This is a genomic window from Saccharothrix carnea (genome assembly GCF_003014735.1).
GTDB lineage: Bacteria > Actinomycetota > Actinomycetes > Mycobacteriales > Pseudonocardiaceae > Actinosynnema > Actinosynnema carneum.
Window position 1 is genome coordinate 1 of sequence record NZ_PYAX01000028.1, and the last position, 52807, is coordinate 52807.

Here is a 52807-nt window from a genome sequence, read left to right on the forward strand (position 1 = left end):
CGGCGCCAAGGTCCTCTGCGGCAACATCCCCACCGCCAACGCCACCGTCTTCGTCATCGACAAGGTCATGATGCCCACCTCCTGACCTCACCGCCGATCGCCCCGCGGGATCGCGACCGACCTCCAGCCGGTCGCGATCCCGCGGGGCGATCGCTGACGCCGTTCACGAGCCCGGTGATCGCCGCGCGTCTCGACCAGGTCAGGGCGCGACCTGGAGGACCAGCTTGCCGCGGGTGCGTCCTCCCTGGCCGCGGCGGTGGGCTTCGGCGGCCTTCTCCAGGTCGAACACGTCCTCGACCTCGACGGTCACCGCGCCGCTGTCGATGAGCTCGGCGATGCGGGCGAGCGCGGGGCCGTCGGGTTCCACGAGGTAGGAGGCGGCCCGCACGCCGCGCTCCTGTGCGCGCGCCACCAGGTCGGGCGAGGCGCCGGAAGGCACCTCGATGAGCAGGCCACCGGGCCTGAGGACGTCGAGCGAGCGGGTGCTGGTGTGGTCGTGGCCGTCGCCGACGAGGTCGATGACCACGTCCACGTCGCGGACCACGTCCTCGAACCGGACCTCGGTGTAGTCGACGAGTTCGTCGGCGCCGAGCGCGGCGAGCCAGTCGTGCTTCACGGTGCGGGCCGTGCCGATGACGTGGGCGCCGAGGTGCTTGGCGAACTGCACGGCGAGGTGGCCGACACCGCCCGCCGCGGCGTGCACGAGCACCCGCTGACCGGCGGTCACGTGCGCGGCGTCGGTCAACGCCTGCCACGCGGTCAGCCCGGCCAGCGGCACGGCGGCGGCCTCGTGGTGGCTCAACCCCCGGGGCTTGCGGGTGAACTGGCGCGCGGGGGCGGTGACGTACTCGGCGTAGGCGCCCGCCTGGCGGGGGAACCACGGCATCCCGTACACCTCGTCGCCCACTTCGAGGGTGTGCACCCCGAAGCCGATCTCCTCCACGACGCCGGAGACGTCCCACCCGAGCACGAACGGCGGCTCGCCGAGCGAACCGGCCACCCCGTTGCCGGCGCGGGTCTTCCAGTCGACCGGGTTGATCCCCGCGGCGCGGACCCGCACCAGGACCTCGGTCGGCAGCGGCACGGGCCGCGCGACGGTGACCGGGCGCAACACCTCCGGGCCGCCGAACCGGTCCTGGCTGATCGCCCTCATGGTCGGTGTGGACATCGTGCTCCTCCTCGATCGTGTCCGGCCCCGGTTCCGGCGGCCCGCGTCGACGCCGCCGAAGCTACCCACCGGGCACTGGTAACCCGCAAGGGCAGCTACTATCCATTGGGAAGCGACACAGGTCAGAGGGGGATCGGCTCAGGATGGCGACGAGCTGCACCACGGACCGGCACGACCACCACGACGTCTACGCGGCGATGTGCCCGTGCCGCGACGTGCTCGACCTGCTGGCCAACAAGTGGTCCGCGCTCGCGATCGGCGCTCTCGAAGACAGCCCGCAGCGCTTCGGCGCGCTCCAGCGGCGCCTGGAAGGCGTGAGCCCGAAGGTGCTCACCGCCACGCTGCGCCGCCTTGAGGACGCCGGCTTCGTCACCCGGACCGTCTACCCGGCCGTTCCCCTGCACGTCGAGTACGCACTCACCGACCTCGGCTACAGCGTGGCCAAGCCACTGGCGCAGCTGCGCGACTGGGTCGAGGACAACCTGGACCGCATCCACCCGAAGGCGACGACGGGGGCCTGACGCCCGCGGCGCGGCGGGAGTTCGCACGGCCACGCGTTCGTCATGCGGTCGGAACGCGATCTGCTCACCGTTCTTCCACCACCCGGTCGAGTGGACGTGGTCCTGTCGGGTCAGGGACGGTCGCGGAGGCGCGCGGAACCTCCTGACCTGCCGGTGCGGCACGGCGAGGGCAGGACCACTCGGTCCGTGATCACCTGGATCGTCCCGGATGCCGTCGCTTCGGTGCGATCCACGCCGCGGTTCGGTGCGAGGTCTGCCGGACCGGCGGCGGCACCGGGACAATCGAGGTAGCCGCCGCTCGTGCGGTGGGAGCGGCGTGCCCACGGCGTTCCCACCAGGTAGAGGGGAACAGCCATGCGACGAGGGCGAAACTCCCGGCGTGCCGTGATCGGTGCGGTGGCCGTGGCGTTGTCCTGTGCCGGGATGTCGACGGGGAGCGCGCACGCGGCGCCCGCGACACCGGTGGGGCTGGAGTTGGACTACACGTGCGCGGTGACGTCCGGGCCGGAACTGGTCGTCGAGGCCGACGTGACGTTCGTGCTGCCGAAGGAAGGCGTCGCCGGCGGCGACATCCCGTACTCCGAGCCCGCGTTCATCGACGTCGACCTGGCGCTCGGCGGTGACCGGGCGGGGTTGGCGGCGCGCGGCGGGGTGCGGCTGGACGGTGACAGCACGGCCAGGCTCGCGGCGAGCTTCGCCGGACCCGTCACGTTGGAGAGCGAGGCCGTGCTGGCGTTCGCGCCGACGTGGGTCACCGCGTCGGGCGACGGGCTGCCGCTGGTGGCGGCGGGCGGGTTCCCCGAGTTGCGCTTCGACCGGGCCGGTGCCTACGCCATCCACCTCGGCGACCTGGAGCTGTCGCTGCGGCCCGAGCGGGCTGACGGCACGCCGTTGGGCACGATCACCGCCACGTGCGCGCCCGACCCGGCGCAGAGCGGCGCCCTGGGCACGCTGACCTCCGAGTCCAGCATCATCGAACACCCGGTGCGGCCGTCGCGATTGCAGGTGACCGCCGTGACGCCGACCAGCGCCTCGCTGACCTGGCACGCGGTCCCGTGGTGGTTCGACACCTGGGGCTACGAGGTCTACCTCGACGGTGCGAAGGTCGCGTTCACCACCGCCAAGCAGGCGACGATCACCGGCTTGGCGCCCGACAGCCAGCACCGGGTCAAGATCGTGACGCGGGACATGCGCGGCTTCTCGTCGCCACCGAGCCAGGGCCTGGTGTTCGCCACGCCGCCCACCGACAGCTGACACCGCGCACCGGCGACCCGCGCCGATCACGGACGACCTGCCACCGCCACGGGTTCAGCCTGTGCCGCGCGAGAGCTCCTGGTCGGCCAGCAGCGCCGGGATCTCGTGCACGCCGCCCAGCACGTGGGTCGGGTGCTCGGCGGACAGTTCCGCGCGCGTCTGGGCGCCGGTGAGGACGCCCGCGACGATCCCGGCGTGGGCGGCGAGGCCCGCGCGCACGTCCAGCGCCGTGTCGCCGGCGACCAGGACGTGCGCGGGGTCGGTGACACCGTGGTCGGCGACGACGGCGCTGAGCACGCGGTACACCGCGCCGCCTTCGTCCACTGTGGTGCCTGCGATGTCGAGCGCGGCGAGCGCGATCATGCGTGGTCTCCTTCGGACAGTCGGTGGCGGACGGCGGCGGAGAGCCGGTCGACCGCGACGATGAGCACGACGACCACGAGGATGTGGGTGAGCATCTCGTCGAACTTGAACAGCTTGATGGACTGGTTGATCAGGAACCCGATGCCGCCCGCCCCGACCAGGCCGAGCACCAGCGACGAGCGCACGTTGACCTCGCCGTTCTCGACCGGCGTCAACCCGGCGGCGGCGCGCAGCAGGGTGGACTGGCCCGAGCCGTTGGCGCCCAGCACGGCCGGCAGCTCGCCGCGCGCCACGGTGACGTCCACGCCGTGCAGCACGCGCCGGTCGCCGTAGCGGACGGTGATCCCGGACAGGGCCAGCATCAGATGTCCGCCTCGGTCAGGCCCATGGTCTCGGCCAGGTCGAACAGCGGCTGGTAGGTGGACCGGTCGACGGCGACCAGCGGGCCGGGCGGGTCGACGTCGAGCAGCTTGCCGATCTCGGCCACGGCGTCCGGCGGCAGCTCGAGCAGGGCGTCCTTCACCGCGGTCTTGAACTCCGGCGCCAGGTCGCCGCGCACCGTGATCGGGTCGTTCGGGATCGGCTCGGAGGTCCCCGTGAAGCGGTGCCCGCCGTGGCCACGTGGCTGGCCGGCCAGGGCGTCGGGTTCCACTGGCGCACCGCGGTGACCGGCGTCGAACCGGGCCTGGTCCGCACCACGCGCGGCGTGTTCGACGCCGACGCCACCGTCGTCGCCGTGGGCCACGACGTCGACCGCCTGCTGCCCGACCTCGCCGACGAAGCCGGCCTGCGACGCTGCCGCCTGCGGATGTTCGAGGTGGCACCACCCGGCGGGCACACCATCGACCCGGCCGTGCTGTCCGGCACGTCAATGCTGCGCTACCCCGGCCTCGCCCCCACCGTCCTCGACCACCTCAGCGTCGGCCGGCCCGAGCACACGCCCTGACCCGGCGGTCCGCCGCCGAGATCGGCACCCTCGTACGCGCCGAGATCGGTGTCACGAACCTCGGCCGGAACCGCCGGACAAGTGCGCTGTGCCCACGATCGTGGTGGGGGTCGGGTTTTGCCTTGAGCGTGTTGACGGCCGAAGATGGCCCGGTGGCGCGATCTTCTCCCGGTGGGGCAGCACGGCGGCGTTCGGCGGGTGCACCGAGCATTCGCGATGTCGCGGCCGCGGCCGGGGTGTCGTACCAGACCGTGTCACGGGTGCTCAACGACTCGCCGCGGGTTCGTCCGGACACCCGGCGGCAGGTGTTGGAGGCCATCGACCGGCTCGGGTACCGGCCGAACCGGGCGGCTCGTGCGCTCGGTCTCGGGCGTGCGCACGGGGTGACGGTCGTGACCGCGGACACGACGTTGTACGGGTACGCGTCCACCCTGCGCGGCATCGAGGAGGCGGCCCGGCCCCTGGGGCTGTCGGTCGGCATCCGGGTGGTCGAGTCGGAACGGCCCGACGACGTGCGGCACGCGGTCGAGTACGTCAGCGATCCCAGCGCGGGCGGGGTGGTCGTGATCGCGTTCGACGCGGCCGGTGCGGCGGTGTTGCGCGCCCTCCCGCTCGACGTGCCCGCGGTCGCCGCCACGGAGGCGGGCGGCCTGCCGGACGTCCCCCGCGAGATGATCTTCCTCGACGAACGTCAGGCCGCCTCCGACGCCACCCGTCACCTGCTGTCGCTCGGCCACCGCACGGTCCACCACGTGGCGATCCCCTCGGAGACGGGTGCCAGCGCACGTCAGGCGGGCTGGCGCGACGCCCTCGAACGAGCGGGCGCGCCGGTTCCCGCCGTCGTGCCGGGAGGCTGGGAACCGCGCTCCGCCTACCGGGCCGGACGTGCCTTGGCGGCGGATCCGCTGGTCACGGCCGTGCTGTGCGGCAACGACACGACGGCCATCGCGGTGCGCCGGGCGCTGTACGACGCGGGCCGCGACGTCCCGGGTGAGGTGAGCGTCGTGGGCTTCGACGACGTGCCGGGCGCGGAGTTCTGGACGCCCGCGCTCACCACCGTGCGGATGGACTTCGCCGCTCTGGGACGCGCGTGCCTGGCGGCCCTGCTGTCCGACGACGCCGATCCGGCGCCACGGGTCAAGCTCGACCCGCCGTGCCTGGTGGTACGCGAGTCGACGGCACCGCCGCCCACTCGCACCGGCATGTGACGGTAACAACAAGGTAACGGCCCCTTCTCTTCGACGCGTGTTAACGCTCACACTTCCTTCGGACCGGCGATGTGACCGGTCACATCACTGATCCGGGCTCGAACCTCGACGTGGAGGTCATGGCGGACATGAATCCGAAGACAGCGAGTCGCAGCAGGGTCCTGGGCGTGGTCCTGGCGGTGACCGCGGCGATGGTCACGGCGGTGCCGACGCAGGCCACCGCCGCACCGTCCCAACTGCTGGTCGACCTGGCCGCGAACACCGGAGCGCTGCGGTACGGCGCGACCGGGTTCCTGTACGGGCTCGGCGACGAGGGCATCCCCAACCAGACGATGCTCGCCGCGCTGCGCCCGCAGGTCACCGCGCAGAAGGCGCCGGACGGCCTGCAGCACCCCAACGGGGACGCGCTGAAGATCGCGCCGATGTTCAAGCGCGCCGGTGGCCGCGAGATCCAGATCTACATGCAGGACATCTACCGGGACTGGCCCTACGAGAACCTCGGGCTCGCCGACTACCTGTCCAAAGTGGACGTCATGGTGCGCAAGGTGGTCGCGGACCCGCACCGCTCGTCCTACGTGTACGTGCCGTTCAACGAACCGGACGGGATCTGGTACTCCACCGAGCTGCGCGGCCGGTTCCTGGCCGACTGGAAGACCGTGTACCAGCGCATCCGGTCCCTCGACCCCGGCGCCCGGATCGCGGGGCCGAACTTCGCCTCGTACCGGTCGGCCGACCTGCGCGCGTTCCTGACCTTCGCCCGGGACAACGGCGTGCTGCCGGACGTGACGGCGTGGCACGAGCTGGGCGACGACTTCTTCACGTCCTGGCAGCAGCACTTCGACGACTACCGCGCCATCGAGCGGAGCCTGGGCATCAGCCCCCGGCAGATCTCGATCAACGAGTACGGGCGGTTCTCGGGCGACCTCGGGGTGCCCGGCAACCTGGTCCAGTTCGTCTCGAAGTTCGAGGCGAGCAAGGTGGACGGCTGCCTGGCGTACTGGAGCACCGCGGGCGGGCTCAACGACCTGGTCACCCGCAACAACCAGGCGACCGGCGCGTGGTGGCTCTACAAGTGGTACGGCGAGCTGACCGGTCACACCGTCGCGGTCACGCCACCGTCGCCGAACGGTTCGCTGCAGGGCGTCGCGGCGCTGGACGCGGCCAAGCAGCAGGCCCGCGTGGTGTTCGGCGGCAACAACCCGGTGTCGGGCACCTACGACACGAACGTCGTCGTGCGGGGCCTGGGATCGGCGCCGTACCTGGGTTCCACCGTGCACGCGACGGTGTGGGGCGTGGACAGCTCGGGCCTCAACCCGTCCGCCGGGCCGTACGTGGTGGCCGAGGGCGACTTCGCGAGCAGCGGCGGGCAGGTCTCCATCCCGTTGACCGGTCTGAAGGGCACCTCCGCCTACCACGTGATCATCACGCCGAACAAGGACCTCGCCGCCGCCGGTCCTTCGTCGCGGTACCAGGCGGAGTACGCGCGCGTCGACGGTTCCGCCCGGATCACCCACGGTGGCAACACCGGCTACTCGGGCACGTACTTCGTCGAGGGCTACGGCGCCAGCACGACCGCGAGCACCAAGTTCGTCGTGACCGTGCCCGCGGACGGCTACTACAACCTCGGCCTGCGCTACTCGGCCGGCCCGTACAGCGGTGCCCCGGCGAACCGGTCGGTGCGACTGCGGCTCAACGGCGCCGACCTCACCGACCGGGCGCTGCCGGGCACCCCCGACTGGAACACCTGGAACACCGCCACCACCAAGGTGTTCCTGCCGGCCGGGATCAGCCAGGTCGAGGTGAACGCCTACGCGGGCGACGACCGCGACGCGGTCAACCTCGACTACCTCGACGTCACGCCGACCACCGGCACGGTGACGACCTACGAGGCCGAGGCGGCGGGCAACGCGCTGGGCGGCACGGCGGTGCGGGTGGACGACGCGGCGGCCTCCGGTGGCCGGTACGTCGGCTGGATCGGCGCCGGTGCGGCGAACACCTTGGGCTTCACCGGCGTCACGGTGCCCTCCGCCGGGCGCTACCGGATGGTGGTCGCCTACGCCAACGCCGAAGTCCAAGGCGACCACAGCTACAACAACAACATCGTGGACCGGGGCGCGGACATCAGGGTCAACGGCGGCCCGTCGAAGCGGGTGTACTTCCGCAACACGTTCGGCTGGTCGAACTACCACACGACGGTCGTCGACGTGGACCTCGCGGCCGGGGCGAACACGATCACGTTCGGCAACGCGTCGAGCGGCTACGTCCCGAACATCGACCTGATCCGGATCGCCGCGCCCCTCGGCTAGCGGTTCCCTCCCCACGCGCACGACAGGAGCAGCGTTGACTTCGTCGGAAACCGGTACGGGCCTGGTCTGGGGCCACTCGGCACTGGAACTGGTGCTGGACGTGCCCCTGGACGGTCCGGTGGCCGTGCGCACCTTGTCCGGCCGGGGCACCCGCCACCCGCACCGTGCCGCGCAGCCGTTGGTGGAGTTGCTGATCGCCGGTGCGGGACGGGCACGCGTGTCGCACCGGTTCTCGGACACCTCGCTCGGCCGGCGGCTCGTCCACATCGGCGACGCGCGCAGCCGGTTCGGGCCGTGGCACGAGCTGCGGGTCGACCAGCGCGACGACCACACCGGGCTGACCGCGGAGACCACCTTCCGGTCGGCGGACGGTGTGGGCGCGTGCCAGATCACCACCCGGGTGACCAACGGGGGCACCGAACCGGTGCTGCTGCTGGGCGTGACGTCCTTCGCCGCCGGTTTCGGTGGCCACCAGGTTGACGACCTCGACCTGGTGGCCGCCGACAGCGAGTGGCTCGGCGAGGGCCGGTGGACCCGGCGCCCGCTGCGCGACCGCGTGCCCGACCTCAACCTCCGGTCGCACGGCCAGCACGGTCGCGGCAGGATCGCGGTCGTCAGCGCGGGCGCCTGGTCCACCGGCACCCACCTGCCCACCGGCGGGCTGGTCGACCGCGTCGGCGGGCAGACCTGGCTGTGGCAGGTGGAGCACAACGGGCCGTGGCGGTGGGAGGTGGGCGAACGGCTCGACGGGGCGTACGTGGCCCTGCTCGGCCCGACCGACGTCGACCACCAGTGGCGGCGGCTGCTGGAACCGGGGGAGAGCTTCACCACCGTGCCGGCCTCGGTTGCGGTGTCCCACGACGGCTTGGACGGCGCCGCCGCGGAGCTGACCCGGCACCGGCGGGCACTGGTGCGACCGCACCGCGACCACACCGCGCTCCCGGTGGTGTTCAACGACTACATGAACACCCTGATGGGCGACCCGACCACGGCCAGGCTGCTGCCGCTGGTCGACGCCGCCGCGGCTGTCGGCGCCGAGGTGTTCTGCATCGACGCCGGCTGGTACGACGACGGCGCGAGCTGGTGGGACAGCGTGGGGGAGTGGCAGCCGTCGCAGACCCGGTTCCCGCGCGGCATCGAGGAAGTGCTCACCCGCATCCGCGAGCACGGCATGGTGCCCGGGCTGTGGCTGGAGCCCGAGGTCGTCGGGGTCCGCAGCCCGGTGGCCGACAAGCTGCCGGAGGAGGCTTTCCTGCGGCACGGCGGGGTGCGGGTGGTCGAGCACGACCGCTACCACCTGGACCTGCGCCACCCGGCGGCGGTCGCGCACCTGGACGAGGTGGTCGACCGGCTGGTCGAGCAGCTCGGCGTCGGCTACTTCAAGCTGGACTACAACATCGACCCCGGCGTGGGCACCGACGTCGGCGCCGACAGCGCGGGCGACGGCCTGCTCGGCCACAACCGCGCGCACCAGGCGTGGCTGGACCGCGTCCTGGACCGCCACCCGGACCTGGTGCTGGAGAACTGCGCGTCCGGGGCGATGCGGATGGACTACGCACTGCTGTCCCGGATGCAGCTGCAGTCGACCAGCGATCAGCAGGACCCGCTGCGCTACCCGCCGATCGCGGTGGCGGCCCCGCTGTCGGTGCTGCCGGAGCAGTCGGCGAGCTGGGCCTACCCGCAGCCCGACATGTCCGCCGAGCAGGTGGCGTTCACGCTGGTCACCGGGATGCTCGGGCGGCTCTACCTGTCCGGGCACCTGGACCACACGGACGCCGGACAGCTCGACGCGGTGCGTGACGCCGTGCGCGTCCACCAGGACATCCGCGCCGACCTGGCCAAGTCGGTGCCGGTGTGGCCGCTCGGCCTGCCCGGCTGGGAGGACCCGTGGCTCAGCCTCGGGCTGCGGACGGGTGACGTCACCTACCTCGCGGTGTGGCGCCGGACCGGCACGACGACTCCCATCACGCTCCCCCTCCGCCACCTGCGCGACCGGCAGGTCCAGGTCGAGGTGCTGTACCCGGGGCGGCTGCCCGCCTGGACCAGTGAGTGGTCCGCCGACACCGGGGCGCTGACCGTGACCCCGACCGACCGCGAACCGGCCGCCGCACGGCTGTTCCGCATCACCGCCACCGATCTACTCCCCTAGAGGACCGACCACCATGAAGAAGCGATTCGGCGTCGTCGCGGCAGCGCTCGCACTGGCGTTGACGGCGTGCAGCGACCCCGGCGCGGACACCTCCGCCGACACCCCCGTCACGTGGGCCGACCCCACCGCGAAGCTCGACGGTGTCGAGCTGACCATCTGGGCCGCGCAGAACAGCAACACCGTGCCCGAGTCGGTCGTCGCGGGCTTCGAGCAGGCGACCGGCGCGTCGGTCGACATCGTCACCATCCCCGACCCGTACGAGCAGGGCGTGCAGACCAAGGTGGCCACCGGTGACAAGCCGGACCTCGCGTTCTGGCAGCCGACCGCGTCCATGCTCACCGCGATCAACGCCAAGGCCAACCTGCAGCCCCTCGGCGGCGCGCCCTGGCTGCCGCAGCTCGCGCCCGCGCTGCGCGACATCACCGGCATCCTCGACCACACCCGCTACGCCGCACTGGTGACCAGCCCGGCCGTCGAGGGCGTCTACTACAACAAGGAGGTCTTCGCCGCCAACGGCATCACCTCGACGCCGAAGGACTTCGGCGAGATGGTGGCCCTGGCGCGCACGCTCAAGGCCAAGGGCGTCACGCCGTTCCACGAGATGGCCGGTGACCGCTGGGCCACGCAGTGGTGGGTGCAGGTCCAGCTCGCCGACGCGGCGAAGGACGGCCTGTGGGAGCGGATCAACACCGGTGGTGAGACGTTCTCCGGCAAGCCGGTGCTGGACGCGATCACGAAGTACAAGTCCCTCATCGACGAGGGCCTGTTCAACGCCGACATCAAGACCGCGAAGTTCGAGGACCAGGGCACCGCCCTGCTCGACGGCGAGGCCGCGATGGTCGTGCAGGTCGACTCCTTCTTCGGCCAGCTCCAGGCCAAGGCCGACACCGCGACCCTGGACCGGAAGATCGGCTTCTTCCCGATCTCGCCGTCCGGCAACATCGGGACGTTCATCCCCGACCAGTCCAACGCGCTGGTCGCCTTCAAGACCGGCGACGCGAAGCGGGAAGGCGCGGCCCGGCAGCTCCTGTCCTACTGGATGGGCCCCGGCTACGAGAAGTTCGTGCAGGACCGCAAGACCGTCTCCCTCCAGCCCGCCGTGCAGAACCCGCCGGGAGTGCCCCAGGCGCTGCTCGACGTGCACGCCGCACTGCCCACGGCCGTCGGTTCGATGCAGGCGCTGGCCGTGGCCAACCCGGACCTCTACCTCAACCTCGCCGACATGATCACCGGCACCATGACCCCCGAGCAGGTGGCCGAAGCCACCCAGAACCAGTTCGAACAACTCGCCAAGGCCGCCGGCGTCCCCGGCTTCTGACCGGACGCGCGCCGGGCGCGGCCCTCGCGTCCGGCGCGCGCCACCCCTCTCAAGGAGCTCCACCGCGATGTCCACGGCCCAGCAGACACCGGTGCCGGTCCACTCCGGCACGCAGACACCCGCGCCGGTGCCCCGGCGCCCTCCCGGCACCGCGCACCGGCGCACGCACCCGATGTGGTTCATCGCACCGGCGCTCGCGATCCTCGGCGTGTTCTTCTTCCTGCCGACCCTGTTCAACTTCGTCTACGCGTTCACCGACTGGTCCAGCTTCAAGAGCGACATCAACGCGGTCGGCATCGAGAACTTCACCGACCTGGCCGCGGACGGCACCCTGTTCAGCGCCCTGCGGATCACCGTCGTCTACGCGGTCCTGGTCGCGGTGTTCCAGAACGCGTTCGGCTTCGCGCTGGCCGTCCTGCTCGAACGCGACACCCGGCTCAACCGGGTCGTCCGGGTCTTCTTCCTCATCCCGGTGCTGATGTCCGCCCTCGCCGTGGGTTACGTCTTCCAGGCCCTGCTCAAACCGGACGGCAGCCTCAACCAGCTGATCGAGGCCGTCACCCGACACCCGTTCCAGTACGCCTGGCTGGGTGATACGACCTGGACGATCGTCGTGGTCGCGGTGATCCACGCGTGGAAGTGGATGGGTCTGTCCATGCTCATCTACCTGGCCGGACTCAAGACGATCCCCGAGGACCTGCTGGAGGCCGCCCACATCGACGGCGCGTCGCGCTGGCGGGCGTTCTGGGCGATCAAATCTCCGCTGCTGGCGCCCGCCGTGACGTTCAACGTCGCCACCGCGCTGCTGGGCTCGATGAACGGCTTCGACATCGTGCAGGCCACCACCGGCGGCGGACCGGCCCGCACCACCGAAATCCTCAACATCTTCATCTACCGGACCTTCGGCCAGGGCCTCTTCGCCCAGGCCACCACCATGAGCCTGGTGCTGTTCCTGCTCGTCGCGCTCATGGCGTTCCCGGTCATCCGCTTCCTGCGCAAGCGCGAGGAGATCCTGTGACGACAGCACCACGGCTCAGCGACGCACGCGTGTGGACCCGGCTCCAGCCGTTCGTGGCGGTACTGCTCGGCGCGATCGTCATCGGCATACCCCTGTGGCTCGTCGTCGTCACCGCGGGCAAGTCGCAGGGCGAAGCACTGGCCCCGAACCTCGCGCTGCCCTCGCAGTGGCACCTGTGGGAGAACTTCGCCACCGTGTGGACCGCCGGCGAGATCCCGGCCGCCTTCTTCGGCAGCCTGCTCGTCGTCGTGCCCACCGTCGCCGGCGTCCTCGTCGTCGGATCGCTCGCCTCCTGGGTGCTGGCCCGCCGCGCCACCCGCCTCACCGCCGTGCTCTACGCCCTGGCCATCAGCGGGATCGTGCTGCCGCCCGCCGTGGTCACCGTGGTCCTCCTCCTGCGCCACCTCGGTCTCGCGGGCACCGCCCTCGGCATGATCGGCGTCTACACGGGCATCTACCTGTCCACGGTGATCTTCTTCGTCACCGGTTTCGTCCGCACGATCCCGGTGTCGCTGGAGGAGGCCGCCCAGATCGACGGCGCAGGCCCGTTCACCGTGTTCCGCCGGGTCGTGCTGCCCATGCTGCGCCCGGTGCTGGCCACCGCCACCATCCTCATCTGCCTCTACGTGTGGAACGACGTCTTCTACGCGTTCTTCGTCGTCGGCGGCCGACTCGACACCTTGCCGCTCAACCTGTTCCGCGTCGCGAGCGCCGGGCTCTACCTGAACAACTGGCACCTCGTCTTCGCCTACGTGATCCTCATGAGCCTCCCGCTGGTCGCCGTGTTCGTCGTGGCGCAGCGAAAGATCATCTCCGGCATCACCAGCGGTGCCGTGAAGTAGGCGGACCGCGCCCGGGTAACGCTTGTGTAACGGCAGCTTGTCGTGAGCTGGGCCACGAAGCTAGCGTCAACGATGACTTAACGAAAGTCGCCACTGGCAAATGATCTAAGAAGCGCTTCGCCGTGCCTGCCGCTCTATTACGTCAACGTTGACGTAAAGGATGGTCACCTCACCGACAAGGAACTCCACATGATCATCGTTGGTGGCGAGGCCCTGGTGGACCTCGTGCCCGACCGCTCCGGCGGCTACCTCCCCATCCCCGGTGGCAGCCCCGCCAACACCGCGGTCGGCCTCGGCAGGCTCGGCACGCCGACCGCGCTGCTGGCGCGCCTGGCCGACGATCGCCTGGGCGCACTGCTGCGCGCTCACCTCGAAACCTCCAACGTCGACCTGCGCTACCTCGCCGCGTCGACCGCGCCGACGACGCTCGCCGTGGTGGACGTCGACCGGGACGGCGTGGCGGACTACTCGTTCTACATCGACGGTTGCGCAGACGGCGGTTGGCAGGTGGCCGACCTGCCGTCCGCTCTCCCGCCGGACGCGGCACTGCACGTGGGCGGGTCCTTCGCCCTCGCGGTCGAGCCGATGGCCGCGGTGTTCGAAACCCTGCTGTCCCGTGAACACCCCCAACGCGTCATCACCTTCGACCCCAACATCCGTCCGTCGCTCATCGGCGACGACACCGCCGTGCGGGCCCGGTTGCGGCGCTGGCTCGGCATGGTCGACGTCGTCAAGGTCAGCGCCGACGACCTGCGGTGGATCGCCCCCGGCCGCCCCCTCGCCGACGTCGTGTCCGAGTGGCACGACCAAGGGGCCGCTCTCGTCGTCGTGACCCGCGGAGCGGAGGGCGTCCACGCCTCCGGGCCCACCGGCCACGTCGACCTGCCCGCCCTGCCCGTCGACGTCGTCGACACCGTGGGTGCCGGGGACGCCTTCATGGCGGGCCTGCTGGCCGCCTTCGACCGCAACGACCTGCTCACCCGGACCAACCTGACCACCGTGACCCACGTCGAGCTGACCGACACCGTCACCTACGCCCAACGCGTCGCGGCCATCACCTGCACCCGCCCCGGCGCCGACTCACCGTGGTTCGACGAACTGCTCCCCGATGAAGTCCGCTGCGTGACCTGAGCCCGGACCGCCCCGAAGCAAGCTCCCCCTTCCCGCCGACGTGAAGTGAGGCCGGCATGCGCAGATTCCTCAAGCGATCGCCCAGGCGTCGCACCACCACCGTGATGGCCGTGGCGATCCTGGTCGCGATCACCGCCATCGCCGCGCCCTCGGCGCAAGCGGCGCCCTACCCGGAGTACCCCTACGACGCGACCGACTACAACGAGCCGTTGCGCGGCCAGTTCCACTTCAGCTCGCAAGGCGGCTGGATGAACGACGTGAACGCGCCGCTGTACCACAACGGCGTCTACCACCTGTTCTACCAGCACAACCCGCACGGCATGTACTGGGACACGATGCACTGGGGTCACGCGACCAGTCGGGATCTCGTGCACTGGACGCAGCAGCCGATCGCCCTGGAGCCGAGCCTGCACAACGCCACGCTGTTCTCCGGCGGCGGCTGGGTCGACCACAACAACGTCACCGGTCTCAAGACCGGCACCGAGGCGCCGATCCTGTTGTTCACCAACACCAACGGTGTCTCGATCGCCTACAGCACCGATGGCGCGCGAACGTTCCGGATGTACAACGGCGGCGCCAAGGTGATCTCCACGCCGTACGAGTCCCGCGACCCCAAGGTCTACTGGGACGCGGCACGCAACCGGTGGGGCATGGTCTTCTGGGGCAACGAAGGCGGCAACACCGCGAAGTTCTACAGCTCCACGAACCTGCTCGACTGGACCTACCGCGGCGAGTACCGCGCCGACTGGCTGTTCGAGTGCCCCGACCTCTACCAACTCCCCGTCGACGGCAACACCGCCAACCCGAAGTGGGTGTTGCAGGACGCCAGTGGCGAGTACGTGATCGGCACGCTGAACAGCGCCGGTGTCTTCGTGCCGGACGCCGGCTGGTCGCGACCGCAGCGGATGGACGTGGGACGCACCGACTTCGGCGGGACCGCCTACGCCGGGCTCACCTTCACCAACATGCCCGACAACCGGGTGGTCCAGATGTTCTGGCAGCCCGGCAACAAGGGCGCCACCTGGACCGGCAACGCCTCCTTCCCCGCCCAGCTCGGCCTGCGGACGTTCCCCGAAGGCATCCGGGTCACCCGCAACCCCGTCACCGAGATCTCGACCATCCGCCAGCCGGCGCAGACCTGGAGCAACCTGACCATCTCCAACGACCTCGCCACCAACCCGTTCAACGGCATCTCCGCCGACACCTACGAGATCGAGGCGACCTACGACCTCGCGGGAGCCACGGCCACCGACTTCGGCTTCGAGCTGCACCGACGCGCCGACGGCACCCGTGACGCGGCGATCGGCTACGACCGCGTCCGGCAGACCCTCGCCGACGCACCCATGCCACCGGTGGACAACCGCGTCAAGCTGCGGGTCCTCGTCGACCGCGGGCAGCTGGAGACCTTCGGCAACGACGGCAAGGTCTCGGTCACCGACAACGTCGACTTCGACTCTTCCAGCCGCAGCCTGGGCATCCGCACCTACGCCAACAACGGCACGGTCCGCCTCGAATCACTGACGTTCCGGCGGCTGGGCAAGGCCTGGAGCAGCGCACCGAGCGGACGGGACCAGGGCGTCGGCATGATCAAGTGGAACGGCGCGAACAAGTGCGTCGACCGTGACAACGCCACCGCTCTCGTCCTGATCTGGGACTGCTGGAACGGCACCAACCAGCGCTGGACGTTCACCGCCGCCGGGAAGATCAAGATCGGCAACGAGTGCCTCGACCAACCCGGTGAGACCATCGGCAACGGCGCCAGGCTCAAGACGCACCCCTGCTGGGGCGGTGACAACCAGCGCTGGATCCGCATCGGCACGAACCAGTACCAGAACTCGTGGTCCAAGCGCTGCCTCGACCTCGACGCCGGCAACGCCACCAACGGCCGCCAACTGCAGGTGTGGGACTGCGTCGGCGGCCCGAACCAGACGTGGAGCATGCCGACCAACTGAGGACAAACGGTCCGACGCGGGGTGGGCGGTCGCACCTCCACCCTGCGTCCCGCCACTTCGTGACCAGGCGGCTCTACGGAGCCGGGGGCTCGGTGTGGATGAGCGGGCGGACCGAGTCGCGGATGACGATGTGGGTGCCCAACAGGACGTGCTCGGCCACCTGGGACTTGTTCCGCACGCGTTCGAGGGCCATGCGCACGGCGGTGCGGCCCAGTTCCTCGTGTGGCACGTGGACGGTGGTCAGGTCGATGTCGGCGGACGGGGACAGGTCGTCGAAGCCCACCAGCGAGATGTCGTCGGGGACCCGCAGGCCGTGTTCGCGCAACGCCTGCCGTGCGCCGGCGGCGATCAGGTCGTTGCAGGCGAAGACGGCGGTGAAGTCGGGCGGTCCGGCGGCGAGCCGTTCGCCGATCATCCGGTGGCCCTCGCGGCGCTCCATGCTGCCCACCACCTCCAGGCCGGGGTCGTGGGGGACGCGGTGGTCCGCCAGGGCCTTGCGGTAGCCCGCGATGCGGCTGTCCTGCGTGCTGTAGTCGTCACGGCGGCCGAGGAACAGGATGCGCCGGTGGCCCGCCGACAGCAGGTGGCTGGTGATGGCGTGCGCTCCGCCGGTGTTGTCGTACTCGACGACCAGCGCGGGCACGTCCGGGCCGAGGGCCGGGCGCCCGCACAGCACGAGTTGCGAGCCCGCCAGCGCCAACGCGCGGGCGTAGTCGACCATCCGCTCCCGGTAGGCCTGGTCGGCCACGACGTTGCCCACCAGGATCACGCACTCGGCGTGCTCCTCGCGCATGAGCTGGACCGTGGCCAGCTCGCGCTCCGGGTCGCCGCCGGTGGTGCCGACGATGCACAGCTTGCCGTCGACCGCGGCCTGCGCCTGCACGCCCTGCGCGACGTGCGCGTAGTGCGGTGAGACGACGGAGTTGACGATGATGCCGACGCTGCGGCTGCTCGCACCGGCCAGGCCGCGCGCGTTGGCGTTGGCCACGTAGTCCAGCTCGCGCACGGCCTTCAAGACCCTGGTGCGGGTGGCAGGTGCGCTGGGGTAGGTGCCGGACAGGATCCGGGACACCGTGGCGACGGAGACGCCCGCGTGTGCGGCCACGTCGCGGATCGTCGTGGGGCGTGGCACCCCGCTGTCGGACGCCGCGCGCCGGACCATCCCGCCCCCTCGTTGCCGAAACCCGGTGGTAAACCGCTTACACGAGATGTTTCCGGCTGACCGTCCTGGTGTCAAATCACCGCAGGTCGAGCGGCGTGCGCCAGGCGTCGCCGCGATGGTCCGCCCGTGCTGCGGACGCCGTAAACGCATCCCGTTCGACGGGTGGCTGTTGACAGAAAATGCGTGCGATGCTGCGATCATGTGCATGTAAACGGTTCAACCGGGAGTCGTTCCACCTGTGCAACGCTCACCCCTTGTGGAGTCCGCATGTCGATGATCTCGCGACGAAATCTCCTGCTCGGCGCGGCCGCGGTCGGTGCCGCCGGTCCGTTCGTCCACCCCGTGGCCCCAGCGGCTGCCGAACCCGGCACAGGTGCCGCGGTGAGCGGCCTGCCGGAGGACGGCGTCCCACTCCGGTGGTTGGAAGGCGGCACACCCCGGCAACTGGCCGCCGGGTCCACGTGGGGCGTGCCGTGGCCGAAGGGCAAGGTGCCCCGGGAGCAGGCGTTCGCCTTGCGCACCGCCGCCGGGCAGCAGGTTCCCGTGCAGACGTGGGCCACCGCGTACTGGCCGGACGGTTCGCTGAAGTGGACCGCGCACGCCATCGGCGCCGACGTGCCACCGGCCGAGCAGTACGTGCTCACCGGTGGAACGCCCGCGACTCCCGCGACCGCCGTGACCGTCGAGGACGGTCGCGAGCAGGTGGTGGTGAGCACCGGCGTGGTCCGGTGCGTGATCCCCAAGAAGGGCGACCAGCTGGTGCGCGCCCTGTTCCGGGGCGACCGCGAGATCGCCCGCAACGGCAGGCTGGTGTGCCTGCGGCAGGACGAGCCGGGTGACGACGAGGGCGGCGCGGCGAAGCCGGAGAGGTTCACCGGCCGCACGGAGACGGTGACGGTCGAGCAGTCCGGCCCGGTCCGCGCGGTGGTCAGGGTCGACGGCGGCCACCGCCACGGCAACCGCACGTGGCTGCCGTTCACCGTGCGGCTGTACTTCTACGCCGGCAGCGACGGCATCCGCGCCGTGCACACGTTCGTGTACGACGGCGACGAGAAGAAGGACTTCATCCGCGGCCTGGGCATCCGGTTCGAGGTGCCGATGCGCGACGAGCCGCACGACCGGCACGTGCGCTTCGCCGGACCGGGCGACGGCGTGCTGTCCGAAGCGGTGCGCGGTGTCACCGGCCTGCGGCGCGATCCCGGTGCGGCGGTCCGCCAGGCCCAGGTCGCGGGACGGGCCACCCCGCCGGTGCACACGTGGGACACGCGGGTCGGCTCCCGGCTGCACCTCGTCCCCGCGTTCGGCGACTACTCGCTGCGCCAGCTCACCGCGGACGGCTTCCAGGTCCGCAAGCGCACCAAGCCGGGCCACGGCTGGCTCCCCGTCGACTCCGCAGGCCGGGCCGGCGGGCTCGGCTACGTCGGCGGTCCGAGCGGCGGGTTCGCCTTCGGCATGCGCCACTTCTGGCAGCTGCACCCCACCGGGCTCGACATCCGGGGCGCGGCCGGCGACACCGCCGAGGTGACGGTGTGGCTGTGGTCGCCCGACGCCGCGCCGATGGACCTGCGCTTCTACCACGACGGCATGGGCCAGGACACCTACGCCGAGCAGCTGGAAGGCCTGGAGATCACCTACGAGGACTACGAACCGGGCTTCGGCACGCCGTACGGGATCGCCCGCACGACCGAGCTGGTGTTCTGGGCGCTGGAGTCGACTCCCGCCGCGGCCCGGGTCGCGGAGCTGGCGCAGGCGGTGCGGACGCCGCCGCAGGTCGTCGCACCACCGGCGCACCTGCACGCGGCCGGCGTGTTCGGCGACTGGGCGCCGGTCGACCGCTCGACCCCGGCCAAGGCGCGCATCGAGGACCGCCTGGACTTCCTGTTCGACTACCACAGCGGGCAGGTCGAGCAGCGGTCCTGGTACGGCTTCTGGGACTACGGCGACATCATGCACAGCTACGACCCGGACCGGCACGTGTGGCGCTACGACGTCGGCGGTTACGCGTGGGACAACTCCGAGCTGTCTACCGACCTGTGGCTCTGGTACCACTACCTGCGCACCGGCAAGGCCGAGGTGTACCGGTTCGCGGAGGCGATGACGCGGCACACCGGCGAGGTCGACGTCTACCACCTGGGCAAGTGGCAGGACCTGGGCACGCGCCACGGCGTGCAGCACTGGGCCGACAGCGCCAAGCAACTGCGCATCAGCAACGCGGGCTACCGCCGCTTCCTCTACTTCCTCACCGCCGACGAGCGCACCGGTGACCTGATGCGCGACCTCGTGGACGCCGACCGGACTTTCCTGGCGCTCGACCCGATCCGCAAGATCCGCACCGGCCCGTACGAACCGGACCCGCACGCGCTCAGCGTCGGCACCGGCACGGACTGGAGCGGCCTCGCGCTGGCGTGGCTGACCGAGTGGGAGCGCGGCGGCGACCCGATCGCCCGCGAGAAGCTCCTCAACGGCATGCGCACCATCGCGGCGATGCCCAACGGGTTCGCGCAGGGCAGCGGCCTGTACGACCTCGACAACGGCTCGTTCGCGCCCGCGCAGCCGGCGGTGAACGTCGGTTCGCTGGGGTCGGTGTTCGGCTTGGTCGAGGTGTGCAGCGAGCTGATCGACCTGACCGGCGACGAGGCGTTCACCAGGGCGTGGCTGCGGTACTGCCGCCTCTACAACGGCACCACCGCCGAGCAGCAGGCCGAGACGGGCCAGTCCTGGGGCAGCCTCAACCTGCGCCAGGCCCACTCCCGACTCACCGCCTACGCCGCCGCGAAGCTCGGCGACACCGCCTTGGCCGCACGGGCGTGGAAGGAGTTCGACACCGGCCACGCCGGTTACCCGCGCACGCTGGAGTTCAAATCCGTGCGGGTGCAAGGTCCGACTGTGCTCAAGCCGGTCGACGAGGCCGGCTTCGCCTCGGTCAACGCCTCCGCCCAGTACGGCCTGGCCGCCATCCAGTGCCTGGCCCTCGTGGGAGACCACCTTCCCTCGTAGCCAGACCGAGGCCCTCTCACCGGGCACCCCTCCGCAGCGGCCCGCCACGGGAGATCCGTGGCGGGCCGCGGTGTCACCGTGCCGAGAGGGCTTACCTGGGTGGGTAGGTGATGTTCGGACGGGGTGGTGTGGCCATGCCCGCGCCGAGGAAGTAGTCGACGTGGTGGGACTGGATGTAGCCCTTGAGGGTCATGGCGTTGCGGTAGGCGGGGTTGTGCGCCAACGTGTAGAGCCTGGTGGTGCTGGGCCGGTCGGTGGTGAAGATGATCAGCTCGTTGAACGCGGCGTTGGTGTAGAGGACCTCTTCGCGCCAGTCACCGAGGATGTCGCCCTGGAGGACGGGGGAGTTGCCCTGGGCGGCGTCGACCGCGCCGTAGTCGGAGGTGGTGAGCAGCCGGGGCACCCTGCTCGTCGTGGTGGGGTTGTTCGGGTTCCACTTCTCGAACTTGCCGTCGTTGAGCAGTTCCATGGTGGTGTCGCCGTCCCAGTGCAGGCCCAGCTGCGGCCAGGGCTGGAGCGAGGTGTCCGACTGGGTGAGCCGGTTGGTGGGTGCGTTGTAGAGGCCGTCGAAGGACCAGACCTCCATGCCGGGGTGGCGGGGGTCGACGTCACCGACCATGCCACGGCCCACGTCGACCACGCCCGAGCCGGTGTGCCGCCAGATGATGCTGCCGTTGGCGGCGTTGTAGTAGTACTCGCGCAGGCCGCTGGGGTTGTTCTGCTGGACGCCGTAGCCCTCCAGCCCGGGGCGGCCGGGGTCGATGTCGGTGAGGTGGAAGCGGTCGCCGTGCACGACACCGGCCGGGCCGAGCGAGTAGCGCAGGGTGCCGTTGCCGTTGAGCACGAAGCCGATCTCGGCGATCTCGTCGCGGCCGTCACCGTCGACGTCGATGATGCGGGTGTTGTGCCCGTCCGGCAGGTCCTGGTTGCCGCGCAGGAACTTCCACTGCATCGTCAGCGCGTTGCCGGTGAACCGCCAGGCGGCGAACATGAGGTTGAAGTCGCCGCTGCCGATCCGGTTCTTCATGAACGCGACCAGGCTGGGGTTGACGCCGTCGAGGTAGCCGACGCCGAAGCGCGCGTACATCGGGCCGTCTGCCAGGTAGTCGGTCGGCACGGGCGCGGTGGCGCGGGGCGCTCCGGTCATCCCGTCGAGGATGGCGATGTGCTGGCGGTTGTCGTTGCTGTCGGTGAACCTGACGCCGTTGCCGAACGTGACGCCGTTGGCGATGCGCACGGCGACTTCGGCGCGGCCGTCGCTGTCGAGGTCCTGGACGGTGACGCCGTCGTTGTGGCCGACGTCGATCGTGGACGAGCCGCCTTCGATGTTGTTCTGGTTGGTGCTGTTGGGGCCCATGTCGACCTGCCAGAGGAACCGGCCGTCGCGGCGGTAGGCCTCGATCTTCTGCGGTGAGGTCTGGCGGTCCAGCACGTAGTCGTACTCGCCGTCACCGTCGAGGTCACCGGCCCACAGGAACTTCACCGCACCGCCCGCGCGCAGCGGCACGCGCACCACCGGCTCGGTCGCGGCGTTGGCGCGCAGGGTGAACGCCGCGCTGGGCGCCTGCTCGACACCGTTGACCACCGGGCGCACCCGATAGCTGTTGGCTTGCGTGAGGTTCGCGGTGGAGTCGACGTAGTTGGTGCCGCCGGTCAGGACGGACGGGTTGAGCTTGACCTCGGCGCCGCCGGTGGAGCGGTAGACGTTGAAGCCGATGCCGGCCGGGTCCAGTCCCAGCAGTCGCCAGGACACCAGCACCTGGCTGCCGCCCGACCGCACGGCCACCACACCGCGGCCCAAGCTCTCCATCTTGCGACCCTCGCCGGGCAGGGTCCCACCGTCGACCTCGACCATCCGCCACTGCTGGTTGACCCCACCGTTGTCGGTGTACTGGGAGATGCGGCCACCATCGGCGGTGGACCGCTCCCAGACGTCCATCGCCTTGCCGCTGTTGCGGTTGACCAGCTTGACGTGGCCGCTGTCGGTGTCCAGCACCTGCCACTGCTGGTTGGCGGCACCGGTGTCGGGCCACTGGACCAGCTGGGCGCCGTCTGCGGTGGACCAGTCCAGTACGTCGACCACCTTGCCGGAGTGGCGGGCCTTGAGCCGGTAGTAGCCGTTGCCGGAGGGGACGAACTGGAACTGCTGGTTGGCCTGGTCGAGCGGTGCGAACTGCTGGATGCAGGCGCGGTCGGCGGTGGACTGCTCGCACACGTCGATCGCCTTGCCGCTGTGCCGGGAGACGAGCTGGTACCAGGCGTTGGTGTCGATGGTCGCGGCGGCGGCAGGCGTCGAGGCGACCGCCGTGATGACGCCTGCCACGACGACCAGGGCGGTCGCCAACACGGTGGCACGCCACCGCCGGCGTAAGGGGTTCGGGTGGATCACGGAGCTTCCTCTCGGTGGTGGGACCTGTCCGTAGGGCGTGCCTCAGCACCCGGCCGGGAAGGGCGGTCGGGCCGGACGTGAGGGTGAAGTCGACCCTGGCCTGGTCGGCGGTCGGCGAGCGTCCCGCCCCGGTGGACCAGGGCGTCGAGGTCGTGCGCGACTCGTTGGCGGGGTGTCCGGTGGAGCCGGCGCTCTGAACATAAAGCGCTTACCTGGCTCAGTCAACCGGTTGACCTGGCAGGAATCCTGCCTCTACTGTTGCAGACAGTAAACGGTTACATGGCCGGTCGCGTCGACGGCGGCGTCGGAAGGGCTCGGCCTGCCGGTGGACCGGGCAGCTCAGGGTTGGCTGGTGTTACTTCTTGGTCCGTGCTGCTTTTCCGGCGGTCGACTCCTGGTAGACGTCCGCGTAGGTGCGAGAGCCTCCGACGAGCTCGTCGCAGAAACCGGTGAAGTCCGAGTAGGGGAAGAAGTGGCAATTGATCTCTTCCCAGGCTGCCCGGTGGTCGGCGGGCAGTGCCTCGGCTCGCGCTTCGAACGCCTTCCACTCCCTGGTGAGGTCGCTGCCGGTGGTGGTCTCCCGGAAATTCAGCTCCCGCCCTCCTTCAGCTTGGCGATCCGCGAGGTGATGTACTCCCATTTCGCCCAGAACGTCGCGAGTTCTTCGCGTCCGGCCTCGTTGAGCGCGTAGAACTTCCGCGGCGGACCCACCTCGGACGGTCGTTTCGTCACCTGGACGAGGCCGTTCTTCTCCAGCCGCAACAGGATCGTGTACACCGTGCCCTCGACGACGTCGGTGAAGCCGAGGTCGTTGAGGCGGCGCGTGATGGCGTACCCGTAGGTCTCCTCGGCGCCGATGATCTCCAGCACGCAGCCTTCGAGCGTGCCCTTCAACATCTCCGTCAGGTTGTCGATCGCAGGCCTCCGGGACGGGTACTTGGTGCTACTGAGTACTGCTACATCGTATCACTGAGTAGTGACGGCGTGCACGATTGGGGGGAACGCGACAACGCCCGACACCGGACTCACGGGTTCGGCGGCGCGTTCGGGTCCGCTGTCGCTATGGTGCCGAGCGAGATGTCGTGAGCCCACGGGGCCCGGCAATGCGGGAGCGTGCCACCGAACGGGGGTTGTCGTGGCTGACCAGCAGCGGCGGCTGCAAGACATGATGAAGTCGTTCGAGGAGCAGGCGGCGAAGGCCGGCCAGCTCCAGGAGGCGATGAAGGGCCTGAGAGGCGTCGGCCGCAGCCGGGACGGGGCGGTGGTCGTGACCGCGGCGCCGTCCGGCGCCGTGCTCGGCCTGCAGCTCTCCCCGGCCGCGATGGGCCGCTCGCACGTGGCGTTGCAGCAGGAGATCCTGGACGCGATCCGGGCCGCCACCCAGGACGCCGCCCGCCAACTCGACGCGGCCGTCGCCCCGATCCTCGGTGACCGGCTGGAGCAGTTCAAGCAGGGCATGGCGGCCTCCGGTGTCGAGCCGATCATGCCGTCCGCGCCGCCGCCGCCCGGCCCGCCGGGCTTCGCGCCGGCCCCGCCCGCACCACCGCGAACCGGTCCGCCGCCCGGACCAGCCGGTGGGCCGCCGTTCGCCCCGCCGCCCGGCCAAACCCAGCGGAACCGTCCGGCCCCCGCGCCGGTCGAAGACGACGAACCACCGAGCACGTACCTGCGTTGAGGGGGAGCAGCGGATGACGTTCAGCATCGTCCCGGAGGCGTTGACCGCCTTCGCGGCCGGCAGCGAGAGCCTCGCCGGCAAGTTCGGGCAACTCGCCGACCTGCTGGAGCAGGCGCGCGTCGACGACCAGTGCTTCGGCCCGATCGGCGACGCCGTCGGCCTGAGCAGCGGTTACTTCTCCAGCCTGGACGAGTGCCGGCAGCTGGCCAACGACGCCAAGGACTTCCTGGAGCAGACCGGCGAGCAGTTGCGCGGCAGCTTCGAGGTCTACCGCGGCGTGGACGACGGCATCTCGCAGGCCTTGACGCAGATCGGCAACGGCCTGGGCGGTGGCCGGTGAACGCCGGACCGGGCACCTTCGCCGACCTCAACGGCGGCGACCAGAAGAACTGGTTCGAGCAGGCCGCCGGACGCGGCAGCTCGGGCATCGGGGCGCTGCAGGACCTCGCCGACGCCACCAGCCCGCCGCAGATGGCCGCCGCCACGATCTCCGGGCGCATGGAGCTGCTGCAGACCATGGCCAGCCCCGGTCAGGCGCTGCTGGACAACGGCCTGGGCTTCCTGGTCTCCATCGTGCTCAGCCCGCTGATCGAGCTCGCCGAGTGGGCGGTCGGCGACCCGGAGCAGATGCGTGCCACCGGCAACGGCTGGGAGCAGGTCGCCGGGTGGCTGGACGAGGTCGCCGAGGCCGAGAAGAAGCGCGCCGAGGCCACCACGGGTGTCTGGGAGGGAGCGGCCGGCGACGCGTTCCGCAGCCAGGTCACCGAGTTCGGCGACGGCGTCTCGGCCCTGGCCGAGGACGTGCGGGGGCTCAAGCAGACCCTGGACATGATCGCCGACCTGTTCGACATGTTCGTCGAGTTCGTGATCCAGATCCTCACCGAGCTGATCATCGGCCTGATCGTGCAGTGGCTCGCCGCGCTGGCCGCGTCCTGGATCACCGCGGGCGGCTCGGTCGCCGCCGCCGGGGCGACCACCACGGTGCAGGTCGGCAGCACCGGCGTGCGGATCACGATGCGCGTCTCCAAGCTCCAGATGGAGCTGTTCAAGATCGTGAAGCGGCTGGAGGCCCTGCTCACCCGACTGCGCGGTCCGCTGCGCCAGGTCATCCAGCGCATGAACGGCCTGCGCGGCGGCAACATGGCCCAGCAGTTCGCGGGCCGTCACCTCGGCTCGAACCCGCTGGTCAACATCGTCACCCGCGCCGACGACGTGTCCCTGGCCTCCACCACGGGCAACCGGTTCATGCAGAACGTCACCGGCGAGGGCGCGCTGGCGGGCAACATCGCCCAGACGGTGCTCACCGGCATGCTCGGCGGCCAGACCAGGGTCGGCGGCGCGGCCTTCAGCGCCGGCGTGGACGCCGCCGTCGACGGCGCCATCAAGTTCGGCACCCAGGAAGCCTACGACCAGGCGCGCAACGCACCGTCCGAGGAGGAGCGCCGCGAGACCCAGGAACGCGGGTTCAACTGGTGAAGCTCGACGGCGTCCTGGCGATCAGGGAGCACTGGGCGGCGCCGGACGAGCCCGTGCTGCTGTGCGCGGGTGCGGCCGGGGCGTCCACGCGGTTCGACGTGCCCGGCTTGGACTGGTCCGGCAGTCCCGCGGCCGGGTTCGCGGGCAAGGCGCTGCGCGGTGTGGCGGGCTTCGCCGGCAATGTCGTGTCGGCGGTGGCCGATGACGACCTCGGGGCACGGGAGCTGCCGGGGGTTGTCGTGTTCGGCGGCTCACCGGAGGCACTCGCACCCGGTGCGGCGCTCGCGTCCCGGCAAGCGGCCGTCGCCTGGCTGGTCCTCACGCCGCACCGACTGGCCTGGGTGGCCGCCGTGCCCGAGCCAGTCGAACCCGAGCCGGAGAAGTCGCTGTTCGACCGGGTCGGTGACCTCGCCCGTGGCGCCCGGGACGCGTTCGCCGGCAAGAGCCCGTACCCGCCGCACGAACCCGTGCCCACCGTCGCGATCACCACGGTCGCCGAGCTGCCCCGGCCACGCATCACCGGTGCCGCGCTGGCCGAGCGCAAGCTGCCCCGCGGTTCGGTGCCCGGTTCCGCGACCGTGCTGCGCGTGTCCCTGGTCGACGGCTCCGGTGTCGACGTCCTGGCCAAGGGACGCCCCGAAGCCGCACAACGGCTGCTCGCCCTCGTCAACGCCTAGGACGGCAACGTGCCCAAGAACCGGACGAAGATCGGCGAGATCGCCCAGCGGCACTGGGTCGCCCCCGGCGAGCAGGTCGTGTGGCTGGCCAACCCGCAGGGGCACGTCGGCAGCACCGTCGCGGCCACGCGCACCTCACCTCACCGCACCGCCGCGCCCGCGCTGGCCACACCGGACCCGGCGTGGCCGCTGCCCACCGCCGCCGTGGGCCAAGGCCGTTTCCACCTCGATGAATGGGCCCACGACCCGGCCGTCTGGGGATGGGCGCACGCCCAGCGGCCCGACCAGCTCGCGGTCCGCTTCGCCGACCTGTTCACCGCCGGCCGTGACGAGTGCTGGCTGCTCATCACCAACCGCCGCGTCGCCCTGATCGTGGAGGGCGAGGTCGCCACGCCCGAGGAACCGGCCTCCGGCGGCTTGTTGGGCCGCGTGCGCTCACTGGGCCAATCTCGCGACGCACCACCACTGGTCACCTGGTGGGAGGGGCCGATCGCCACCGTCCGCGCGTTCGTCCCGGCGCCCTTGGGTCGGCACGTCACCCCGGAGTGGTTCCTGCGCTTGGAGTTCGGCGACGGCTCGGCGTTCGACCTGCGCGACGACCAGGCCGAGCAGACCGTGCGCACGGTGCACGCCAACCTGTGACGCGTGGTCAGTCCGCGGCCGAGGGGCACCCTGCCGCGGCTCGACGCCTTACGCGAGCGGTGCCGTGGTGTTGTCACGCTGGGCCCGCAACAGCTGCGGCCGGTGCTTGCCGTCCTTCGGCCAGTGGTGGGTGCCGGGCTTGCGCGCTTCGGTCACCAGGTGCTTGACGCTGGCCTGGCAGGAGAACTCCTTGAGCTTCCTGCCCGCGAGCCCGCTGAAGTAGACCGGCACCGCGGTGTCGTCCTTGTGCGCGAGCTGGAAGATCCCGGCGCCGCGGCCGAAGCTGACGCACATGGCCGGGAACGACAGGTCGACCGGCTTCGGCTGATCACCCGCGATGCGGCTCAGCACCGTGTCGGCCGCGTGCGCGCCCAGACATCCCGCGGCGTACGCGCTCATCCGGAAGGGCAGGTCCGAGGGTGCCGACGAGTCGCCCGCCGCCACGATGCGCTCGTCATCGACGCTGGTCAGCGTCTCGTCGGTGAGCAGACGCCCAGCGGCATCCGTGCGCAGCCCACTGCGACCGGCCAGATCGGGCACACCGAAGCCCGCCGCCCAGAGCGCGACCCGGCTCGGCAGCGTCCGGCCGTCGTCGAGTTCCACCGCTTCCGCCGTCACCGCGGCGACAGCCGTGCCCGGGCCTTCGACGACCTGGACCCCCAACCTGGCGAGGTACTTGCGCGCCGTCCGCCGAGCCCGCGGGTGCAGGTACGGACCGAGAACACCCCCGCACACCAACGTGACCGCGCGTCCCTGCTCCGCCAGCTCCGCAGCCGTCTCGATACCGGTCGGACCACCCCCGACCACCGTCACCGCGGCCGTCAAGGGAGTATCACCGAGCACCGACCGCACCCGTTGCGCCGCTTCCAACGTCGCCACCGGGTACGAGAACTCGGCTGCGCCGGGAACCCGCGTCACCGCACCACCACTGCCGACCGCGTAGACCAGGTAGTCGTAGCCGATGGTGTCGCCTTCGGCCACCGTCACGCCGCGCCCGGCCGCGTCGATCCGCGTCGCGCTGCCGACCACCAACCGGACACCGTCAGCCAGGACGTCCTCGTACGGGACGACCGCGTCATGGGTGCCGGCCACCAACTGGTGCAGCCGCAGCCTCGGGACGAACAGCGGCCGCGGGTTGATCACGGTCACCGTCACGTCGTCGCGCTGCGTCAACCGGTTCGCCGCCATCACCCCGGCGTACCCGCCGCCGACCACGACCACGTCGATGCTCTTGCCCATGGTGTCTCCTTCGCTCCGAGAAGTTCGAGCACAAGACACCGCACCGACCGGGTTCCTGACATCGGGTGAGGCAGATCACCCGCCGGCGACCGCCGGTGCCGGCCACCTCCAGGCGGCTCGGGCGATGAAGACGAGCAGCACCACTTCGACGAGGCTTCCGAGGAGGTAGTAGACCCACGTCTCACCGATGCACGACACGATGATGCTGATCATGTACAGGACGCTGACGACGATGTTGACGACTCGGTTGACGCGTGGCCTGAGCAGGAGCGCCAGCACCACCATCAGGATCGACGGCAGGACGAAGATCAGGGTGGACGTCAGGAGCACCTGGTCGACCGCGAACGCCGTGGCCGCGATCTTGCCGTCGAGCGCGGCGTCGAGGACATCGGCGAGGATGCCCAGTGTCTTCGCGTCAGGTCCTTGGCGCGTCGGCGTCTCGGACGGTGTTGCCCCGGCCGATCGGCCAGGGCCGGACCTGTCCTTCCGGCCGACCCGGCGCCGGCGTGGTGTGGGCGCGGAGCACGAGGTCGACGACGCGGTGGGCGAAGTCGGTGGTGAGTTCCGGGGCGGAGATCAGGCGGCGGTGGAACAGCGGGCCGGCGAGCAGGTCGAGCACGTCGGCGGGGTCGGTGTCAGCGGGTAGTTCGCCGCGGGCGATGCCGCGGGTGATGGCGTCGAGCACGACGCGGTGACGTCGGTCGGCTTCACGTCGGTGCAGGGCGGCGAAGACCGGGTCGCGTTGGGCGGCGTCGACGAGGGCGGGCATGAGGGCGGCGGCGGGGCCGGTGGTCAGGGCGTGGGCCAGGCCGGTGAGCAGGTGCACGAGGTCGTCGCGCAGGGTGCCGGTGTCGGGGTCGGTCGGCGGGTCGAGGGTGGTGTCGAACGCGTCGAGGACGAGGGCGGCGCGGTCGGGCCACTGGCGGTAGATGGTGGTCTTGGCGACGCCGGAGCGTTCGGCGACGGCTTCGACGGTGGTCGCGGGGATGCCGCGTTCGGCGACCAGGTCGAGGGTGGCGCGCAGGACGGTGGCGCGGCTGCGGGCCACCCTGGGATCGGTGCGTGGCGTCATGATCCCGTCACCTCGCCGCGGTCAGCCAGGTCGTGCGGTGGTCGTGCACGTACTGATCGAGGGTGCGGGCCGGGTGGCCGAGCAGGCGGGGCAGGGTCGGGTCGACGGTGTCGGCCTGACCGCGGCGGAGTCCGGTGTGCAGGACGGTCTGCACCAAGCGCTGCGCGAGCGGCAGTCCTCGGGCACGGAGGTGGCGGAGGTAGCCGGGGACGGTGGCGGGCTCGTAGCGGATCGGGCGACCGAGTTCACGGGTGAGCACCGCCGCGACAGCGGTGAAGTCGACCGCGCGGGAGCCGGTGAGGGTGTAGGCCGAACCGCGGTGGGCGGTGTGGTCGGCGAAGATCGTCGCGGCCACGTCGCCGATGTCGCGCACGTCCAGGAACGCGACCTTCCCGGCACCCGCGGGCAGGTACAGGCGGTCGTCGGCGACGAGGTCGGCCCGGTAGGCGTCGGCGAGGTTCTGCGCGAAGAACCCGGGCCTCAGGACGGTCCAGGACCCGCCTGCCCCACGCAGGTGCGTCTCGACGCGGTGGTGGGGTACCAGGCGGTTGGTGTCGGCTCCGGTCACCGAGGCGAACACCACGTGGCAGCCGTGCGCGTTCGCCGCGTCGACCAGGGCGTTGAGGGTGGGTCCGACGCGGGCGATGTGCGGCGGCCGGACCAGGAACAGCCCGGTGGCGCCACGCAGCGCCGGGGCGAACGTGGCGGGATCGGTGAGGTCCAGCAGCACGGCCTCGGCGTCGGGGTGGCGCCGCCGCACGACCTCGGGATCGCGACCGGCGGCGCGCACACCGATGCCCGCTCCCAGCAGGGACCGCGTCGCCGCGCCTCCGAGGTTGCCGGTGGCACCGGTGACGAGCACCGGACCGGTCACGACCGCCCGCTTGTCGTCATGCGCACGACGATACGCTACGGATGCGTAGCGAAGATGGCTGCCGCGCGGCGGCCACCAAGACGGACACCAGGGACAAGGCGGTGACGCGGAGCGGTCGGCAGTCGACTCCCGGCACGGGTCACTGTTGCGGCTGACCGCTGGAGATGCGTTCCCGCAGCCCGTCGAGTCCGCTGAACACCACGCCACCCACGGGGTGCAGGCCCAGTCCCCACAGGAACGCGGTGATCTTGTCCAGCGACGAGCCCCACGCGAGGTAGTTCACGTAGAGCAGTTGCAGGCCCAGCAGGACGGCGACCACGGCCACCAGCGCGGTGACGACCAGATCGGCCCGGCGACTCTCGGTCCCGAGGCCACGCAGGGGATCGGAGACGTCGACCACGACGTCGTCCTCGACCGGCGGTGCCGGCTGGTCCACCTGCGCCATCGGCCCCGCGAGCCCCCCGTGCTGCCGGCAGATCGCGAGCGCGTCATCGAGGTGTTTCCGCGCCGCCACCTGATCGGACACGACGAGTCGAAGTGCGTCATCGAGCTTTTGCTGTGCGGTGGTGAAACCGGCGATCTTCTCGGCCTCGCCCGCCTGCTCAGCCGCCGCGAGTTCGCGGTCGGCGGTCGCCCGGGTTTCGGTGATCTGCCGCGCCAACGGGCTCGCCAGCGCGTTGGCGGCTTTCGCGAGGTCGGTCAAGGCGATCTCGGCGCCCTCCCGGCGGGACTTGATGTCGGAGGCGTCCACCGGGGTGTCGAGCCACTCCTTGACCTCGACCAACTTGTTCCGCAGCGCCTGATCCGCGGCCGGGGGAATCCGCCGGTCGCACAGGACGTAGGCACGAACACCGGGGATCTTGCGCCCGCACTCGTCCAGCTGCGCGGCGGTCGGTCGGTCATCGGCGGTCTGCCGGATGCGGAGTTCCTCCAGCTGATCCGCGACGGAGTCCACGACACGCCGGTGCTGTTCGTCCAGGTCTCCCAGCGAGTCGCGAACCTGCCGCAGGCGGAGGGTGAGCAGACCGAGCCTGCTGCGCGTCCTCAGGCTGTCCCGGTAGGCGCCGACCAGGTACTTGAGGATCCCCGACAGCACGACACCGAGCAGGATCAACCCCGCGGCGATCGCGGTCGAGCTGCGCACCTTCACCGACACCGCGGTCTTCACCTCGGCGCCCGTCGCCGTGCCGGTGACGATCTGAGCGCTGTACGTGCCGGCCGTGGAGAGGCCTTTCAACCGGACGACGAACGTGGCCCGTTCGTACGCGGCCAGCTGCACCACGCCGGTCACGGGCTTGTCGTTCCGCAGCACCTCGACGGCCGTCCGGATGGTCACCGCTCCGGCACCGGTGTCCCTCTTCAACGACAGGAGCACGGGAACCTTGACGGTGACGGCCGCATCCGTCGTTCCGCGCAACTCCACGGGAATGTCGACGTCGACGTCCTTGAACGGCCGCAGCACGGCCGCGACCGTGCCGACTTCCTCGATCGTGACCGGGGCTGAAGGTTGACGGGCCGATGCGGTACCGGCACCGCACGCCCACACAAGCGCGATGGACACAGCCAGAAGCGTTGCCCTCATAATCGGTCATCGCCGCGCTAGGCGGAAATGAGCCGGACCTGGCACGAGATACACACGAACGAGTGAAGATCCCCGGCGCTCAACCCGGTGGTGCCGGGGTGCGCAGGCCGTCGAGCAAGGTGGTCAGGTAACGGCGAGCGGTGGCGGCGCGGTCGGTCGGGGCGCCACTGTGGACCTGCGCGGCATAGGCGATGCCGCACATCAGGGGCACCAGGTCGGTGGCCGCCAGGTCCGGGCGCACGACGCCGGCCCGGCGGGCGCGGTCGAGCAGGGTGGAGCCGATCTCCAGCAGCGACCGCTTGAGTTCCGTGGTGCGCGGCAAGGTGTCGGTCGGCGCGGCGGCGACCGGGGACAGGGACGCGTCGGCCACCTGCGCTTCCACCGTGCGGATCAGGAAGCCCTCCAGCGCGCGCCGGGTGTCGGTGTCGGTCAGCGCCTGCTCGCCGTGCTCGACCAGGTCTTCCAGGCAGGTGGTGGCGACGGTTTCCAGCAGGGCCTCGGCGGTCGGGAAGTGCCGGTAGACGGTGCCGACACCGACTCCGGCGCGGCGCGCGACGTCGTTGAGCTGCAACGGCGTGCCCTCGTCGACCAGCCCTCTGGCCACCGCGACGATCCGTTCCCGGTTGCGGGCGGCGTCCGTGCGCTGCCGAGCGGTCGCCATGGGCACAGTCTAACCGGATGACGGATCCGGATCGGGCCGCCGCTCACGCGACCGCGAGAGGTGCGTGGCGTTCGCTGAGCCGACGCACGGCCTCGGCGAGGCGGGGGTCGGCCGCCGCGCGGAACGGTAGGACCGGCTCGGCCCGGGAGCCGATGACGACGCCGGTCCGGCCGGCGAGGCCGTCGTCCGTGGCCGCGACGATCGACGGCCTGGCCGCCACCGATGCCGGCCCCGAGGTCGAGCGCTCGAACTTGCGGCGCACCAACGGCCACAGCAGCCGCAAGCCGGGCGAGACGATCTTCGGGTCCGACATGGTCCCGTCCGTCATGCCGGTGGCGGCACCTCCGGGATCCGCGGCGAACACCGCGACGCCCGTGCCGTCCAGTCGTGTGGCCAAGTCGAGCGTGTAGGCGAGGTTGGCCAGCTTCGCGCGGCCGTACCAGTGGAAGCCGTAGTAGCCGCCGGGCGGCTCGACGGCGTCGAACGACCGTTTCGCGACCGCGACCGCACCCGAGGTCACGTTCACGATCCTGCTCGGCGCACCCTCGGCCAGGGTGGGCACCAGCAGTTCGGTCAGCAGGTACGGCGAGAGGTGGTTGACCACGAACGACGCCTCGACCCCGCCGTGGTCGCGCCGGTCGGCGAACATCGCGCCCACGTTGTTGACCAGCACGGTCAGCGGCTCGCCGGGGACGGCGTGGTCGGCGGCGAGCCGGTCGGCCAGTGCCCGGACCTCGTCGAGCACGGCCAGGTCCGCGCGCAGGAACCGGGCCGGGTGCGCCGGTCCGGTCCCGTCGATCCGCTCGACCGCGCGCGCACCCCGCTCGGCGTCACGTCCCACGACGGTGACCGCGAACCCGGCCGCGGCGAGCCCCAACGCCGTCTCCAGGCCGATGCCCGCCGTACCGGCCGTCACCACAGCTGTCCGCTTCACCAGCACTCCCTCGGTTAAACGGATAGCCCATCCGCTTCAATCCGAGCGTAGCACGTAAGCGGATGAACTATCCGCTCGGCGGGCCGGCGCCGCACGGCGAGGCAGGTCCCGCCGTCCGTCCTCGACGTGGGCGGTGACAGGTCTGAATCCGGGACGGACCGTGCACGCCGCCAGGCGGTTCCAGTGGCCTTCAGGGTGCGCAGGGGTTGGTCAGGTGCGGGGCATGGCCCTGGGCGTAGACGTCGAGCAGGGGTTCCCGCAGCGCGTGTGCGCCCCGCTGTCCGTGGGTGGTGATGGTCGGGAGGGTGTCGGTCATCGGCGTGGCTTGGTGGTGAGGGTGAGCCCGACCGGGGTGAGTCCGCCATCGGTGTTCAGGCGGTACGGCATCGGGGACGGAGTGGTCAGGTGGTGGCGACGCATCAGGTGGGCGGTGATCAGGACGAGTCGGGTCAACGCGAGCGCGGCACCGTCGCACGCCGGGGGGGCCGGTGCCGAACGGCAGGTGACCGTGGTCGCGGCGGGCGGTGTCGATGGTGGTGCCGGGCAGCCGGCGGTCGGGGTCGAACCGGTCGGGCTCGGTGAGCAACCGGGCGGACAGCGCGGGGTCGGCGGGCCGCGGTGTGCTGTCCACTGTGGACGTGCAGGCCACCGAGGCGAGGAAGACGAGGACGAGGACGCGTGTCACGGTTGCCTGCCGTAGCGGATGAGGAGGTTGCAGCGGCGGGTGAACGCGGTGCGCGCGGTGGCCGGGTCGGTGGGCAGCACGCGTCCGACGTGGCGGCGGCCCGCCGCGCGGTGAGACCTGCGTGCCCACCAGCAGCCCGGCGCCGGTCGCCGTGCCGCACGCGAGCACGGATCGCGGGGGACGACGCCACACGCCCAGACCGGCGATCACCACGACGGGCACCGCGACCAGCAGGCCCGCGATCGCGGCGGCCACTTCCAGCCGGACGGCGCCGGTCAGCACGGCGGTCACCTCGACCAGCACCACGGCGGCGGTTGAGGCCGGTGGCGAAGCACTCCCACGGGTGCAGCCGCGACCTGGCCGGCCGCACGGCCGTCAACGCCGCGGTGATCGACCTATCCGCGCGTCGACGAGGTGGTGCGCTTCGACGAGGGCGTCCACGTCGGCTACCGCTACTACGACAGGGCTGGGCAGGAACCCCTGTTCCCGTTCGGGCACGGCCTGTCCTACACGACCTTCGCCCTGGGCGACCTGACCGCGTCGTACGGAGGCGGCACGCTGACGGTCGGCGTCACCCTCACCAACACCGGCACCCGGGCCGGCTGGCAGACCGTGCAGCTCTACGCGGCCTTGCCGTCCTCCGCCGGAGCCGAGGTGCGCCGCCTCGTCGGCTTCCGCAAGGTCCACCTCGTCGCCGGCCGGCGGACCACCGTGGGCATCGCGGTACCGGCGAAGGCCCTGTCGGTGTGGGACACCTCCACCGACCGCTGGGTCCTCACCCCGGGCCTCTACACCCTGTCCGCCGGCACCTCGTCCCGCGACCTGCCCGTCCGCCGCACGATCACGCTGTAGTCGACGCGAGCCGGGCCCACGTCTTCCGACGCGGGCCCGGCTGTTGTCATGGCCGCCAGGGCATACGGGCTCGCTGCGCGCGGAGTCACTATCCTCCGACCGCACCCGACCTGTCGCGGACGATCTGTCCGGTCGCCGCGCACCGTGATCCGGAGGTTCCGTTGCCGAAAGTGCCTGAGGCGCGCAGAGCCGGCCGTGCGGCCGTCAACGCACTGCGGACGCTTCTGGAGCGGCACAACCACATCGTTCAGGAGGTGGACGGCCAGAACGACTTCGGCGAGGACCACCACGTCACGTTCACCGAGGACGGTGAAGTCACCGGCGACGTGGTCAAGATCCAGGTCAAGGGCGGCCGCTCGTGGCGCAGGGCGGACGGGTACGCAGTGCCGGTCGGCGACCACGGCCGCACCTGGGCCGATGGCAACGTCCCGGTGCTCTGCGTCGTGCACGACCCGGACACCGGTGGTCTCTACTGGGCCAATGCCACCCGGCAACTGCTGTCGGCCCGGCGCGAAGGCCAAGTGCTCAAGACGATCACCATCAGCCCGGGCGACAAGCTGGACGATGACTCCATCGCGGACTTCGTCGCCGAGGCCAGGCGATATCTGAGCCGCTACCGGGGCAACCGGATCATCCAGGCCCAGTTGGGCGAGATGGCGGGCGTCGACTTCGGTCCATCGGACATCGTGCAGCACCACGTGAACGTGCACGGCGAGGATCTGATCTTCTGGCAGCGCCGGGGCGAGGGGTTCGCAACCCTGCTCCACAGCGACCTCGACTGGCACCCGGAGTACATCGGCCGCGAGAACTTCCACCCCAACGGTCGACCGGGCCTGCTTCCCGGTATGCCCGTCGTGGCGAACACGATCTTGAGCACGGCCGAGGCGCAGTGGCTGGCGGCCTGTTTCGACGCGGCTCGGTGGGCTCGCGAACCCGCCGCCGACGATCCGCCGCTGCACACCAACATCGACGCGCGTGACCACTACGTGGCCCGAAGAGTCGAACATCATCTCCGGGTCGATCCCGACGCGTTGTCCCGGTCGATCCGGCAGCTCCGCACCGGGATCGCGGTCGACCACGAGTTGGCCGTCCTCGCCGAGGAGTTGGAGTCGGATGCCGAGGCACGTGCCGAAGCGCTGTCGAAACCGTGGCGGGAGATGTCGGACCAGGCGCGTCGGCTCGTCACGTTCTACCTGGTCGGGGAAGTGCGCGTGCACTCGCCCGCATTGCCGATCGGCGAGCAGTTCCGGATCGTCTGGCGATGCCCCCGGCCGGCCGGGGAATACGGTTTCGGCGCGCGGGTCGGACAGCCGAGCACCCGCAGGTCGTCGAACCGGGAGATGGTATCGGCGTTCGAGCTCAGGCCGGGCGACAGGATCTACTGGCTGAGCCGGCACGGGAACGAACGCGGCCGGACTGTCTCGGCCGTCTGGGACTCCGAGGACACACCCGGAGCCGTCTGCGTGCTCTTCGATCAGCTGACGCTGGGGGACACCTTCTGGCCGGAGGAGTTGTTCGTCCGGAAGGCGTCCACCAAGCCGCGCGTCGATTCGTCCCCCGATTAGCTCCTTGCTCCGAGGCTGTCGCTGTCATGCCTGGTGCACGCGCACGGGAAGGGAGTCCCACGCGCGCAACGTGTTGTTGTGGTGCCGCTTGGTCGGTCCGGCGAGTTCCAGGCGGTCCACGCGGGCGGCCAGGGCGGTCAGCAGTGCACCCCCGCGGCCTTGATCACGTCGAGCACCGACTGCCGTGCGCGCCCCGGATCGGCACGGCGATGCCGGTGGCGTGGGTGTCGATGAACCCGGGGCACAACGCGTGCTCCTCCCGGCGCACGGCGGGCCAGGAACCCGCGCAGCCGGTGCGGGTCGACGATCGTGTGCCGGGTGAAGGCGTGCAGCGGACCGGCCGGCACCCGCTCCTGGAGGCGGGCGGGCGCGAAGGCCAGCAGCACCGAGCCCGCCGACGAGGCGTGCAGCGGCAGCCTGCCGGCGATGCGGGTGACGTTGACGACGGCGCCGGGCGCGGACAGGCGTTCGAGGAACAACGCCTCACCACCCTCCAGGACGGCCGGCTGCGCGTGGTGCCCCACCACCGCGTGCAGGTCCTCCAGGAACGGCATCGCAGCTTCCCGCAGGCTCAGCGCGGGGGAGGCCCGCACGGCCGGCTCCCACAGGCTCACACCGACGCGCACGCGGCGGTCGGCGTCCCGGCTGAGCCAACCGTGCGAGACCAGCTCCTCCACCAACCGCGAGGCCGTCGCGACGTGCAGGCCGGTCCGGTGCGCGATGTCGGTGACGCGCAACGTCGGAGCGTCCGGCCCGAACGCCTCGACGATCCGCGCCATATCACTGAGGTCACAGTCTCGGTACCGGTGACGGCGTGCGGAAATCACTTGTGCTGACCCCAGGTATCAGCCCCGTCGATAGCGGCTTCACCGCGGTGCGGCCTATCCCGACCCCGCCCACCGACGCGGCGCCCGTGTTGTTAACTGTCGGCATGTCGAACCCGGACACCACTGAACCGCGGTCGTTACCGCCCCAGCCCGAGCCGACGACCACCACCACACCTCGTCGGGGCAACGGCCTGCTGGCCACCGCGATCCTGTTCGCCGGTATCGGCGGCGGCCTGCTCGCGTGGCACCCGTGGGACGAGAACACGGTGCAGGTGCCGCCGGCCGAGGACCCGCACCGCATCACCATCCAGAAGGTCGGAGAGCAGACCGAGGCGGGCGAGTCCGAGGCCTCGAAGCCGGTCTACTGCCTGACCAACGAGACCGGCGGCCTGTACTGCGTCGTGATGCCCAACCGCTACACCGCGCTCCTCCCAGAGGAATAACGGCGTCACGGAGCGGTGAGCAGCGCGCGGCGGGAGTGCAGGGCGGCGGAGAAGCCGTCCACCACGTCGTGCAGGGGGCGCTGTGCCTCGGGAGCCAGTGCGAGCACGTCGTCGGTGGTGGTGATGTGCTTGTCCAGCACGAACCACCCCTGCACGACGTGGTGCGCACCCAGCGACGACAGGACCGGCCGCAGGGCGTAGTCGACGGCGAGGACGTGCGCCGGGCTGCCGCCGGTGAGCACGGGCAGCACCACCTTGTCGGCCAGCGCGAACTGCGGCAGCAGGTCCAGCAGCGCCTTGAGCACCCCGCTGTAGGCCGCCTTGTAGACCGGTGAGGCGACCAGCACCCCGTCCGCCTCGGCCAGCGCCGTCACCACCTCGGCGATCGCCGGGTCGCCCGCGTCGGCGCTCAGCAGCGCCTCGGCGGGCAGGTCCCGGACGCGCACCACGCGCACGGCGTGGCCGTCACCGCGCAACCGGCCGGCCAGGTGCTCGGCGAGCGCGGCCGTGCGCGAGGTCGGGGAAGGGCTCCCGGCCAACACCAGGATCGAGGGCATCGTCCACCTCCGTCTGATCGATCCGTGCCGGGTCAGAGGGCGGAGAAGTGCGCCGCGTCGCCGACGACCGTGGTGCTGGTGACGCCGTCCACGCTGACCGGCACGTCGCCCGCGATGGTGATGCGGTGCAGGCGCCGGCGCGCGTCGTCGTAGTCGGCGACGCCGTAGTGCTGGGTGGCCCGGTTGTCCCAGATCGCCACGTCGCCGTCGGCCCACTGCCAGCGCACGGTGTTCTCCAACCGGGTCACCCGCTCCTGGAGCAGGTGGTACACGGCGTGCGACTCCGCGCTCGTCAGGCCCACGATCCGCTTGACGAAGTGGCCGAGCAGCAACGCCCGCTCACCGGTCTCCGGGTGCACGCGCACCACGGGGTGCTCGGTCTCGTAGCGCTGGGACTCGAACTCGTCGCGGTAGGACTCCTCCTTGACGTCCACGCCGCCGATGCGGGTCGAGTCCACGTGCCCCGCGTAGTCGTAGACGTTGGTGTGCACCGCCCACAGCCGGTCCACCAAGGCCTTCAGCGCCGGCGGCAGCTCCTCGTAGGCGCGCACGGTGTTGGCCCACACCGTGTTGCCGCCGTAGGGCGGCAGTTCGACCGCGCGCAGGATGCTGATCGCGGGCACGCGGTCGACGAACGTGACGTCGGTGTGCCAGCTGTTGGCCTTGCCGTAGTCGGAGTCGATCGGCAGCACGTTGGCGTGCTCGCGGCCCTTGACGGTCGGGTGGGCCAGCGTCGGCTCGCCGAGCAGCCGGGCGAAGGCGAGCTGGCCCGCGTCGTCGAGGTGCTCCTGGCCGCGGAAGAACACCACCTTGTGCGCCAGCAGGGCGTCCCGGACGGTCGCGACGGCGCCCTCGGACAGGTCGCCGCCCAGCCGGACGCCGTCGACCCGCGCGCCGATGCCCGCGCCGAGCCGGTGGACGGTGATCGTGTCGGAAAGCTGTGCGGTCATCGCCGATGTCCTCTCGTGAAAATGCGTTCGCACCACACGATGGCGAGCCGCGCCGAACCGGCACAAGATTGCGCGGCGGTGAATTAAGTCGTCCCAGCACGCGGACGCGGTTGACACGCCGGACCGCCACGGCACTTCGTTGCACCGGGCAAAAAAGTGGCCGGTGTCCAGCCGAGCGGACCGCCGGCTCCATGATGTGGGACGGCCGCCGCGTCCGTTGACCTCGCCTGACCCGGGTGTGAGGCTCTGCCCCGTGGGCCAAGCCGCCAACCTCACCTCGCGCCGGCACGTCGACCTCCGACGTCAAGCCGGCGCACTCTGTCGCGCCGGTCGCTGAACCGCACCCTCACTCCACCTCCCCCACTCGGGTTTCGATGCCCGGTTCTGTCGGGCTGCCCGCATTTTCCCAACAAAGGATTCGCCGTGATCAGCACGCGACGGAACTTCCTCGGTCTCACCCTTTTCGGCCTGGCGGCGGCCACGGTCGGCTGCTCCACCGCGGGCGCCGGTGGCGGCGCCGAGACCAAGACGCTGCGCTACCAGGGCTGGGCGGGCGACGTGAGCCTGCCCGAGCTGGCCGCCGACCTCGGCTACCTCGGCGACGTGACGCTGGAGTGGGTCGGCAACACCACCAGCGGCCCGCAGGACATCCAGTCCGCCGCCACCGGCCAGGTCGACTTCGGCGGCGCGTTCAACGGCGCGGTGGTCAAGCTCAAGGCCGCGGGCGCCCCGATCAAGTCGGTGATCGGCTACTACGGCTCCGACGAGGCGGCCTACAGCGGCTTCTACGTGCTGGCGGACAGCCCGATCAAGACCGCGCGCGACCTGATCGGCAAGAAGGTCGGCATGAACACGCTGGGCGCCCACCACGAGGCCATGCTGGGCATCTACCTCAAGCGCAACGGCCTGTCGCCCGACGAGATCAAGAAGGTGGAGCCGATCGCGGTGCCGCCGGTCAACATCGAGCAGTCCGTGCGGCAGGGCCAGATCGAGGTCGGCGTGCTGGGCGGCATCCTGCGCGACAAGGCGTCGGAGAAGGGCGGGCTGCGCAAGCTGTTCTCCGACTTCGACCTGCTGGGCGCGTTCACCGCCGGCACGTACGTGTTCACCGAGAAGTTCCTGCGGGACAACCCGAACACCGTGCGGACGTTCGTCAGCGGCGTGGCGCAGGCCATCGAGTGGAGCCGCACGACGCCGCGCGAGCAGGTCGTGGCGCGCAAGGTCGACATCCTCACCAAGCGCGGGCGCAACGAGGACCCGGCCGCGCTGCGGTACTGGAGGTCCACCGGTGTCGCGGAGAAGGGCGGCCGGATCGTGGACAAGGAGCTGTCGCTGTGGGTCGACTGGCTGGCCGAACGCGGCGAGATCACCAAGGATCAGGTCGAGCTCTCCGACCTGTACACCAACGAGTTCAACGGGTTGGCGGCATGAGCGCCCACATCGTCTTCCGCGACGTGACCAAGCGGTTCGTGGTCCGCGACCGCGCGTCCCGGCGGCGCACCGAGTTCACCGCCGTGCGCGGGGTGGACCTGGACGTGGAGCGCGGCGAGTTCCTGGTCCTGGTCGGGCCGAGCGGCTGCGGCAAGTCCACGTTGCTGGACCTGCTCGGCGGGCTGACCGAGCCGAGCGAGGGCCAGGTGCTGCTGGACGGCGCGCCGATCACCGGCCCGGGCCTGGACCGCGGGGTGGTGTTCCAGCAGTACGCGCTGCTGCCGTGGCGCACCGCGCAGGGCAACGTCGAGTTCGGGCTGGAGGCGGCGGGTGTGCCGCGCCGGGAACGCCCCGACAAGGCCCGCGGGTTCCTGGACCTGGTGGGGCTGAGCGGTTTCGAGGACCGGCACCCGCACCAGCTCTCGGGCGGTATGCGCCAGCGCGTCGCGATCGCCCGCAGCCTGGCCTACGACCCGACCGTGCTGCTGATGGACGAGCCGTTCGCGGCCCTGGACGCGCAGACCCGCGAGTCGTTGCAGGACGAGCTGCTGCGCATCTGGCGGCGCACCGGCAAGACGGTCGTGTTCATCACCCACTCCATCGACGAGGCCGTCTACCTGGGTCAGCGGGTCGCGGTGCTGACCTCCCGCCCCGGCCGGGTCAAGGAGGTCGTGCCGATCGGGCTGGGTGACCGCACCGAGCAGGCCGACCTGCGCTCCAGCCCGGAGTTCGCGCGCTACCGGCACCGGATCTGGGAGCTGCTGCACGACGAGGTCTCCCGCGCCCAGCAACAGGAGAAGGAGGTGGCGGCGGTATGACCGCGCTGCTGGAAGCACGACCGGCCGTGGACGAGGAGCGGCCCACTCGTGACCGCGTGAAGCGACCGTCGCTGCCGCGCCGGGTCGCCGACGCGCTGCTGACGGCGGTCGGCAAGGTCGCGGCGATCGCGGTGCTGCTGGCGGTGTGGGAGACCGCGCCGCGGCTCGGCCTGGTGGACGCCACGTTCCTGCCGCCGTTCTCGACCGTGGTCGACGCGTGGTGGCGGCTCGCCACGAGCGGTCAGCTTCTGGACAACACGGGGGCGAGCCTAGCCCGTTCACTGTCCGGGTTCGGCCTGGCGGTAGCGGTGGCCGTGCCGCTCGGCCTGCTGATCGGCTGGTACAAGCCGGTGGCGACGCTGCTCGGGCCGCTGCTGGAGGTCTTCCGCAACACCGCGGCCCTGGCGTTGCTGCCGGTGTTCGTGCTGCTGCTGGGCATCGGCGAGACGTCGAAGATCGCCATCGTGTTCTACGCCTGCACCTGGCCGATCCTGCTCAACACGATCAGCGCGGTGCGCGGTGTCGACCCGACCCTGCTGCGGCTGGCGAAGTCGGTGGACCTGTCGGGGTTCCGGCTGTTCCAGAAGGTGATCCTGCCCGCTTCGGTGCCCACGGTGTTCACCGGCATCCGGTTGGCGGGCGCGGTGTCGATCCTGGTGCTGGTGGCCGCGGAGATGGTGGGTGCGAAGGCCGGTCTCGGCTACCTGATCAACGCCTCGCAGTTCAACTTCGCCATCCCCCAGATGTACGCGGGGATCATCACGATCTCGGCCATCGGCGTGGTGTTCAACCAGGTGCTCGTCGCCTTGGAGCGCCGGTTCACGTCCTGGCGCGTCCCCGTCGGTTCCTGACCCCAGGCACGGAAAGGAGCTTCCCATGACGCTCGAACTCGACGCGGACGTGCTGGTCGTCGGCGGTGGACCCGCCGCGACGTGGGCCGCGCTCAAGGCCGCCGAGGACGGCGCCGCGGTCGTGCTGGCCGACAAGGGGTACTGCGGCACCAGCGGTGCGACGGCGTCCGGCGGCACCGGCGTGTGGTACGTGCCGCCGGAGCCGGAGGCCCGCGAGAAGGCCATGGCCAGTCGCGAGGCGTTGGGCGGGTACCTGGCGGACCGGCGCTGGATGGCCAGGGTGCTGGACGAGACCTATGACCGGATCAACGAGCTGGCCGACGTCGCCCGCTACCCGTTCCCGGTCGGCCCGGACGGCAAGCCGCTGCGCACCGGCCTGCAAGGGCCGGAGTACATGCGGCGGCAGCGCGTCCGGGTGCGCCGGGCCGGGGTGCGGGTCCTCGACCACAGCCCCGTCACCGAGCTGCTCACGACGGACGACGGCGTGGTGGCGGGTGCGGCGGGCTACCAGCGGCAGGCGGACCGGGCGTTCACGGTGCGGGCCGGTGCGGTGGTGCTGGCCACGGGCGGCTGCGCGTTCCTGAGCAAGGCGTTGGGCTGCAACGTCAACACCGGTGACGGCGCGCTGTTCGCCGCCGAGGTCGGGGCGGAGCTGTCGGGCATGGAGTTCTCCAACGCCTACGGCATCGCGCCCGAGCACACGTCGGTCACCAAGACCGCGTTCTACAACTACGCCACGTTCTACCGGGCGGACGGCTCGGTGCTCGACGGCGCGGGCAGCCAGCGCGGCCGGTCGGTGATCGCGCGGACGCTGCTGGCCTCGGAGAAGGTGTTCTGCAAGCTCGACCGCGCCGACGAGGCGGCGCGCAAGGCGATGCGGTTGGCGCAGCCGAACTTCTTCCTCACCTTCGACCGGCTGGGCATCGACCCGTTCACCCAGCCGTTCGCGGTGACGCTGCTGGCCGAGGGCACGGTGCGCGGCACCGGCGGCATCCGGATCGTGGACGACGGGTGCGCGACCACCGTGCCGGGCCTGTACGCGGCCGGCGACGCGGCGACCAGGGAGCTGATCTGCGGCGGGTTCACCGGCGGCGGCAGCCACAACGCGGCGTGGGCGATCTCGTCCGGGTCGTGGTCGGGGCGTGCGGCGGCCCGGTTCGCCCGTGCGCTCGGCCCGTCCGCTGCGCGGCGCCAGGTCCGTGCCGCCGGTGGTGCCGGGCTGCGCCCGACCGGCACGACGTCGTCGGTGTCCGCAGCGGAGGTCGTGGGCGCCGTGCAGGCCGAGGTGTTGCCGTACGACAAGAACTACCTGCGCCACGGTGACGTGCTGCGCGCGGCGTTGGGGCAGCTCGACGGCACGTGGGCGGCGGTGCGTTCCGGTCTGCGCGCGGACGGCCCGGACGTGGTGCGGGCGCGTCAGGCCGCGGCGATGGTCGCGCACGCCCGGTGGATGTACACCTCCGCGCTGGCGCGCAGCGAGAGCCGGGGCATGGCCAAGCGGCTCGACTTCCCCGAGCTGGACCCCGCCCAGCACTTCCGGATCACCTCCGGCGGCCTGGACGAGGTGTGGGCCCGCCCGCAGGAGGTGGCGGCGTGATCGAGCTGGTGTCGGCCGCGCAGTGCGTCACCTGCGACAAGTGCATCGCCGTGTGCCCCACCAACGTGTTCGACCGGGGCGCGGACGGCGTGCCGGTGATCAGCAGGCAGCAGGACTGCCAGACCTGCTTCCAGTGCGAGGCGAACTGCCCGACCGACGCGTTGTTCGTGGCGCCGCACACCCACCCGCTGCCGGCGGAGTCGTTCGCCCACGACGAGGAGCACCTGCGGCGGACGGGGCTGCTGGGCAGCTACCGCCGTGACATCGGGTGGGGTCACGGGCGCACGCCGGGTGCGGCACGGGCGGTGGGTCCCGCGCTGTCGCCGTCCGGCCCGCCGTTGATCTCGTGAACCCCCGCGGCACGGCGGCGTCGGCGTTGTTGGGCGCCGTGCTGCGGCACGGACCGGTCGCGCGCACCACGATCGCCCGGCTGACCGGCCTGAGCCCGGCGGCGGTGACGCGCAACTGCGCGGCGCTGGCCGGTCTCGGCCTGCTCACCGAGGTGGCGGGGCCGCTGCCGTACCGGGGCATGGGCCGCCCGCACACGCCGGTGGACGTGGAGACCGGTCGCCACCTGGTGGCCGGCATCCACATCGCCCACGAGCACTGCACGCTGGCGTTGCTGGACCTGCGCGGCCGGGTCCGGGCCAGGCTGCGGGTGCCGCACCGCGACCCGGACGACCACGAGGACGTGCTGGCGACCGCCGCCGACCGGCTCGTGCGGCTGCACGCCGAGCACCTGCCCGGCCACGTGCCGCTCGGCTTGGGCGTGGCCGCCGGCGGGTGGGTCGACACCGAGGCGGGCGTGCTGGTCGAGCACACGTCGCTGGGCTGGCGGGACGTGCCCGTGCGCGACCTGCTCGCGGCGCGGACCGGGCTGCCGGTGCTGGTGGACAGCCACGCGCGGGCGTTGGCGCGGGCCGAGCAGCTGTTCGGCGCGGCGGGCCACCACGAGTCGCTGGTGCACCTGTTCGTCGGCAACGTGGTGGACGCGGCGATCATCACCGGCGGCGGCACGCACCGGGGCGCGCGGTCGGCGGCGGGTGGTGTCGCGCACCTGGCGCTGGGCGACCCGGCGATCGACTGCCCGTGCGGCCGTTCCGGGTGCCTGGAAGCCACCGTGTCCGACCGCGCGTGGGCGTGGCGTGCCTACGAGGCGGGCGTGATCTCCCGGCCGTCGATCACCGAGCTGGGTGACGCCGCCGTGGCCGGGAACGCCGCGGCCACCGCGCTGCTGGTCGAGCGCACCCGGATCGTCGCCCGGGCCGCGGCACTGCTGTTCGACATCGTCAACCCCGACGTCGTCGTGGTCACCGAGCTGGGCGTCATCCGGCTGCCCGAGTGCGCGCGGGCGTTGCGCGCCGAGGTGGCCGCGTCCGCGCGCGTCTGCCCGTCACCTTCGGCCGTGCTGCCGAGCAGCTTCGGGCCGGACGTCCTCGGCGTGGCGGCCGGGGCCGTGCAGCTCGACGCGATCTACGCCGACCCCCTGAACCTCCGCAACCCGATCCGATTGGGAGTCTGAAGTTGTCCGCACGCGAACTCCACCTCAACGCGTTCCTCATGGGCGTCGGCCACCACGAGGCCGCCTGGCGGCACCCCCGCACCGACCCCCGCGCCCTCGACGACGTGGCGCACTTCCAGCACCTGGCGCGGATCGCCGAACGCGGGACGTTCGACTCGGTGTTCCTCGCCGACGGCGTGCAGATCTGGGGCGACGTGCGGCACACCGCCGCCAACCGGTTCGAGCCGATCACGCTGCTGACCGCGATCTCGCAGGCCACCGAGCGGATCGGGCTGATCGCGACCGCGTCCACCGGGTTCAGCGAGCCCTACAACCTGGCGCGGCTGTTCTCCTCGCTCGACCACATCAGCGGCGGCCGGGCCGGGTGGAACATCGTGACCACGGCGGGGGACCGGTCGGCGCAGAACTTCAACCGCGAGGTCAACCTCGAGCACGCCGAGCGCTACGAGCGTGCCGACGAGTTCCTCGACGTGGTGACCGCGCTGTGGGACTCGTGGGAGGACGACGCGCTGGTCGTGGACCGGGAGTCCGGGGTGTTCGCCGAGGACGCCAAGGTGCACGAGATCGACCACAAGGGCCGGTTCTTCTCGGTGCGCGGGCCGTTGAACGCGGTGCGCAGCCCGCAGGGGCACCCGCTGCTGGTGCAGGCCGGGTCCAGCGAGGACGGCAAGGCGTTCGCGTCGGCGTGGGCGGAGGCGGTGTTCACCGCGCACCAGACGCACGGCGACGCGACCGCGTTCTACGCCGACCTCAAGCGCCGGGTCACGGCCCGGGGACGTGCCGCCGACGACGTCAAGGTGCTGCCCGGGATCGTACCCGTGCTGGGCGGCACGCAGGCGCAGGCGCGGGCGCTGGCCGAGGAGCTGGACGGGTTGATCATCCCGGCGCGGGCGGTGCGGCAGCTGACCGAGCTGATCGGCGTCGACCTGACCGACCACCCGCTCGACGCGCGGTTGCCGGAGTTCCCGCCGGTCAGCCGGGTCAACGGGGCGAAGAGCCGGTTCGAGCTGGTGCGCGACCTGGCGCAGCGGGAGCGGCTGACCCTGCGCCAGCTGCTCGGCCGCCTCGGTGGCGGGCGCGGGCACCAGGTCGTGGCCGGCACGCCGGAGCAGGTCGCCGACCACATCGAGCTGTGGTTCACCACGGGCGCGGCGGACGGCTTCAACGTGATGGCGCCCCTGCTGCCGTCCGGCTTGGAGGACTTCGTGGACCACGTCGTGCCGCTGCTGCGGGCACGCGGGCTGTTCCGCGCCGAGTACACCGGCCGCACCCTGCGCGAGCACTACGGCCTGCCGCGGCCGGTCAGCCGGTACGCGTCGGCCGCGCTGGTCTGACCGACTCGCGGCGACCCTCCGCCGCACCGGACGCCCGGTGAGCTGGAGGGTCGCCGTGACCGGGTTCGCGCTGCCGTGTTCGCCGAGCGGTGGAGCCTACGGAACGTCACCCTGCGCGATGGCCTGGGTCCAGCGGTGCGCCTGGGCGCACATCTGCGCCTCGGTGCCCCTGGCGTGCTCGACCACCTCGTCGTCCGACCACAGCACGAGCGCGGTCATGCCCGCTCTCGCCGGCGTCAGACCGATGGTCCACCGGTGGCCGGCGGCGATGACGACGCGTTCGGCGGTGACCCACTGCCGGTGAAGCGTCCACGTCACCCGCCACGACGAGGAGGACGCCGCCAGTTCGGCGACCGACCGAGGCACACCGCTCGCGTCCGGTCGGTCGGCCTGGTTGATCACCCCGGGCACTGTCCCACGGGTGACCGGTTCGCGCGAGGGAGGATCGGGTGCGGAAGGCGTGGTGCTCAGGGTGCGGCCTGCAGTCGTCGGTGCGCGGACCTGGCGGCGAGGATCGGCAGGAAGCTGTGGACCTTGGCCGGTCCGGCGAGCCGCTGGTAGGCGTCGGTGACGGCCTCCCGGACGACCTGGTAGGCGATGCGACCGGCCAGCCTGCGGCTCACTTCCTCGGCTGCCTGGTCCAGTTGGACCTCGATCGGGGCGTGCAGCCGCCGGGGGTCGCGCACCTGGTGTCCTTCGAGCCTGTCCACCATGAGAGCCCTCCAACCACACGTGCGGAGAACCGAGTGGCTTGGTGATCTCCGCGATCGGCATGTTGTGCGACAACCGCCGGGATCGACCGTAGGTGTGAACAACAGGCAAATCCAGTCTGGACTTTCGGTAAACGAATACTCATCATGCCGGGGTGCGCCGGCGGCTCGCCTCGGGCCGGGGCGGAAGCGGCAACGCAAGCCGGGCGGCAGGTCGCGGCGTGACCGCGACCTGCCGCCGGGGAGTCCGGTGGGTGGTCAGCCGAGGTGGCGGGGGATGCGACGGGCCTGCCCGAAGTCGAGGGACGACCACACCGGATCGCCCGAAATGATGAGCCACCGCAGCAGGCCGGAGGTTATCCGCGGAACCCGCCGCTGCTCCGGCCCGCGTTACTGCTCGTTGATGAACCAGCGCTGGTCTTGATCACCGAAGTCGCACTCTTCCAGGCGCGGGCTGCGCTCGTGCCCGTCGTAGGTGACGCAGGTGCCGAACTCGTCGTTCACGATCGCCCTGGAGCCGCCGCTGCCCTCGCGCCACCACCGCTGGCCGGGGTCGTCCGGGTCGCACTGGCGGCCCTTCAGCACGCCGCCGATCGCGGCCGCGCACAGGCCGGTCCCGACGTTCCTGATGAGGTTGTCGCCGCTGCCGAGCCGCCAGACCTGCCGGTTGCCGCCGCGGTGTTCCTCCACGATGATCGGCTTGGTGTCCCAGAGGGTTTGGAGCCACACGTCCTCCGAGCCGTTCGCGCTCTCGATCACCGCCACGGTCTCCTGCGCGGCGGAGACGTCCGCTCTCGCTGCCTCCGCCCCGGCGGTCGGCGCGAACACGGCCGCCGAACCCACGACCGTCAGGGCGACCAGCGTCCTCCGCAATGCCATGAGACTCACCTCTTCCGCAGTTCCGGGCGACGTGACCGGCGGCCCGGATCGCCGAACCTTCAGCCCACCAAGTAGAACGGGAGCGGACCGGCACGGCCACTGACACGACACGTGCGAGTGGCAAAGGAACCCGTTGCGGTACAGATGAATGCCGGACGCCACGCACCGCACCCGACCCGGTGTCCCCGCACCAGGCCATCGTGTACTGGCACCGGCGCGGGTGCACCGGTCGGGAAGGCAGGAAGCTGCCGGCGGGAACCGGTCCCGGCGGTCGGCGCCCGAGACCAACCGCATGCGTGAGCTCATCATCTCGGCGTTGGCCATCGGTCTCGTGGTCACCGGGTGCTCGGCGGCCGAACCGACGGCGTCCCCGATCTCGCCGCCCGCAAGACGGGAACCTGCCAGGTGCTGATCACCGGGCAGGCCGACATCACCACCGAGTAGGGGAGGCCACGGGTCGGCTCGTCGCGGAGGTGACCAAGTCCGCGGCCGGTGTCAGCCGCCGCACCGGCCGGTGAACACGTCGGTCCGGCCGTCGCCGGTCAGGTCGGCGAGTTCCAGGCTGGTCAGTGGGCAACCGCTGGTCGCCAACGGCACCCAGGACGACCGTCCGCCCGACGAGTAGTACCACTGGCCTCCGGCCGTGCGGAACACGTCCGTGCGGCCGTCGCCGTCCAGGTCGCCGAACCGCAGCGCGGAGACCGGGATGTCGGACGCGGCCAGCGGCGCCCACCCGGCGGCGCCACCGGCCGAGTACTGCCAGTGGTCGCCGAGCAGCGCGAACACGTCGGTCCGGCCGTCGCCGTCGAAGTCGCCGAAGCCCATCGAACCGACGTCGAGAGTGGACGTGGCGAGCGGTCGCCAGGAGGAGGTGCCGGCCGACGAGTAGTACCAGCGGGTGCCGTCAGAGTGGAACACGTCGGTCTTGCCGTCGCCGTCGAAGTCGCCGAACCGCAGCTCGGCCGGCGGCTCCGACGAGGTGGCCAGCGGCTGCCAGTTTCCGGTCGAGCCGGGAGAGAAGCGCCACTGTCCATTTGAGACGGAGAAGACGTCGGTCCTGCCGTCACCGTCGAAGTCGCCGAACCGCGTCCCGGCCCTGGTCACGGTCGACAGCGCGCCGGGGACGAACGGCTCGCGCCCGCCCGGCGAGTAGTAGAAGCGGTGTCCGGTGGCGCGGAAGACGTCCGTGCGCCCGTCGCCGTCGAAGTCGCCGAACCCGACCTCGGAGACGTCGAACGTGTACGGCCGCAGGTCCTGCCAGTTGCCGGTGCCCGCGTCGGACAGCTTCCAGCCGACTGTCTCACGGCCGCCCGGCTGGTGGCAGGTGCCGGTGGTGGTGCCGTACGTGTTGGCGCCGACGTGGAAGTTGCCGGAGAAGTGGCGCTGGAGCACCGCGCTGCTGGAACTGCCGTGCGCGAAGCAGTTGCCCGACACCCAGGCTCCGGTGTACGGCTTGCCGCGAACCGCGACGGCGGGCTCGGCGCTCGATCGGAAGCTGTTGTTCTTGATGTGGACGACGTCCCCGGCGTAGGGCGAGCCGTTGCCCTGCGCCTCGTTCTCGCCGTGCATGTCGAAACCGTGCGAGCGGGCGTTGTCGACCACCAGGTTGTACCTGGCGTCGTACCGCTGGGTGCGCAGCCCGTTCCCGGCGATCGCGTGCCGGTTCTGGGTGAACGTGTTGAACTCGATGACCGCGCTGGAACTGTTGTACAGCACCACTCCGTAGCCCAGGCCGGTCCGCCGGTTGTGGTGGACGTGGTTGTTCGCGATCCTCGCTTCGAGGGTGTTGCCCAGGTACACCGCGCCGTGCGACCAACCGGACAGCTCGTTGTTGTCCACGGTCAGGTCCGAGGCGTCGAGCGCCTCGATGCCACGGGAGTTGTCGTACTCGTAGGCGTCATTCCGGATCTCCGGATCCGGGCCCCGCAGCCGCAGGCCGGTGATCCGCACGCCGCTGCCCTTCGGCGAGAACTGCGCCCACGCCTCGCTCTGACCCGGGTCGAGCTCGGTGTTGTACAGCAGGGCACCGGGTGCGCCGCCTTGACCGCGGTTGCTCGCCAGCGTCACCCCGGCCGGGATGACGATCCGCTTGTGCCCGGTCAGGTTGATCGACGCGGTGCCGGCGACGAACACGGTGTCACCCGCGGTCGCCGAAGCCAACGCGGCGAACAACTCCTCTTTCGTGTCCACCTCGACCGTCGCGGCCGCCGCCGGCCCGGCGGTGACCACAGCCGGCACGACGAGCGCGAACACCGCCACCACGCCGACCGCGAACCGGGAACAGGACGTCCTCGACAACACCGCCCGATCCCTTGGTGAAGTCGATGAACGCCTAGCTGCCGCCTCAGCCACACGTACCCTCTCAACGCGAGGATCAGCACGATCGCGCCGCCCGTCGCGATGCTAGCGACGCCCGGCTCGACGCGGTATCCGGTGAACTGCTGACACGGCGCCGCGTGACGAGCTGTCAGCCGGTCGGCAGGTCGAGCATCGCCGCGGCGACCCGGTCGGCCGCGGCATTGGGGAGGGCGGTGGCCATGTCGTCCAGGACGAGCAGCCGTGCGCCGGGGATCTGAGCGGCGAGCGCTTCGCCGTTGCCGACCGGGAAGAACAGGTTCGCGCGGCCGTGCAAGACCAGGGTCGGTGCGGTCAGGTCGCCGAGCCTCTCGCGCCACCGCGGCGTGCAGTCGAGTCGGGCGAACACCATTCCGAGCTGGTTCGCCTCGTGCGCTGAGGAGTCGGTCGAGGGTGTGCGGTCCCAGATTCGTGCTGCGGTGGTGCGTGCCTGTTCCGGGTCGTCGCCGAGCACGGCTGCCCGGTCGGCGGCGTACGCGGCGACGGCGGCCCGGTCGCGCCAGTCGGGCCTCGGGAGGGAGAACAGCGCGCCCATCACCGGGTCGTGATCGGGTAGGTCGTCATCGACGGGACCGGGCGCGACGGGGCGTGTTCCGACCAGGGTCAGGGCCGAGAACACACCGGGGTGGTCGAGCGCGGCGACCTGCGCGACCATGCCGCCGACGCCGAAGCCACCGAGGTGGGCGGTGGTGGCGCCGAGGGCGTTGACGAGCGTGGCCGCGTCGGTGGCGAGATCGCGGAGCGTGTAGGCGGGTGCCTCCGGGTCGACGGTCGTCGAGGCCCCGCAGTCGCGCAGGTCGTAGCGGACCACTCGACGCCCGCCGGCCGCGAGCCGCTCGCACAGCGCGTCCGGCCAGGAGAGCATCGTGGTGCCACCGGCCAGCAGCACGAGGGGGTCGTCATCGCGACCGAAGATTTCCACACCGAGGTCGACGCCGTTGGCCTGTACCGAGAACATGCGTCACCGTAGCAAGGGGGTGCCGCGTTGCCCGAGAGCGTGCCGGCGATCGGCAGCAGTTCAGCTGAAACGCGTGGGTTGGTCGGCCCGTTCGTATACGTGAATATTTCGGTGGCGCCTTGAGTGGTGGCCTTTGTGGTTCAGGACCGTGAATTTTGTTGCCTGTTCCGCAAGCTTGCGCAATGCTTCTGGGAGCGTTCCCAGAACTTCCGGATCGCCGCTGATTCCGCCGGTCGGCGGGGGTGGGTGCCGTTGGGGAACCGCTGTCCTGGAGTGCTGTTCGCAAGGAGGCGACGCATGAGTCTGCGCATTGGTCAACGCACGAGGAGTCGGACCGCAGGTATTGCCGCGGCGGTGTCGGTGGCGGCTTTGACCGGGGGCCTGGTGATGGCGGCCGGCACCAATGCCAATGCGGCGGCCGGGTGTCGGGTCGACTACAGCGTGACCAGCCAGTGGGAGGGCGGGTTCGGTGCCAACGTCACGGTGACCAACCTGGGCGACGCGGTGTCGAACTGGACGTTGGAGTGGACTTTCGCGGCGGGTCAGAAGGTGGCGCAGCTGTGGGGTGGTGAGTTCTCCCAATCCGGCGGCACGGTGACGGTGCGCAACACGTCCTGGAACGGCTCGCTGGCCACGGGCGCGTCGGTCAAACCGGGCTTCAACGGCACCTGGACCGGCTCCAACCCCGCGCCCACCGCGTTCAAGCTCAACGGTGTGGCCTGCACCGGGCAACCCACCGACACCTCGACCACGACCTCCACCTCGACGTCCACGTCCACGTCGACCTCCACCACCACGTCGACGTCGACGACGACGACCACCACCACCACCACGACGTCGAACCCGCCCGCGGGCGTCGCGACCGGCTTCGCGTCCCAGAACGGCGGGACCACCGGCGGACAGGGCGGGGCGAGGGT

General features: G+C 71.2%; 53 protein-coding genes and 1 pseudogene. 30 read left to right on the plus strand and 24 right to left on the minus strand.

The window, feature by feature from the left end; translation table 11 throughout:
* Positions 1 to 85, plus strand: a pseudogene (locus tag B0I31_RS42410) (fasciclin domain-containing protein); the annotation flags it as partial.
* Between the two features lie 114 nt (positions 86 to 199).
* On the opposite strand, the gene B0I31_RS38735 reads toward B0I31_RS42410, so the two are convergent.
* Positions 200 to 1153 carry an NADP-dependent oxidoreductase gene (locus B0I31_RS38735; protein ID WP_219911004.1) on the minus strand — a complete coding sequence of 318 codons (954 nt, stop codon included), beginning with the start codon at positions 1151 to 1153 and terminating at the stop codon, positions 200 to 202.
* Positions 1154 to 1311: 158 nt separating this feature from the next.
* Between B0I31_RS38735 and B0I31_RS38740 the strand changes: the two genes are divergently transcribed.
* Both B0I31_RS38740 and B0I31_RS38745 read left to right on the plus strand, forming a co-directional pair.
* Positions 1312 to 1689 (plus strand): winged helix-turn-helix transcriptional regulator, encoded by a 378-nt coding sequence (locus B0I31_RS38740; protein ID WP_106620362.1) that lies wholly within the window; start codon positions 1312 to 1314, stop codon positions 1687 to 1689.
* 354 nt (positions 1690 to 2043) lie between these two features.
* Positions 2044 to 2943, plus strand: a complete 900-nt coding sequence (locus B0I31_RS38745) for a fibronectin type III domain-containing protein (RefSeq protein ID WP_146174118.1) — start codon at positions 2044 to 2046, stop codon at positions 2941 to 2943.
* A 54-nt stretch (positions 2944 to 2997) separates the two neighbouring features.
* On the opposite strand, the gene B0I31_RS38750 is transcribed toward B0I31_RS38745, so the two are convergent.
* The 3 genes from B0I31_RS38750 to B0I31_RS42415 are packed head-to-tail and all read right to left on the minus strand — an operon-like array spanning position 2998 to position 3865.
* Positions 2998 to 3306 carry an HAD family hydrolase gene (locus B0I31_RS38750; protein WP_106620364.1) on the minus strand — a complete coding sequence of 103 codons (309 nt, stop codon included), beginning with the start codon at positions 3304 to 3306 and terminating at the stop codon, positions 2998 to 3000.
* Positions 3303 to 3668, minus strand: a complete 366-nt coding sequence (locus B0I31_RS38755; protein ID WP_106620365.1) for an ATP-binding cassette domain-containing protein — start codon at positions 3666 to 3668, stop codon at positions 3303 to 3305. Before B0I31_RS38755 ends, B0I31_RS38750 begins: the two co-directional genes overlap by 4 nt.
* Positions 3668 to 3865, minus strand: coding sequence for a hypothetical protein (locus B0I31_RS42415; RefSeq protein WP_245950773.1), 198 nt, complete (start codon positions 3863 to 3865; stop codon positions 3668 to 3670). Before B0I31_RS42415 ends, B0I31_RS38755 begins: the two co-directional genes overlap by 1 nt.
* Before the next feature lie 45 nt (positions 3866 to 3910).
* Here B0I31_RS42415 and B0I31_RS42420 point away from each other — a divergent pair, with 45 nt between their 5' ends.
* From B0I31_RS42420 to B0I31_RS38800, 9 genes are all read left to right on the plus strand, one after another.
* Positions 3911 to 4252, plus strand: a complete 342-nt coding sequence (locus B0I31_RS42420; protein WP_342751538.1) for an FAD-dependent oxidoreductase — start codon at positions 3911 to 3913, stop codon at positions 4250 to 4252.
* Positions 4253 to 4404: 152 nt separating this feature from the next.
* The gene (locus tag B0I31_RS38765) at positions 4405 to 5460 is read left to right on the plus strand and encodes a LacI family DNA-binding transcriptional regulator (protein WP_106620367.1); all 1056 of its coding nucleotides are present in this window, start codon (positions 4405 to 4407) and stop codon (positions 5458 to 5460) included.
* 128 nt (positions 5461 to 5588) lie between these two features.
* Positions 5589 to 7766: a carbohydrate-binding protein gene (locus tag B0I31_RS38770; protein WP_106620400.1), complete on the plus strand. Its 2178-nt coding sequence runs from the start codon at positions 5589 to 5591 to the stop codon at positions 7764 to 7766.
* Positions 7767 to 7800: 34 nt separating this feature from the next.
* The gene (locus tag B0I31_RS38775) at positions 7801 to 9915 is read left to right on the plus strand and encodes a glycoside hydrolase family 36 protein (protein ID WP_219911000.1); all 2115 of its coding nucleotides are present in this window, start codon (positions 7801 to 7803) and stop codon (positions 9913 to 9915) included.
* Between the two features lie 13 nt (positions 9916 to 9928).
* A complete protein-coding gene (locus tag B0I31_RS38780) occupies positions 9929 to 11233 on the plus strand; it encodes an ABC transporter substrate-binding protein (RefSeq protein ID WP_106620368.1) in 1305 nt (434 codons plus the stop codon).
* A gap of 67 nt (positions 11234 to 11300) precedes the next feature.
* Entirely contained in the window at positions 11301 to 12251 is a 951-nt protein-coding gene (locus tag B0I31_RS38785; RefSeq protein WP_181320763.1) for a carbohydrate ABC transporter permease, read from the plus strand.
* Positions 12248 to 13093 carry a carbohydrate ABC transporter permease gene (locus B0I31_RS38790; protein ID WP_106620369.1) on the plus strand — a complete coding sequence of 282 codons (846 nt, stop codon included), beginning with the start codon at positions 12248 to 12250 and terminating at the stop codon, positions 13091 to 13093. Before B0I31_RS38785 ends, B0I31_RS38790 begins: the two co-directional genes overlap by 4 nt.
* A gap of 189 nt (positions 13094 to 13282) precedes the next feature.
* Positions 13283 to 14224 carry a carbohydrate kinase family protein gene (locus tag B0I31_RS38795; protein ID WP_106620370.1) on the plus strand — a complete coding sequence of 314 codons (942 nt, stop codon included), beginning with the start codon at positions 13283 to 13285 and terminating at the stop codon, positions 14222 to 14224.
* 56 nt (positions 14225 to 14280) lie between these two features.
* Positions 14281 to 16176 carry a GH32 C-terminal domain-containing protein gene (locus B0I31_RS38800; protein WP_146174119.1) on the plus strand — a complete coding sequence of 632 codons (1896 nt, stop codon included), beginning with the start codon at positions 14281 to 14283 and terminating at the stop codon, positions 16174 to 16176.
* Between the two features lie 73 nt (positions 16177 to 16249).
* On the opposite strand, the gene B0I31_RS38805 is transcribed toward B0I31_RS38800, so the two are convergent.
* Entirely contained in the window at positions 16250 to 17338 is a 1089-nt protein-coding gene (locus tag B0I31_RS38805) for a LacI family DNA-binding transcriptional regulator (protein ID WP_106620372.1), read from the minus strand.
* 267 nt (positions 17339 to 17605) lie between these two features.
* On the opposite strand from B0I31_RS38805, the gene B0I31_RS38810 reads away from it, so the two are divergent.
* Positions 17606 to 20335, plus strand: a complete 2730-nt coding sequence (locus tag B0I31_RS38810; RefSeq protein WP_106620373.1) for an exo-rhamnogalacturonan lyase family protein — start codon at positions 17606 to 17608, stop codon at positions 20333 to 20335.
* Between the two features lie 91 nt (positions 20336 to 20426).
* Here the strand turns inward: B0I31_RS38810 and B0I31_RS38815 are convergent, their stop codons facing one another.
* The 3 genes from B0I31_RS38815 to B0I31_RS38825 form a co-directional block, all read right to left on the minus strand.
* On the minus strand, positions 20427 to 22724 hold the full coding sequence (locus B0I31_RS38815) for a rhamnogalacturonan lyase family protein (RefSeq protein ID WP_106620374.1): 2298 nt from the start codon (positions 22722 to 22724) through the stop codon (positions 20427 to 20429).
* 355 nt (positions 22725 to 23079) lie between these two features.
* The gene (locus tag B0I31_RS41430; protein WP_245950779.1) at positions 23080 to 23364 is read right to left on the minus strand and encodes a DUF1048 domain-containing protein; all 285 of its coding nucleotides are present in this window, start codon (positions 23362 to 23364) and stop codon (positions 23080 to 23082) included.
* Positions 23313 to 23639, minus strand: coding sequence for a PadR family transcriptional regulator (locus tag B0I31_RS38825; protein WP_106620375.1), 327 nt, complete (start codon positions 23637 to 23639; stop codon positions 23313 to 23315). Before B0I31_RS38825 ends, B0I31_RS41430 begins: the two co-directional genes overlap by 52 nt.
* Before the next feature lie 220 nt (positions 23640 to 23859).
* On the opposite strand from B0I31_RS38825, the gene B0I31_RS38830 reads away from it, so the two are divergent.
* The 5 genes from B0I31_RS38830 to B0I31_RS38850 are packed head-to-tail and all read left to right on the plus strand — an operon-like array spanning position 23860 to position 27194.
* On the plus strand, positions 23860 to 24399 hold the full coding sequence (locus B0I31_RS38830) for a YbaB/EbfC family nucleoid-associated protein (protein WP_106620376.1): 540 nt from the start codon (positions 23860 to 23862) through the stop codon (positions 24397 to 24399).
* 13 nt (positions 24400 to 24412) lie between these two features.
* Positions 24413 to 24739, plus strand: coding sequence for a hypothetical protein (locus B0I31_RS38835; RefSeq protein WP_106620377.1), 327 nt, complete (start codon positions 24413 to 24415; stop codon positions 24737 to 24739).
* Positions 24736 to 25875: a WXG100 family type VII secretion target gene (locus tag B0I31_RS38840; RefSeq protein WP_106620378.1), complete on the plus strand. Its 1140-nt coding sequence runs from the start codon at positions 24736 to 24738 to the stop codon at positions 25873 to 25875. Before B0I31_RS38835 ends, B0I31_RS38840 begins: the two co-directional genes overlap by 4 nt.
* Positions 25872 to 26552: a hypothetical protein gene (locus B0I31_RS38845; RefSeq protein ID WP_106620379.1), complete on the plus strand. Its 681-nt coding sequence runs from the start codon at positions 25872 to 25874 to the stop codon at positions 26550 to 26552. The genes B0I31_RS38840 and B0I31_RS38845 overlap by 4 nt, the downstream gene beginning before the upstream one ends.
* Before the next feature lie 9 nt (positions 26553 to 26561).
* Positions 26562 to 27194 carry a hypothetical protein gene (locus tag B0I31_RS38850; RefSeq protein WP_106620380.1) on the plus strand — a complete coding sequence of 211 codons (633 nt, stop codon included), beginning with the start codon at positions 26562 to 26564 and terminating at the stop codon, positions 27192 to 27194.
* 48 nt (positions 27195 to 27242) lie between these two features.
* Here B0I31_RS38850 and B0I31_RS38855 read toward each other — a convergent pair whose 3' ends face one another.
* From B0I31_RS38855 to B0I31_RS38890, 8 genes are all read right to left on the minus strand, one after another.
* On the minus strand, positions 27243 to 28433 hold the full coding sequence (locus B0I31_RS38855) for an NAD(P)/FAD-dependent oxidoreductase (protein WP_106620381.1): 1191 nt from the start codon (positions 28431 to 28433) through the stop codon (positions 27243 to 27245).
* 75 nt (positions 28434 to 28508) lie between these two features.
* A complete protein-coding gene (locus tag B0I31_RS38860) occupies positions 28509 to 28838 on the minus strand; it encodes a DUF6326 family protein (RefSeq protein WP_219911006.1) in 330 nt (109 codons plus the stop codon).
* Between the two features lie 10 nt (positions 28839 to 28848).
* On the minus strand, positions 28849 to 29505 hold the full coding sequence (locus B0I31_RS38865) for a TetR/AcrR family transcriptional regulator (RefSeq protein WP_219911001.1): 657 nt from the start codon (positions 29503 to 29505) through the stop codon (positions 28849 to 28851).
* A gap of 7 nt (positions 29506 to 29512) precedes the next feature.
* Positions 29513 to 30379, minus strand: a complete 867-nt coding sequence (locus B0I31_RS38870) for an NmrA family NAD(P)-binding protein (RefSeq protein WP_219911002.1) — start codon at positions 30377 to 30379, stop codon at positions 29513 to 29515.
* Between the two features lie 139 nt (positions 30380 to 30518).
* Entirely contained in the window at positions 30519 to 31940 is a 1422-nt protein-coding gene (locus B0I31_RS40230) for a hypothetical protein (protein WP_146174120.1), read from the minus strand.
* A 100-nt stretch (positions 31941 to 32040) separates the two neighbouring features.
* A complete protein-coding gene (locus B0I31_RS38880) occupies positions 32041 to 32622 on the minus strand; it encodes a TetR/AcrR family transcriptional regulator (protein ID WP_106620384.1) in 582 nt (193 codons plus the stop codon).
* A gap of 43 nt (positions 32623 to 32665) precedes the next feature.
* Positions 32666 to 33556 (minus strand): SDR family NAD(P)-dependent oxidoreductase, encoded by an 891-nt coding sequence (locus tag B0I31_RS38885; RefSeq protein ID WP_245950781.1) that lies wholly within the window; start codon positions 33554 to 33556, stop codon positions 32666 to 32668.
* Between the two features lie 190 nt (positions 33557 to 33746).
* Positions 33747 to 34544, minus strand: coding sequence for a hypothetical protein (locus B0I31_RS38890; RefSeq protein WP_146174121.1), 798 nt, complete (start codon positions 34542 to 34544; stop codon positions 33747 to 33749).
* A 114-nt stretch (positions 34545 to 34658) separates the two neighbouring features.
* On the opposite strand from B0I31_RS38890, the gene B0I31_RS38895 reads away from it, so the two are divergent.
* A complete protein-coding gene (locus B0I31_RS38895; RefSeq protein ID WP_181320764.1) occupies positions 34659 to 35093 on the plus strand; it encodes a fibronectin type III-like domain-contianing protein in 435 nt (144 codons plus the stop codon).
* Positions 35094 to 35263: 170 nt separating this feature from the next.
* The gene (locus tag B0I31_RS38900; protein ID WP_281262346.1) at positions 35264 to 36658 is read left to right on the plus strand and encodes a DUF4365 domain-containing protein; all 1395 of its coding nucleotides are present in this window, start codon (positions 35264 to 35266) and stop codon (positions 36656 to 36658) included.
* 137 nt (positions 36659 to 36795) lie between these two features.
* Here B0I31_RS38900 and B0I31_RS38905 read toward each other — a convergent pair whose 3' ends face one another.
* Entirely contained in the window at positions 36796 to 37437 is a 642-nt protein-coding gene (locus tag B0I31_RS38905) for an IclR family transcriptional regulator (RefSeq protein WP_245950785.1), read from the minus strand.
* Positions 37438 to 37589: 152 nt separating this feature from the next.
* Between B0I31_RS38905 and B0I31_RS38910 the strand changes: the two genes are divergently transcribed.
* Positions 37590 to 37928 carry a hypothetical protein gene (locus tag B0I31_RS38910; protein WP_106620389.1) on the plus strand — a complete coding sequence of 113 codons (339 nt, stop codon included), beginning with the start codon at positions 37590 to 37592 and terminating at the stop codon, positions 37926 to 37928.
* A 5-nt stretch (positions 37929 to 37933) separates the two neighbouring features.
* On the opposite strand, the gene ssuE is transcribed toward B0I31_RS38910, so the two are convergent.
* A complete protein-coding gene (gene ssuE / locus B0I31_RS38915) occupies positions 37934 to 38485 on the minus strand; it encodes an NADPH-dependent FMN reductase (protein WP_106620390.1) in 552 nt (183 codons plus the stop codon).
* 32 nt (positions 38486 to 38517) lie between these two features.
* Positions 38518 to 39435 (minus strand): TauD/TfdA dioxygenase family protein, encoded by a 918-nt coding sequence (locus tag B0I31_RS38920; RefSeq protein WP_106620391.1) that lies wholly within the window; start codon positions 39433 to 39435, stop codon positions 38518 to 38520.
* A gap of 253 nt (positions 39436 to 39688) precedes the next feature.
* Here B0I31_RS38920 and B0I31_RS43220 point away from each other — a divergent pair, with 253 nt between their 5' ends.
* The 8 genes from B0I31_RS43220 (at position 39689) to B0I31_RS38955 (ending at position 46988) form a co-directional block, all read left to right on the plus strand.
* On the plus strand, positions 39689 to 39772 hold the full coding sequence (locus B0I31_RS43220; RefSeq protein ID WP_425444483.1) for a putative leader peptide: 84 nt from the start codon (positions 39689 to 39691) through the stop codon (positions 39770 to 39772).
* Between the two features lie 86 nt (positions 39773 to 39858).
* Complete coding sequence (locus B0I31_RS38925; protein ID WP_219911003.1) at positions 39859 to 40866, plus strand: ABC transporter substrate-binding protein; 1008 nt, start codon at positions 39859 to 39861, stop codon at positions 40864 to 40866.
* Positions 40863 to 41684, plus strand: a complete 822-nt coding sequence (locus tag B0I31_RS38930) for an ABC transporter ATP-binding protein (protein WP_106620392.1) — start codon at positions 40863 to 40865, stop codon at positions 41682 to 41684. Before B0I31_RS38925 ends, B0I31_RS38930 begins: the two co-directional genes overlap by 4 nt.
* On the plus strand, positions 41681 to 42535 hold the full coding sequence (locus tag B0I31_RS38935; RefSeq protein WP_106620393.1) for an ABC transporter permease: 855 nt from the start codon (positions 41681 to 41683) through the stop codon (positions 42533 to 42535). The genes B0I31_RS38930 and B0I31_RS38935 overlap by 4 nt, the downstream gene beginning before the upstream one ends.
* A gap of 25 nt (positions 42536 to 42560) precedes the next feature.
* On the plus strand, positions 42561 to 44132 hold the full coding sequence (locus tag B0I31_RS38940) for an FAD-dependent oxidoreductase (protein WP_106620394.1): 1572 nt from the start codon (positions 42561 to 42563) through the stop codon (positions 44130 to 44132).
* Complete coding sequence (locus tag B0I31_RS38945; RefSeq protein ID WP_106620395.1) at positions 44129 to 44482, plus strand: 4Fe-4S dicluster domain-containing protein; 354 nt, start codon at positions 44129 to 44131, stop codon at positions 44480 to 44482. Before B0I31_RS38940 ends, B0I31_RS38945 begins: the two co-directional genes overlap by 4 nt.
* Positions 44479 to 45654, plus strand: a complete 1176-nt coding sequence (locus B0I31_RS38950; protein WP_106620406.1) for an ROK family transcriptional regulator — start codon at positions 44479 to 44481, stop codon at positions 45652 to 45654. The genes B0I31_RS38945 and B0I31_RS38950 overlap by 4 nt, the downstream gene beginning before the upstream one ends.
* 2 nt (positions 45655 to 45656) lie before the next feature.
* On the plus strand, positions 45657 to 46988 hold the full coding sequence (locus tag B0I31_RS38955) for an LLM class flavin-dependent oxidoreductase (protein ID WP_281262344.1): 1332 nt from the start codon (positions 45657 to 45659) through the stop codon (positions 46986 to 46988).
* Between the two features lie 96 nt (positions 46989 to 47084).
* Here the strand turns inward: B0I31_RS38955 and B0I31_RS38960 are convergent, their stop codons facing one another.
* The 5 genes from B0I31_RS38960 to B0I31_RS38980 all read right to left on the minus strand — a co-directional run bounded on the left by B0I31_RS38960 (position 47085) and on the right by B0I31_RS38980 (position 51890).
* Complete coding sequence (locus B0I31_RS38960) at positions 47085 to 47390, minus strand: hypothetical protein (RefSeq protein WP_245950787.1); 306 nt, start codon at positions 47388 to 47390, stop codon at positions 47085 to 47087.
* A gap of 65 nt (positions 47391 to 47455) precedes the next feature.
* A complete protein-coding gene (locus tag B0I31_RS38965) occupies positions 47456 to 47701 on the minus strand; it encodes a three-helix bundle dimerization domain-containing protein (RefSeq protein ID WP_106620396.1) in 246 nt (81 codons plus the stop codon).
* Positions 47702 to 48088: 387 nt separating this feature from the next.
* On the minus strand, positions 48089 to 48577 hold the full coding sequence (locus B0I31_RS41080) for a ricin-type beta-trefoil lectin domain protein (RefSeq protein WP_181320765.1): 489 nt from the start codon (positions 48575 to 48577) through the stop codon (positions 48089 to 48091).
* A 495-nt stretch (positions 48578 to 49072) separates the two neighbouring features.
* Positions 49073 to 50878 (minus strand): FG-GAP-like repeat-containing protein, encoded by a 1806-nt coding sequence (locus tag B0I31_RS38975; protein ID WP_181320766.1) that lies wholly within the window; start codon positions 50876 to 50878, stop codon positions 49073 to 49075.
* A gap of 166 nt (positions 50879 to 51044) precedes the next feature.
* Positions 51045 to 51890, minus strand: coding sequence for an alpha/beta fold hydrolase (locus B0I31_RS38980; RefSeq protein WP_106620399.1), 846 nt, complete (start codon positions 51888 to 51890; stop codon positions 51045 to 51047).
* A 297-nt stretch (positions 51891 to 52187) separates the two neighbouring features.
* Between B0I31_RS38980 and B0I31_RS38985 the strand changes: the two genes are divergently transcribed.
* A partial coding sequence (locus B0I31_RS38985) for a cellulose-binding domain-containing protein (protein WP_181320767.1) occupies positions 52188 to 52807 on the plus strand: 620 nt, incomplete at its 3' end.

What these genes read in the sequence shown, in the direction of transcription:
- B0I31_RS38735 (WP_219911004.1), bottom strand. Translation starts at nt 1,153, where the DNA reads ATGAGGGCGATCAGCCAGGACCGGTTCGGCGGCCCGGAGGTGTTGCGC.
- B0I31_RS38740 (WP_106620362.1), top strand. Translation starts at nt 1,312, where the DNA reads ATGGCGACGAGCTGCACCACGGACCGGCACGACCACCACGACGTCTAC.
- B0I31_RS38745 (WP_146174118.1), top strand. Translation starts at nt 2,044, where the DNA reads ATGCGACGAGGGCGAAACTCCCGGCGTGCCGTGATCGGTGCGGTGGCC.
- B0I31_RS38750 (WP_106620364.1), bottom strand. Translation starts at nt 3,306, where the DNA reads ATGATCGCGCTCGCCGCGCTCGACATCGCAGGCACCACAGTGGACGAA.
- B0I31_RS38755 (WP_106620365.1), bottom strand. Translation starts at nt 3,668, where the DNA reads ATGCTGGCCCTGTCCGGGATCACCGTCCGCTACGGCGACCGGCGCGTG.
- B0I31_RS38770 (WP_106620400.1), top strand. Translation starts at nt 5,589, where the DNA reads ATGAATCCGAAGACAGCGAGTCGCAGCAGGGTCCTGGGCGTGGTCCTG.
- B0I31_RS38780 (WP_106620368.1), top strand. Translation starts at nt 9,929, where the DNA reads ATGAAGAAGCGATTCGGCGTCGTCGCGGCAGCGCTCGCACTGGCGTTG.
- B0I31_RS38785 (WP_181320763.1), top strand. Translation starts at nt 11,301, where the DNA reads ATGTCCACGGCCCAGCAGACACCGGTGCCGGTCCACTCCGGCACGCAG.
- B0I31_RS38795 (WP_106620370.1), top strand. Translation starts at nt 13,283, where the DNA reads ATGATCATCGTTGGTGGCGAGGCCCTGGTGGACCTCGTGCCCGACCGC.
- B0I31_RS38800 (WP_146174119.1), top strand. Translation starts at nt 14,281, where the DNA reads ATGCGCAGATTCCTCAAGCGATCGCCCAGGCGTCGCACCACCACCGTG.
- B0I31_RS38805 (WP_106620372.1), bottom strand. Translation starts at nt 17,338, where the DNA reads ATGGTCCGGCGCGCGGCGTCCGACAGCGGGGTGCCACGCCCCACGACG.
- B0I31_RS38810 (WP_106620373.1), top strand. Translation starts at nt 17,606, where the DNA reads ATGTCGATGATCTCGCGACGAAATCTCCTGCTCGGCGCGGCCGCGGTC.
- B0I31_RS41430 (WP_245950779.1), bottom strand. Translation starts at nt 23,364, where the DNA reads ATGGGAGTACATCACCTCGCGGATCGCCAAGCTGAAGGAGGGCGGGAG.
- B0I31_RS38835 (WP_106620377.1), top strand. Translation starts at nt 24,413, where the DNA reads ATGACGTTCAGCATCGTCCCGGAGGCGTTGACCGCCTTCGCGGCCGGC.
- B0I31_RS38855 (WP_106620381.1), bottom strand. Translation starts at nt 28,433, where the DNA reads ATGGGCAAGAGCATCGACGTGGTCGTGGTCGGCGGCGGGTACGCCGGG.
- B0I31_RS38865 (WP_219911001.1), bottom strand. Translation starts at nt 29,505, where the DNA reads ATGACGCCACGCACCGATCCCAGGGTGGCCCGCAGCCGCGCCACCGTC.
- B0I31_RS38880 (WP_106620384.1), bottom strand. Translation starts at nt 32,622, where the DNA reads ATGGCGACCGCTCGGCAGCGCACGGACGCCGCCCGCAACCGGGAACGG.
- B0I31_RS38905 (WP_245950785.1), bottom strand. Translation starts at nt 37,437, where the DNA reads ATGGCGCGGATCGTCGAGGCGTTCGGGCCGGACGCTCCGACGTTGCGC.
- B0I31_RS38910 (WP_106620389.1), top strand. Translation starts at nt 37,590, where the DNA reads ATGTCGAACCCGGACACCACTGAACCGCGGTCGTTACCGCCCCAGCCC.
- ssuE (WP_106620390.1), bottom strand. Translation starts at nt 38,485, where the DNA reads ATGCCCTCGATCCTGGTGTTGGCCGGGAGCCCTTCCCCGACCTCGCGC.
- B0I31_RS38920 (WP_106620391.1), bottom strand. Translation starts at nt 39,435, where the DNA reads ATGACCGCACAGCTTTCCGACACGATCACCGTCCACCGGCTCGGCGCG.
- B0I31_RS38930 (WP_106620392.1), top strand. Translation starts at nt 40,863, where the DNA reads ATGAGCGCCCACATCGTCTTCCGCGACGTGACCAAGCGGTTCGTGGTC.
- B0I31_RS38935 (WP_106620393.1), top strand. Translation starts at nt 41,681, where the DNA reads ATGACCGCGCTGCTGGAAGCACGACCGGCCGTGGACGAGGAGCGGCCC.
- B0I31_RS38940 (WP_106620394.1), top strand. Translation starts at nt 42,561, where the DNA reads ATGACGCTCGAACTCGACGCGGACGTGCTGGTCGTCGGCGGTGGACCC.
- B0I31_RS38965 (WP_106620396.1), bottom strand. Translation starts at nt 47,701, where the DNA reads ATGGTGGACAGGCTCGAAGGACACCAGGTGCGCGACCCCCGGCGGCTG.
- B0I31_RS41080 (WP_181320765.1), bottom strand. Translation starts at nt 48,577, where the DNA reads ATGGCATTGCGGAGGACGCTGGTCGCCCTGACGGTCGTGGGTTCGGCG.
- B0I31_RS38980 (WP_106620399.1), bottom strand. Translation starts at nt 51,890, where the DNA reads ATGTTCTCGGTACAGGCCAACGGCGTCGACCTCGGTGTGGAAATCTTC.